Origin of the sequence: Nonomuraea zeae, assembly GCF_005889725.1 — a bacterium.
Taxonomy (GTDB): domain Bacteria; phylum Actinomycetota; class Actinomycetes; order Streptosporangiales; family Streptosporangiaceae; genus Nonomuraea; species Nonomuraea zeae.
Window position 1 is genome coordinate 1 of record NZ_VCKX01000024.1, and the last position, 55264, is coordinate 55264.

The window sequence follows — 55264 nt, forward strand, 5'->3', positions numbered from 1 at the left end:
CCATCCATGTGTATAGGCGGCAGCCTCCGATGTGTATAAGAGACAGGGCCAAAACCTCCCGGACCAGTCCCACCTTGACCCGTTCCACCTTGACCCGTTCCGCCCTGGGCGGTTCCCCCGGAACCTTGGCCCTGCCCCGTACCCGACGGCTGTTGGGCTGACTGACCACCGTCACCAGCGGGAGGCTGACCGGCCGCCTGGCCACCGTCAGACCGCCGGAACCCTCCCCCCGGACGTTGGAACCCGCCGCCGCCCGGCCTTCCGAACCCGCCGGTCGAAGGTCCTGCCGTCGGAATGGCTCCGGTGTGCGCCGACGAGGCCGTGTCCACCGCGTACGCCGCAGGCCCTGCCAGGCAGGCGACGCACGCCACCACCGCGACGGTGACGATCACCACGGCCCGGCGCGCGAAGAGCATCGCCAGCGCCGCTCCCAAACCGGCCGCCAACACGGCGACGCCCAGCCACGAGTTCCAGTCAGCGCTGCGCGACAACAGGAAGTAGGACCACACGGCCGTCCCCGCAGTGATCACGGCGAGCAGCCGGTACGCCCGCCGCTCCCACAGCATGGCCACCCCCATGCCCACCAAGGCGGCGATGGCCGGCGCCAACGCCACGGTGTAGTAAGCATGGAAGATCCCCTGCATCAGGCTGAAGACCAGCCCGGTCACGACCAGCCAGCTCCCCCACACCCAGAACGCGGCCCGGATCGGATCGGCCCGAGGCGCGCGCCGCGTGAACCAGCTCCCGGCCACCAGCAACGCCAGCGCCGCCGGCAGCAGCCAGGAAATCTGGCCGCCCGCCTCGCTGTCGAACAGCCGCAGCAAGCCGGCCTCCTGATTCAGATTGCCGAGCCCTCCGTAGTCGGCGCCGTTGAGTCGCCCGATGCCGTTGTAGCCGAGCGCCAGCTCCAGCACGCTGTTGGTCTGAGAGCCCCCGATGTACGGCCGGTCGGCCGCCGGGGCCAGCGCCACGGCCAGCAGCCACCACCCCGCCGAGGCCACCATGGCCGCACCCGCGAGCAGCAACTGCCACACTCGCCGCCAGAACGCCACTGGCGCCGTAACCAGGTAGACCAGCGCGAACCCTGGCAGGACCAGGAACGCCTGCAGCATCTTCGCCAGGAACGCGAACCCGATCGCAGCCCCCGCCAACACCAACCACCGCGTGGCACCCCGCTCCTGGGCTCGCACCACGCAGTAGCCGGCGACGGTCAGCAACAGCACCAGCAGCGCGTCAGGGTTGTTGAACCTGAACATCAACACGGCCACAGGCGTGAGCGCCATGACGACCCCGGCCAGCAGCCCTGCCCAGGCGCTGAACAACCGGCGCACGGAGGCATAAACCATCGCCACCGAACCGACGCCCATGAGCGCCTGCGGAACGAGAATCGCCCATGCGTTGAGCCCGAACAGCCGCACGCTGAGCACCATCGGCCACAGTGAGGCAGGGGTCTTGTCGACGGTTATCGCATTGGCGGCGTCGGAGGCACCGAAGAAGAACGCCTTCCAGCTCTGGCTGCCTGCCTGCACCGCCGCCGAGTAGAAGGAATTGGCCCATCCTGAGGCCCCCAGACCCCAGACATAGAGCACACCGGTGCCGACGAGCAGCCCGGCCAAGGCCCAACGAGACTTCGCTTCGATACCCACACCAGGCACGCTAGGCAGGCCGGTTGGCGTGGCGATGAGACGAACATGAAAATCTTCTAAGCACCCCCACGGGTTGCTCCGCGCACCCAGCCCACCACCTGCCGGGACGCGCACGGTGCAGGTCACTCCCCCGCTCCGTTGCTCCCCCGCTCGGTTGCTCCGTTGCTCCGTCGCTTCGCCGTCTCGTATGGCGTCCATGTCCGGCACGCAGCCGCCGCGAGCTCTCCACCGCGGGTTCTGCGTTGCCCTCGACCGCTCCTCGCCGCGACCGGACCCCGCCGCGTGTATGCCGCGCCCCGCATTCCGACAGGACCCCGCCGTACGCGCCTCAGGGTGCCCTGACGCGACACGCCACACCGACGTACGCGACCCCGACGTACGCCGTTTGCGACAACGCGGGTCACCGCCACAAGGCGGCAGTTTCCGCCGTACCGACACGGCCGCACGAGCATCCCCGTACAGGCACCACCGCACGAGCACCACCGCACGGACATCGCCGCACGGACATCGCCAGAACCGGCGTCCCCGGGAATGCGAAAAAGAGGCGGTACACCCGGCACCTGGGTGTATCCGCCTCTTCTCGAAAAGCTCGCGTGAAGGGGGAAGTTACTTCACGGTCACGGTGGCGCCGGCGCCCTCGAGGGCAGCCTTGGCCTTCTCCGCCTGCTCCTTGTTGACCTTGCCGTCGAAGACGTTCTTCGGCGCGCCGTCCACCAGGTCCTTGGCCTCCTTGAGGCCCAGGGAGGTGAGGGCGCGGATCTCCTTGATGACCTGGATCTTCTTGTCGCCGGCAGCCTCGAGGACGACGTCGAACTCGTCCTGCTCCTCGACAGCAGCGGCCTCGCCACCGCCACCAGCGGCGGGGGCGGCGGCAACCGCGACGGGGGCGGCGGCCTTGACGTCGAAGACCTCTTCGAACTGCTTCACGAACTCGGACAGCTCGAGGAGGGTCATCTCCTTGAACGCGTCGAGCAGCTCGTCGGTGCTGAGCTTCGCCATGATGCTTTCCTTACGTTTAGGACTTGCTGAAAACTAGGAACGGGACCGCGGGATTTGCGGCAACCCCCGGGTGTTACTCGCCTGCCTCTTCGCGCTTCGCGCGGAGGGCGTCGGCCAGCTGAGCCATGTTGGTGGGCAGCGCGGCGAACATCGCAGCAGCAGCGCTCTGCTTCGCCTTGAGCGCGCCAGCAAGCTTCGCGAGGAGAACCTCACGGGACTCGAGGTCGGCGAGCTTGGTGATCTCGGTGGCGTCGAGCGTCTTACCGTCGAGGACACCACCCTTGATCACCAGAAGGGGATTGGCCTTGGCGAAGTCACGCAGACCCTTTGCCGCCTCGACAACGTCGCCGTTGACGAAGGCGATCGCGGTCGGACCGGCGAGCAGGCTGTCGAGGCCCGCAAGACCGGCCTCGTTGGCCGCGATCTTGGTCAGGGTGTTCTTCGCCACGGCGAACTTCGCATTCTCACCGAGAGAGGTGCGCAGCTCCTTGAGCTGAGCAACGGTGAGACCGCGGTACTCGGTCAGAACGGCGGCAGCGCTGCCTTCGAACTCGCTCTTGAGCTCGGCAACTGCTGTCGCCTTATCCGCCCTCGCCATGGGCCTCCTTCCAGATGTGCCACCGGCGAAGGCCCAGAAATGAGAACGGCCCCGGGCGCAGGGCGCACACGGGGCTCGCACACGGATCAAACCATGTGGAAACTCGCATCACACCTGCGCGGGCCGTCCACATGATGTGGATCCTTCGGTCGCCAGGTTTTTGAGGCACCTGACGACGACCGGCGGTCTTCGGCAACACCTAGAGTACGTGCTGGCCGCCGAGTTTCCAAATCGTTCCCTGGTCTGTCCGAGCGGTTCTCAATCCTCCCGGTTCTCGGTCTTCCCGAATGGTGCCCGGTATTCCGAGTTCTCGGTTCTTGCAGTCCTAGTTACCGCGAGCTTCAGTTGGTCGTGCCCTTGGGCAGCTCTCCCACCTGGTCGGCGGGCGGGGCGTCGATCTTGACCGCCTCGTTGAAGCCCTTGAAGAACAGGGTCGCGTCGAGCGTGGCACCTTCCTTGGAGCCGTTCAGGGCCAGCTTGCGCGGCAGCCCGTCGGAGCCCGCCCAGAGGTCGAACTTGATGTCCTTCAGCTCGGCCAGGTTCGCACGGGCCTGCTCCTGCTTGTCGGCAGGCAGCTGCTGGACCGCGACGTCGACCGGGAATGTGCCGCTGTAGTGGGTGGTGTCCTCGCCGTTGACGCTCTCGTTGCCGACCGACTTCACGTCCTGCGAAGCCGTGATGAGCTTGGTCATGTTCGCCAGGTCGAACTGCTGGATCTGGCTCAGGTACTGGTTCACCTGGCTGGAGTCGCCCGCCTCGCTGAGCGAGACCTTGATCCACGGCTTGGTGGCACCCATGAGCTCCTTGAGCGCCTCAACCTTGACGTAGACGGTGTCGCCCTGCAGCACGGCTCGTACGCCGCCCGGCAGGTTCTTTCCGCCCATGTCGACGGTGTCCAGCGTCAGGTCCACGGCGAGCTGGGGCTTGCTCTGGTAGAGCATGCGGCCCTGCACCTTGCCCGAGCCTTCCTGGGGGTGCGTCACATTCACCACGGCGTCGACCGTGTAACTGGTGACCTCCGCGGTCTTCTGCGCGGCTTGCGCGAGCACCTCTGAGGCAGCCAGATTGACTTGAATAGGCTGCGCGTTCGATCCACAACCGGCGACCGCGGCTACGACGAGCGCGGCACCGGCCGCTGTGAGAGTTATCGTGCGCTTCAGCATGACTTGACCTTACGTTTGGATTCTCCCGCCGTGGCGTCTTCCCCGCACAATTCGGGGAAAACCCAGGGTTATCCCCCACAGGCTCTGCACAATCCCCACACAATCAGGCGTTCACGTCATCCCCACGCCGCCACGCGGCCGGCCTCCTACTGGTCGGCCGCGGGTTTCTGTCTCACCACCGGCCTCCGCCGCCGAACAAGATCGACGCACGGAACATGGACCGACGCCAGACAAGATCGACGCGAATCCGAACGCCTAGTACGCCGCCGACGGCCGGGATCGGGGCTCGGTGTCGAGCAGCCCCGATCCCGGGAGACCGGTAGCGCCCGGCAGCGAATGGCGCTGAGGCTGAGCCAGGAGGCCAGCCGGTTTCAGATGGCCCTGAGGCCGGACCGGAGGACCCCCACGCCGGGCGACGCCGAGACTGGGTGCCACGGCAGGCACGGCTCGGCTGCCGTCCGTCCTGCTGGTGACCATGCCACTGGCCCACGCGGCGAAAGATCCATCCGGTTCCACCACGCCCGCCCACCACCCATAGCGAGGCGCCGTAGTGGCGGCCCGCTCCGTGCGGGTCAGCGAGCGTTCCCAGGAGGCCCTCGGGCGCGCGCGGCGGGCGATGAGCGGCGTCCGCCGCAGCCCCACCGCACAAGAAGCCCCGCCATGTACGGCTGGCGGCCCGCAACAAGAAGCCCCGCCTCGTGCAGCTGGCAGTCGTTACGACCCCGCCGCACAAGAAGACCCATCAGGTACGGGCGACGGCCGGCACCAGCCCTGCCGATACACGACAAAAGAATCGCCGGAAAAGCAGGCCCCCCGGAAAGCACGAAAGCCCCGCCCGGACGAACCGGATGGGGCTTGCGCGAAAAGAAAGACCGTGTGTTACTCCGCCAGCTCGCTGGTGAGGCCACGGGTGACATTGGGGTCGACCGGGACGCCCGGGCCCATCGTCGTGGAGAAGGTGACCTTCTTCAGGTAGCGCCCCTTGGCCGCCGACGGCTTGAGACGCAGCACCTCGTCCAGCGCGGCCGCGTAGTTCTCGATGAGCTGGCGCTCGGGGAACGACGTCTTGCCGATGATGAAGTGCAGGTTCGCCTGCCGGTCGGTGCGGAACTCGATCTTGCCGCCCTTGATCTCCGTCACGGCCTTGGCGACGTCGGGCGTCACGGTGCCGGTCTTCGGGTTGGGCATGAGACCACGCGGGCCGAGGACGCGGCCCAGACGGCCGACCTTGCCCATCAGGTCCGGCGTGGCGACGACCGCGTCGAACTCGTTGAGCCGGTTGCCCTTGGCGATCTCGTCGATCAGCTCGTCGGCGCCGACGATGTCGGCGCCCGCCTCGCGGGCTGCCTCGGCACGGTCACCGGTCGCGAAGACCAGGACCCGGGCGGTCTTGCCGGTGCCGTGCGGGAGGTTGACCGTGCCGCGGACGATCTGGTCGGCCTTGCGGGGGTCGACGCCCAGCCGCAGTGCGACCTCGACGGTGGCGTCGAACTTGGTGGTCGACGTCTCCTTGGCCAGCTTCGCGGCGTCGGCGGGCGAGTAGAGCTTGTCGTGGTCGACCTTGGCCGCCGCGTCTTTGTGCGCCTTGCTGCGCTTCATTCTTACTCCTGAGTGGTTCGGCGAGCCCCGAGAAAGGGCCCTCCCACGTTGGGGGAAAACTTATTCGGCGACCGTGATGCCCATCGACCGGGCGGTGCCGGCGATGATCTTCTCGGCGGCCTCGATGTCGTTGGCGTTGAGGTCGGGCATCTTCGTCTCCGCGATGCTGCGGAGCTGCTCGCGGCTGAGCCTGCCGACCTTGTCACGCTGCGGGACCGCGCTGCCCTTGTCGATGCCCAGGGCCTTCTTGATCAGCTCGGGCGCCGGCGGCGTCTTCGTGATGAAGGTGAAGCTGCGGTCTTCGAAAATGGTGATCTCAACGGGGATGATGTTGCCCCGCTGAGCCTCCGTCGCAGCGTTGTACTGCTTGACGAAGTCCATGATGTTGACGCCGTGGGGACCGAGCGCGGTACCCACCGGCGGCGCCGGGGTGGCCTGGCCAGCGGGGAGCTGGACCTTCACCAAGGCGGCGATTTTCTTCTTCGGAGGCATTTGTCCTTCTCCGGGTCCTTATTGCGATGCCGTCCAGCCCGCGGATGCGGTCCGGACATGTCGGAAGGCCGCCTCATCCAGCGGAAACCCGTCCGTTGCGGGCTCCCACCGGTCGCGAAAGGCGGCCAGCCGAACGTCTAAGTGTATGTGATCGTCTTAGATCTTCGAGACCTGGTTGAACGAGAGCTCGACCGGGGTCTCTCGGCCGAAGATCGAGACGAGCACCTTGAGCTTCTGCGACTCGGGGCTGATCTCGCTCACCGAGGCGGGCAGCGTGGCGAACGGGCCGTCCATGACCGTGACGGACTCGCCGATCTCGAACTCGACCGTCGGGCCCGCGCTCGTCTTGGCCGAGGCCTTCTTGCTCTCCTCGGTCGGCTCCGGCGCCAGCAGCTTGGCGACCTCGTCAAGGCTGAGCGGGCTCGGCTTGTTGGACAGGCCCACGAAGCCGGTCACGCCGGGCGTGTTGCGCACGGCGGCCCAGGACTCGTCGGTCAGCTCCATGCGCACCAGCACATAGCCGGGCAGCACCCGCTCCTTGACCGGCACCTTCTTGCCGCTCTTGAACTCCTGGACGGTGTGCGTGGGCACCTCGACCTGGTAGATGTAGTCCTCCATGTTGAGCGACACGTTGCGGCTCTCGATGTTGGACTTCACCCGGTTCTCGTAACCGGCGTAGGAGTGGATCACATACCACTCGCCGGGCTGGCCGCGCAGCGAGCTCTTGAACTCCTCGACGGGGTCGACGTCGGGAAGATCGGCACCGTCCTCGACGGCGACGGCCTCTTCCTCGGCCGCCTCCTCGTCGATCTCCTCGACCTCGGCCTCTTCGATGGCCGCCTCGGCGGCCTCCTCGGTGGCCTCTTCCAGCTCGTCACCCCACTCGTCGCGGGGTCCCTCCGCCGGAACTGAAGACTCGGACACGGTGACTCTTCCTCTTTCGTCGTATCGAATGGCGACTCCGTAAGGCGACACCGGCGGCTTCTGGGTCAGGACCCACCAAAGACGCGGAGGACCGCCCATCCCAGCGCGGCGTCGAGCCCGTACACGATCGCAACCATGATCAGAACGAATATCAGAACGACCGTGGTGTAAGTGATGAGATCCTTGCGTGTCGGCCAGATGACCTTGCGGAGCTCGTTGACGACCTGCCGATAGAAAAGGGCAGGTGAAGTGCGTGTCTTCTTCTCGCCACTCGGCTTGCCTGCGGTCTCGCCGCGCGTGTCGATCGCCACAGTCCTCACCTGAATCTGTCGTATCCAACGCAGTTTTGCGGCGCGCTTACACGCCATTATTGCGCGGACCGCACTCGCAGGGCACGAGGGACTCGAACCCCCAACCGCCGGTTTTGGAGACCGGTGCGCTACCAATTGCGCCAGTGCCCTATGTCGACAACCAGACTACCCTGATCGCCTCACTGCCTGGACCGAACCGCTCGCCGACATGCGGCGGAAGGACCAGGCGAAATCATACGGGGGAATGCCCGGTACGTCGAACCGAAACCCGATCGCCCAGGTCACGACCTCGTGGGACCATGGAAGCATGTCCACCCGACCTCGCATCTCCGCAAGAATTTCCGCGATTTCCGAGTCCGCGACACTCGCCGTGGACTCCAAGGCCAAGGCGATGAAGGCCGCCGGCCGCCCTGTCATCGGCTTCGGCGCGGGCGAGCCCGACTTCCCCACGCCCGGCTACATCGTCGAGGCCGCGATCGAAGCGGCGGGCAACCCGCGCTTCCACAAGTACACGCCGGCCGGCGGGCTGCCCGAGCTCAAGCAGGCCATCGCGGCCAAGACGCGGCGCGACTCCGGCTATGCCGTGGAGGCCGCGCAGGTGCTGGTCACCAACGGTGGCAAGCAGGCGGTCTACGAGGCGTTCGCGACGCTGCTCGACCCGGGCGACGAGGTCCTCGTCATCGCCCCCTACTGGACCACCTACCCCGAGGCGATCAAGCTCGCGGGCGGCGTGCAGGTCGATGTCGTGACCGACGAGTCCACCGGCTACCTGGCGAGCGTCGAGCAGCTGGAGGCCGCGCGCACCGAGCGGACGAAGGTCCTGCTGTTCGTCTCGCCGTCCAACCCGACGGGCGCCGTCTACGGCCGCGAGGAGACCGTCGCGATCGGCCGCTGGGCGGCCGAGCACGGCCTGTGGGTCGTCACCGACGAGATCTACGAGCACCTCGTGTACGGCGACGCCGAGTTCACCAGCATCGCCACGGCCGTCCCCGAGCTGGGCGACCGGATCGTGATCCTCAACGGCGTGGCCAAGACCTACGCGATGACCGGCTGGCGCGTGGGCTGGCTGATCGGCCCGGCCGACGTGGTCAAGGCCGCCACCAATCTGCAGTCCCACGCGACCTCCAATGTCTCCAACGTGTCCCAGATGGCCGCGCTGGCCGCGGTGTCCGGCGACCTTTCGGCGGTGGCGGAGATGCGCACGGCGTTCGACCGGCGGCGCCAGACGATGGTTCGGTTGCTCAACGAGATCCCGGGCGTGTTCTGCCCGGAACCAAAGGGGGCGTTCTACGCATACCCCTCGGTCAAGGAGCTGATCGGCAAGGAGCTGCGGGGCAAGCGGCCCCAATCGTCCGCCGAGCTGGCCGAGCTGATCCTGGAGGAGGCCGAGGTCGCGGTGGTGCCCGGGGAGGCGTTCGGCACGCCCGGATACTTCCGGCTGTCGTACGCGCTGGGCGACGACGACCTGGTCGAGGGCGTCAGCCGGCTGGCCAAGCTGCTGTCCGAGGCTCACTGAGGCCGCCGAGCCTGCTGGGTTCACCGAGCCCACTGAGCCTGCCGGGTTCTCCGGGCTCGCTGAGCCCGCCGAGCCTGCGGTCAGGGGGCCGGGCTCGGGGCCACGCCTGCGGCGATGTGCTTGATCTGGGCGGCCAGTCCGGGCGTCGCGCCGATGTACACCGCGGTGCCCGGCCGCTCCAGCCACATGAAGTTACGCAGGCCGGTACGCGTGTTCCAGCGCAACGCCGGCCTGCCCTTGTACGCCGTCAGCGCCGACCTGGAGACCAGCGTCGCGAACTGCTCGGCCGTACGCACCCCGCAGACGACCCCGACGTACACCTGCTCGTCGCTGTGACGCCAGGTCACCCCCTTGACGTCGAGCCGCCGGGTGAGCGAGCCCAGCCGCCGGAACGTGCCGGCCCGCCTCAGGCCCGCCGGCATGGCGGGCAGCTGCACCTTCGTGGCGCCGCAGGCCAGCGCGACGCCCTTGCGCGTGGTCGACGGCTTGGCAGGCGGCGAGGTGGCGTGGGCCTCCGGCGTGTCGCCTGCGCCGCCCGCGCAGGACGTGAGCGCGAACATGAGGACGATCGCCGCCAGACGTCGCATCGACCCCCCATGACGCTCAGTGAATATTCTGGGAAAAGGGTTCTTAGTCTCCTACAGGAGTTTTGACGGAGGCGGCAATAGCGACCAGTTCCTTGCCCAGCGAGTCGCTCACCCGGATCCACGCGCCCGTCCCCGCGCGTTCGAGCCAGACGATCACCCGCCCACCGCTCGGGTGCTTGCCGACCACGGCGGGCTTGCCGCGTACGGAGATGGCGCGCGGGCTCAGCACCGCGACCCGCCGGCGGTAAGCCGCCCAGTCGGCGGCTACCGTACCGCGCTCGACCCGGGCTTCGACGAACCGGCTCCCGGTGCCGAACCTGGCCCAGCCGCCCTCGACGCCGGCCTCCGCCTTGACCGTTCCCCCGCCGCTGCGCTCCAGCCCCGGCGGCAGGTACGTCAGCCAGAAGTCGCCCGAGACCACGGCGAGCCGGGCGCCGCCCGCGGTGAGGCGGCTCGGCTCCGCGGCCGAGGCCGCGGCAGGCCGGCTGCCCTCCTGACCCGAAGCAGAATCCGAGGCCGAGCCCACAGCCGGGCTTACAGCCGGGTCCGACGCCGAGCCCGCGGCCGAGCCGGCTGCCGGGCTCGCCGACGGCTTGGCGGCCGGGAGCGGAACGGTGACGGGCTGCGGCGTCTCCTCGACGGCATGCGGCGGACGGCCGAAGCCCGAGGAGAAGAGCGCGTAGATGACCAGCGACGTCACGCCGAGCGCCAGCGCCGTGAGCGCCGCGCGCCCGCCCTGCCCCATCTGGTGCTGCTCGGGGATCATGCCTTCTTGATCCCCCGTCCAGGCTCATCCCTACCGCGACTCCCGCCACCCTTCCCGATCTTTCCGCGCTCGGCCCGATGCGCGAGCCCGCACCGGATCTGAAGTGGCAAGATATGTAAATGCAACGGCCATTGCACGCGCTCCCCAAGGCCCACCTCCACCTGCACTTCACCGGCTCCATGCGGCACTCGACGATGATCGAGCTGGCCAGGGACCAAGGGCTGCACCTGCCGGACGCCCTGGAGGAGGACTGGCCGCCCAAGCTGCGCGCCACCGACGAGCGCGGCTGGTTCAGGTTCCAGCGGCTGTACGACATCGCCAGATCCGTGCTGATCAAGCCCGAGCACGTCTACCGGCTGATGCGGGAGACGGCCGAGGACGAGGTGGCGGCCGGCTCGCGCTGGCTGGAGATCCAGGTGGACCCCTCGGGGTTCGCGCAGCGGTTCGGCGGGCTGACGGCCACCCTGGAGCTGATGCTGGACGCGGTCAAGCAGGCCGCGCACCGCTCGGGGATCGGCATGGTGGTGATCGTGGCGGCGAACCGGACCAGGCACCCCCTCGACGCCAACACCCTGGCCAGGCTCGCCACCCAGTACACCGACGAGGGCGTGGTGGGGTTCGGGCTGTCCAACGACGAGCGGCGGGGCGAGGCGCGCGACTTCGAGCGGGCGTTCCGGATCGCCAAGCGCGGCGGGCTGCTCGCCGTCCCGCACGGCGGCGAGCTGCTGGGGCCGCGCAGCGTGGCTCAGTGCGTGGACGATCTGGGGGCCGACCGGGTCGGGCACGGAGTGCGCGCGGCGGAGGACCCGTGGCTGACGCAGCGGCTGGCCGACCGGCAGATCTGCTGCGAGGTCTGTCCGACCTCGAACGTGGGGCTGGGGGTCGCCGAGCGGGCCGCCGACGTGCCGCTGCGGCGGCTGTTCGACGCGGGGGTGCCGATCGCGCTGGGGTCGGATGACCCGCTGCTGTTCGGTACGCGGCTGTTGCGCCAGTACGAGCTGGCTCGCGAGGTCTACGGCTTCGACGACGCCGAGGTGGCCGAGCTGGCCCGGCAGTCCGTGCGTTCGTCGACGGCTCCCGAGGCCGTGCGCAAGGAGCTGCTCAAGGGTGTGGACGACTGGCTCGCGGGCTCACTCGAGTGACCGGGCGCCTTGAAAGCAGCCAGGTGACCGGGCTCATTTGAGTGACGTGGCGATGCGGACCGCCTCCTGGGCCGATCCCACGCCCTCCAGGCGGTAGCTCATCGTGCCCTGCTGCCAGATGAGCGTGGGGGCGGCCTGGCGCAGCGGGACCTCCGTGCCGTCCTCGCGCCTGATGTAGCCGAGAGGATGCGCGCCGGAGATCCACCAGCCCTGGTAGGGGCCGATCTGCACATAGTCGGGCCAGGGCGGGCCGAGCTTCTTGAAGAAGATCGGGTCCAGGCCGCCGTCGAACTGGTCGAGCCGGATCCCGCCGGCCCAGAACATCGACGCGACCCGGCCGCCGTCCGCGACCGTGGCGCTCTGGGGGTCGCCGAGGGCTGCCGGGGACTTGATCGGGAACTTGACGTGGTCGGCCAGGTCCGCGGGGAGGACCGCCTGCTCGCCCGGCATGAGCGCCGTGGTGGGGATCGGGGTGGGCGGGGTGTCGCCGATCTGGATCTCGATCCCGGCGAACCGCAGGATGTGCACCACGGCGGCGCGGCCCTGGGGGGTGGCCGCGGTGATGGCGACGACGGCGATGAGGACGGCCGTGACGACCTTCCACCTCGCGGGCCGGGCACGTCGCGCCGGCCGCCGCCCGCCGTCACGAGCGGGAGCGGCATCCCCGCCGGGCGCGGGAGCGGCATCCCCGTCACGAACGGGAGCGGCATCCCCGCCGGGCGCGGGAGCGGCTTCGAGTCGGGCGCGGACGGCCGCGGCGACGTCGGCGGGCGGCGGGGCGGGGACGTCGAGGAGGTCCCCGAGCGCCAGCAGCTCGGCTTCGAGATCGTCGAACGGCTCACCCGAGCTCATCGCCCACCTCCCTCCGCAGCCGGGCCAGCCCGCGATGGGTGCTGGACTTGACGGTGCCGACCGGACAGTCGAGCACCTGTGCCGTTTCCGCTTCCGTCAGCTGTAAGAAGTACCGGCAGACGACGGCCTGGCGTTCCCGCTCGGGCAGCTCGCGCACGGCGGCCAGCAGGCGCGTGCGGCGGTCGGTGGCCACGGCCGCGCCCTCCGGGTCGTCGGGCGCCGTGACCTCGGCGGTGCCGCCGAGCCGGACGGCCAGCTCGGACCTGCGCCCCCGCGACCGGGTCAGGTTGTGGGTCTCGTTGGCCACGATGCGCAGCAGCCACGGGCGGAAGGGCGCGTCCCTGCGGAAGCTCGGCAGGTGCCGGAACGCCTTGACGAACGCCTCCTGCACCACGTCCTCGGCCTCGTCGCCCGCGCCCAGCATGGCGGCGGTGCGATGGGCGAGCGCGCTGTAGCGTGCGACCAGCGACTCGTAGGCCGCGAGGTCGCCGTCGAGCGAGCGCCTGATCGCCTCGTCGTCGTCCATGGCGAGTCAGATTCCACCGTATAAGTGGCCATGTGGGGAAGGGTCTTTCGCGGATCGCGTGACCCTGACCCCTGACATGGGCATTAGACTCGGGCAATCCATGAGCACCCTCGAAGGAACGGGACTATGTCTTCTGGGTATGACCGTGTAGTTCAACCGGCGGCCGGTGACGAGGCCCTGGAGAACCACCTGGGTGGGGACGAGGCCAAGAACTATCGGCAGTACGAGTTCGACATGGTCGCCCCGCATGTCGGCCGGTCGATGCTGGAGATCGGGTCGGGGCTCGGCCACTTCGCCGAGCAGTTCCTGCCGAGGCTCGACAGGCTCGTCGTGAGCGACTTCGACCCCTACTGCGTCGAGCAGCTTGAAAAGAGGTTCGCGGGCCGTGACGAGATCGGCGTCCTGCAGTTCGGGCTGCCGACGGACATCCCGCTCGAGGACAAGGTCGACACCGTCGTCATGATGAACGTCCTGGAGCACATCGAGGACGACGCCGAGGCCCTGCGCTCGCTGGCGCGCGTCACGCAGCCGGGCGGGCGGATCATCATCTGGGTGCCGGGCTACATGCAGCTTTACGGAGACTTCGACCGCAAGGTCGGTCATGTCCAGCGGTACACGCCCCAGACGCTGGGTCGGACGGTCGCCAAGGCCGGGCTCGACGCCGAGGTGCTCAAGCCGATCAACTTCCTGGGCGGCATCGCCTGGTGGGCGGCCGTGCGGCGCGGCGGCGTCGGTTACCCGGACCCGCGGCTGGTCAAGATCTACGACCGCACGGTGGTCCCGCTGACCCGGCTGATCGAGCGCTTCGTCCGGCCGCCGTTCGGCCAGACGGTGTTCTGCGTGGCCCGGGTGCCGCAGGAGAAGTAAGACCGCAGGAGAAGTAAGACCGAAGAGGTCCCGAGCGGATGGCTCGGGACCTCTTCCGGGCGGTGGCCGTCTGCGGCCGCCGGCTCATTTGATGGAGCCGGCCGTCAGACCGCCCACCACCTTCCGCTCGATCAGGGCGAAGAGGATGATCACCGGGATGGTGGCGATCACGGACCCGGCGAACAGGTTCTGCCAGTCCACCTGGTACTGCCCGATGAACGAGTTGAGCGCCACCGTGAGCGGCTGGTTCGCCGGAGTCGTGGTCAGGGTCAGCGCGACCACGAACTCGTTCCACGCGGCGATGAACGTGAAGATCAGCGCGGTGATGACACCCGGCATGGCCAGCGGCAGCGTGATCCGGAACAGCGCGCCGAAGCGCCCGTTGCCGTCGATGAACGCCGCCTCCTCCAGTTCCCGCGGGATCGAGGTGAAGTACGCGTTCAGGATCCACACCGCGAACGCCAGGTTGAACCCGCCGTTGACCAGGATCAGCGACCAGATCGAGTCCACCAGCCCGAACTGGAAGAACTCCCGGTAGATGCCGACGAGCATGGCCGTGGGCTGGAACATCTGCGTGATCAGCACCAGGATCAGGAACGCGGTGCGCCCCCTGAAGTTGTGCCGGGCCGAGTAGTAGGCCGCGGGCAGCGCCACCAGCAGCACGAGCACCGTCGAGCCGCCAGCCACCTTGAGCGTCACCCACAGGTTGCCCGCCAGGCCGCTGGTCCAGAAATTGGCGAGGTTCGACCACACCCACTCGTCGGGCCAGAACGACACGTCGCGCAGCGATTCCTGCGAGCGCAACGAGGTCAGCAGCATGACCACGTACGGGAACAGGAAGATGAACGAGACCAGGTAGGCGCTGGCCGCCACCACCACGGTCTTGAGACGCGGCATGCTGCGCGGCGCGGCCCCGCGCGGCCTGGCGTGAGGGTGCGGCTTGGCCTTGGGCATCGTGTCGACGGCCATCACGCCACCTCCTTGTTCCAGCGGGAGACCTTGAGGAAGACCGCGGTCAGCACGATCACCATGCCGAAGTTGACGACGGACATGGCCGCGGACTCACCGATGTTCGAGCTCTTGAGAATGAACATGAGGATCGTCGAGGTGGCCGTCGAGTAGCCCGGCTGGCCGTGCGTCATCGCCCAGATGATCGGGAAGCTGTTGAAGACGTTCATGACGTTGATCAGGGCCGCCACGGTGAGCGCGGGGCGCAGCAGCGGCAGCGTGATCGACCAGTACGTCCTGAGCCTGCCCGCCCCGTCCATCTTGGCCGCCTCGTAGACGTCGGCCGGGATCGTCGCCAGCCCGGCCAGCAGCGCGTACGTGGTGAACGGCACGGACACGAACACCGCCACGAACACCAGCCACGGCATGGCCGTCGAGGCGTCGCCGAGCTGGTCGGCCGAGGCCCCGCCCATGGCGTCGATCAGCCCCAGCTTCAGCCGGATCTGGTTGATCACGCCGACCTCGGGGTCGAGCATCCACTTGAAGATGATCGCCGTCATCAGCACCGACGCGGCCCACGGCGCGATCAGCGCCCACCGGGCCACCTTGCGCAGCGGGAAGCGCTGGTTGAAGAGCTGGGCCAGGGCCAGCGAGATCAGCACGGTGAACGCGACGACCGCGACCACCCAGACCACGCTGCGGACCATGACGTCGGCGAAGTCCTGCTCGCCGAACAGCTTCTCGTAGTTGGCCCAGCCGTTGCCCCCCTGGACCACGCCGAACCGGCTGATCTTGAGGAACGACGACCTGATCATCTCGATCACCGGCCAGAGCACGACCAGCGCGATCAGCAGCACCGCGGGCCCGACCCAGGCCAGGGGTTCGAGGGCGCGCAACCTTCTCATGAAACACCTTCCATGACGGTACGGCCGACGCCACCGGGGCGACGCCGGCCGTACGGACCCCCGATCGGTCAGCCCGCGGCTTCCGCGGTCTTCTGCAGCTCACCGAGGATCTTGGCCGGGTCGTCCTTGACGGCCCCGCCGATGGTCTGCTTGATCGCCGGGTTCACCTCGGCCCACTTGGGGTCCTGGAAGGGGTAGAAGCTGGCGTTGGGCAGCGCGTCGAGGAACGGCTTGAGCTTCTCGTCGCTCGACAGCTTCTGGATGCCGCCGTTGGTGACGGGCAGCAGCTTGTAGGTGTCGGAGATCTTCGTCGCGGCGCTGCCGGTGTAGAAGAAGTCGAAGAACTTCTTGATCTCGGCGGCGTGGCCGTTCTTGTTGAACGCCATGATCCAGTCCATGACGCCGAGCGTGGTGTCCAGCGGGCCGGCCTTGCCGGGGATCGGCGCGACGCCGTAGTTCTTCAGCCCGGCGGCGTCGAAGATCGGGATGGACATGGGTCCGCCGTTGACCATGCCGACCTTGCCGGCGCCGAAGTCCTCCCAGACCGTCTTACGGTCCTTGGTGCCGGGGTTCGGGGTGGTCAGGCCCGCGTCCACGAGGCCCTTCATGTACGTGAACGTCTCGATGTTCTGCGGCGAGTTGATCGCCCACTTGCCGCCGGCGTCCTTGTAGCCGCCGCCGTTGCCCAGCATCCACAGGAAGGACTCGGCCTGCGCCTCCTCCTGGCCCAGCGGCAGGCCGAACGGCTGCGTGACCCCGGCCTTCTTCAGCTTCTCCGCGGCGGCCTTGAGCTCGTCCCACGTCTTCGGCGGCTCGGCGATGCCGGCCTTCTCGAACAGGTCCTTGTTGTAGAACAGGGCGCGGGCGGAGGAGACGAACGGGATGCCGTACGCGGCGCCGTCCACCTTGCCGAACTCCGCGAACTTCTGCAGCATGTCGCCGGAGACGTTCGGGGACAGGACCTCGTCCACCTTGTAGAGGAGCTGGTCCTTGACGAAGCCGGAGTAGTCGCCGGTCTGCAGGATGTCGGGCACCTGGCCGTTCTGGACCATGGTGGCGACCTGCTTGTCGATGTCGTTCCAGTTGATGACCTGGACCTCGACCTTGATGTTCGGGTTGGCGGCCTGGAACTCGTCCACGACGCCCTTCCAGAACGTCTCGCCCGAGTTCGGCTTGCCGGGGCCGTCGCCGTAGTCGGCGGCGACCATCTTCAGCGTGACCTGCCCGCCGCCCGAGGCCTGCGTGTTGTTCCCGCCACCGGAGTCGGTGGACCCGCAGCTGGACAGGACCAGCACCGTGGCGAGGCCGAGCGCGGCGCCGCCCACAAGCTTCATGTTCACTGGAGATACCGCCTTCTCGTCGGACGGGTGACGCTGGTCCGTACCAGCCAACGGACCCCGTCCAGGGGGTGAGGCACGTGAGCCCATGGCTCGACGCGTTTGCGTCAGCGTAAGCCTGGGTTAAGCAGCCGGTCTATACCGGCTTGTCTCGGTTTGACAACACTCAGGCGCGAAAAGGCTCACAACCGGTCTAGACCGGACGTCAGAGGATCTTACGCCGGACGCTCTCCCCACCCTGTGGCGTGCCGATCCACGGCCCCTCGATGGACGGGTCGAGGATGCCCTCCTCGACGAAGGCGTAGCGACCGTCCAGCACGTAGCCGGCCAGGCGTACGTCATGGCTGTCGCTGTTGTCCCAGAGGCGGTCGAACAGCGCGTCCACCCGGCGTCTTGCCTGGTGGCAGAAGGTGTCGGCGAGCTCGTACGGCCGCCGCCCCAGGTCCCTGGAGTCCTCCTCCGCCTTGACGCAGGCGGCCGTCATGGCGAACAGCTCGGCCCCTATGTCCACGAGCCGCCCGAGGAAGCCCTGCTTGTGCTCCAGCTTGCCCTGCCAGCGGGACATGCCGTAGAAGGTGGACCTGGCCAGTTTCCTGCTGGTCCGCTCCACGAAGCGCAGGTGGGCCGCCAGCGGGCCGAACTCGGCGTACGACGTGGGCAGGTTGCCCGTACCGGCCACCAGCGAGGGCAGCCACTTGGCGTAGAACCGGCCGGCCCGGCGCAGCGCCTGGGCGCGCTCCTGGCGGGAGGCCTCCGGGTTGATCAGCTCGCCCGCGGCCGACAGGTGCGCGTCCACCGCCTCGCGGGTGATCATCAGGTGCATGATCTCCGAGGAGCCCTCGAAGATGCGGTTGATGCGCGAGTCGCGCAGCATCTGCTCGGCGGGCACGCCGCGCTCGCCGCGGGCCGCGAGCGACTCGGCGCTCTCGTAGCCGCGCCCGCCCCTGACCTGGACCAGCTCGTCGAGCGCCTGGTACGACAGCTCCGAGGCGTACAGCTTGGCCAGCGCCGCCTCGATCCTGATGTCGTTGCGCTGGTCGTCGGCCATCCGGCTGGTCAGCTCGCAGACGGCTTCGAGCGCGTACGCGGTGGCCGCGATAAAGGCGATCTTCGTGGCTACGGCCTCGTGCTGGCCGACCTTGCGCCCCCACTGCACGCGGGCGTTGCCCCACTCGCGGGCGATCTTCACGGCCCACTTGGCGTTGCCCGCGCACGTGGCGGGCAGGGACAGCCGGCCGGTGTTCAGCGTGGTCAGGGCGATCTTCAGGCCCTCGCCCTCCCGGCCGATCAGGTTCTTCGCCGGCACCCTCACCTGGGAGAACTCGGTGACGCCGTTCTCGATGCCCCTGAGCCCCATGAAGCTGTTGCGCCGCTTGACCGTGATGCCGGGCGTGTCGGCCTCGACCACGAACGCGCTGATCTTCTTGCCGGTCCTGGCCATGACCACCAGGAGGTCGGCGACGACGCCGTTCGTCGTCCACAGCTTGACGCCGTCCAGCACGTACTCGTCGCCGTCGCGGACCGCGGTGGTGGCCAGCCGGGCCGGGTCCGAGCCGACGTCGGGCTCGGTCAGCAGGAAGGCCGAGATCTCGCCCGCCGCGCACCTCGGGAGGAACTCGCGCTTCTGCTCCTCGGTGCCGAACAGCTTGATCGGCTGCGGCACGCCGATCGACTGGTGCGCGGACAGCAGCGTGGCCAGCGCCGGGCAGTAGGAGCCGACGAGCATGAGAGCGCGGCAGTAGTACAGGTAAGGCAGCCCGAGCCCGCCGTACTCCTCGCTGATCGTGATCCCGAACGCGCCGAGCCCGGCCAGCCCCTTCACCACGTCGTCGGGCACCTGCGCGGTGCGCTCGATGAGCGCCGGGTCGACGTGCGCGTCGAGGTAGCGCCGCACCGCCCGGACGAACTCCTCACCCCGCTTGGTCGCCTCGTCGGACAGCTTGGGCGCCGGATGCACCAGATCCAGCCGGAAGTCGCCGAGGAACAGCTGCTTGGCGAAGCTCGGGCGCGTCCAGTCCTTCTCCCGCGCCTGCTCGCCGACCTCCCTGGACTCCGCGTACTTGGCGTGCTCGGTCATAGCACCTCCCGACGTTGCGCCGTCCTGTGCTAGGAGTACTGCCCGCCTGACGGCGCTCTGCGCCGTTTATAGCGCCTTTTTGTACGACAGACACCCCCCTGCCCTACCGGCTCGGCACCGGGCGGCGCGCGGTGAACCTCAGCGCCCCCCAGGCCACCAGCGCCAGCACGGCGGGCACCACCAGATAGACGCCGCAGAACCCGAGCGCCACGAGCGACAGCCCGCAACCCACTGCGGCCGTCCGGCGGTGCCGCCCCGGCGGCAGCAGCCGCACCGCCGCCGCCACCCCCGTGGCCGTGACGGCGGCCAGGCACGCCGACGTCGCCCGCATCAGCAGGTCCAGGTCCACCGCCCACACCAGCACGGGCACGCTCAGCACGGCCAGCAGCGCGAGGCTCCGGTACGGCGTCTCCCCCGGCGCCCCGCCCCGCGCGAACCAGCCGGGCAACGCCCCGTCCCTGGCCAGCGCCGCCCCCAGCCGCGCGGCACCGGCCAGATAGGTGTTGACCGCTCCGAACGTCAGCAGCACCGCGACCACGCCGGTGATGGGCCGCGCCGCGCCGCCGATGCCGGTCTCCAGCATCGCGGTGAGCGGCACGCCGGTCATGCCGGGGCCGAGCACGCCGACGGAGACGACGGACACCCCCAGGTAGAGCAGGGCGATCACGACCAGGGTCACCACGGTGGCCCTGAACAGGCCGTTCCTGCCGGCGGCGAACTCGGCCGACAGATGGCTGGCCGCCTCCCAGCCGACGAACGCGAACATGAGCACGCCCGCCGCGCTGGCCACGCCCGCGGCACCGTACGGGGCGAAGGGGGTGAAGTTGGCCGCGTCGGCGTGCGGCGCGGCCGTGATCACGGCGGTGGCGAGCAGCGCGACGAGCAGGACGACGAAGCCGATCTGCAGCCCTCCCGAGGTGCGCAGGCCCGCGGCGTTGGCCGCGAAGGCGGCGGCCAGGATCAGGCAGGCGGCCAGCGTGGCGGGCACGCCGAGGCAGGCTTCGACGTACTGGCCGCCGACCAGCGCGCCCGCGACCGTGCCGATGGGGACGGCGCCGTAGAACCACCAGCCGGCCACGGCGGAGGCGTGCCGGCCGAACGCCAGCCCGACGAAGCTCGCCACGCCCCCGCCGTCGGGGTAGCGGGCGCCGAGCGCGGCGAAGGTCAGCGCGACCGGGACGCTCAGCGCGAGCAGGCCAGCCCAGGCCAGCACGGAGGCGGGCCCCGCGGCGGACGCGGCGAGATGTGGCAGCACCAGCATCCCCGGCCCGAGCACGGCTCCGACGAGCAGCGCCGTGCCCTGTCCGGCAGATATGCCCCCATACGTTCGTTTCGTCATGCCGCCGAAGTTAGCCCAGGCATTCGGCGCCACCCCGGCTCCGGCGAACGTATGGCCGGAAGGTCGTGCCAACATCGGCCCATGGACGAACTTGATTCGGCGATCATACGGTTGCTCCAAACGGATGCGCGGCAGTCCAACAGGGAGCTCGCCCGCCGGCTCGGCATCGCGCCCTCGACCTGTCTGGAACGGGTCCGCGCCCTCACCCGCCGCGGCGTCATCCGCGGCTACCACGCCGACATCGACCCGGCCGCGCTCAACCGCGGCGTCCAGGCCATGGTCTCGGTCCAGGTGCGCCCGCTCAGCCGGGCGGTGATCAACGCGTTCAAGACGTCGGCGGCCGCGATGCCCGAGGTGCTCAGCGTGTACGTGCTGGCGGGCGGGGACGACTTCCTGCTGCACGTGGCCGTGCAGGACCTGGACCACCTGCACTCGTTCCTGCTCGACCGGTTGAGCAAGCGCAAGGAGATCGTCGGGTTTCGCACGTCGGTGATCTTCCAGCAGGTCCAGAACGCCGTCCCGGAGCGCCTGCCGGAGCCCTTGTCCTAGTTTGTGTACCCGCGCCGGGGCAGGCGTGGTCGCTCGTCGCCGCCACCGCGCTCTGCGTGCTGATCCTGGCCGGGCACGTGCTGAACTGGTGGCTGCCCTACTTCGGCCTCAGCACGGCCGCGCATGAACGACGGGGCCTCCCCAGGCAAGAGACGCGCCGGGCGGCCCGCCGTGCTCACCATCGACCGCATCGTGACCGCCGCCGTCGAGATCCTGGACGACGAGGGCCTGGAGGCGCTGACCATGCGCCGCCTCGGCACCCGGCTCGGCGTCGCGGCCGTGTCCCTCTACCGCCACGTGCCCAACCGGGAGGCGCTCACGGCCGTGCAGTCGGTGGGGGTCTTCGTCCTCGGCCACGCGCTGGCCCAGGTCGGCACGCCACCCGGCGGTACGGCGGCCGAGCCGGACGAGGCCGCCCGCGACTTCTACGACCAGTGGTTCGACGCGGGGCTGCGGGCCATGGTGACCGGGTTCGAACGGCAGCTCGCAGGCCGCGATTAATTCGGTTGCACCGGATTCCGGCCGGGCCGTAGTGTCTTGGCCATGCGCCTTTACCAGTAATTCGCGGGGCCACCCACGCCCACTCAGCGACGAGATCCGCCTCAGTCCATCCAGACGCGGCAGCTGAGCTTTGCCGACCGGCCATCCGTGCCGCGTCGTGAGTTACGTGAAGGAAGCATCCTTATGCGAGTCCGCCGTTCCGGCAAGGACAAGAGCCTGCCCGAGCTGCCTTTGACCAGGCAGCTGCCCAAAATGCCCCAGCGGCCGATCGCGCCGCCCAGGCGCATCCCGCCCAAGGGGCGCTAGGACAACTACCCTGGATGGTAGTTAGCGAGCGCCGCCCCCACCGTACGCCAGGGGGCGGCGCTCACATTTTTCACACTTCCGCGCGGTCAGAGCCGCTCGATGATCGTGACGTTGGCCTGGCCGCCGCCCTCGCACATCGTCTGCAGGCCGTAGCGGCCGCCCGTGCGCTCCAGCTCGTGCAGCAGCTTGGTCATCAGGATCGCTCCCGTCCCGCCGAGCGGGTGGCCGAGCGCGATCGCACCGCCGTTCGGGTTGACCCGCGCGGGGTCGGCGCCGAGCTCCTTCATCCAGGCCAGCGGCACCGGCGCGAAAGCCTCGTTGATCTCGACCACGTCGATGTCGCTCATCGACATGCCGGCCTTCTTCAGCGCCCGCTGCGTGGCGGGGATCGGCGCGGTCAGCATGAACACGGGGTCGTCGCCCATGAGCGCGAGCTGGTGGATGCGGGCGCGCGGGGTCAGCCCGTGCTCCCTGACGGCCTCCTCGGAGGCGATCAGCACCGCGCCCGAGCCGTCGGAGATCTGCGAGGACGTGGCCGCGGTGATCTGGCCGCCCTCCTTCAGCGTCTTGAGCCCGGCCATCTTCTCCAGCGTCGTGTCGGCGCGCGGCCCCTCGTCGTCCTCCACGTCGTTGATGGGGGCGATCTGGTCCTTGAAGTAGCCGTTCGCGATGGCCTTCGCGGCCCGCTGGTGGGACTCGAAGGCGTACTGCTCCAGCTCTTCCCGGGTGAAGCCCCACTTCTCGCACATCAGCTCCGCGCCGCGGAACTGCGAGATCTCCTGCTTGCCGTAGCGCTCGACCCACTTCTCGCCGAACGGGAACGGCATGCCCTTCTCCAGCGCGGCCGTGATCGAGGAGCCCATGGGGACCACGCTCATCGACTCCACGCCGGCCGCCACGACGAGGTCCTGGGTGCCGGACATGACGCCCTGGGCGGCGAAGTGGATCGACTGCTGCGAGGAGCCGCACTGCCGGTCGATGGTGACGCCGGCGGTGGTCTCGGGCAGCCCCGCCGACAGCCAGGCATTTCGCGCGATGTCCATGCTTTGGGGGCCGAACTGCATGACGCACCCCATGACCACGTCCTCCACCGCCGAGGGGTCGACGCCGGTGCGGTCGATCAGTGCCTTCAGCGTGTGAGCGGCCAGGTCCGTGGGGTGGACGGTGGAAAGACCGCCCTTCTTCTTGCCGACCGGGGTGCGAACCGCCCCGACGATGTACGCCTCTGCCACAGTGCCTCCTGGAAACCGAGCATTATTCGGTTACTAGGGGCAGAGTACAACAGAACGACGTTCTGTGGCTCCTCACGCGGGCGGCACAAGCTCCTCCGCCGTGTCCACCCGGAACCGCCACCGGTCCACGACCAGGCCGTTGAGCTTTTCCGACAGCTCCAGGGCCAGCGCGCCCAGCTTCACGGGCTCGTCACCGCGCAGCTCGATCGCGGTCAGCTCGGTGGCGAAGGGCAGCAGCTCCTCCACGGCAGGAGGCCGGCCCTTCTGTGGCACCAGCGCGGCCCGGATGTCGCCCGCGGTGAAGGTGAACTCGTCGTCCTCCTGCGGCTCCAGGAGCGGCGCCAGCTCCTCCGCGGTGGGGCGTACCGGCAGGATGACCGCCGGGCCGCTCTCCTCGTCGGCCGGGTCGCTCACCTCACCCCGGCACACCGCGAGCCCCTTGAGCCGGAAGGCCAGGCCCTCGGCGAGGTAGCGGTCGAAGAAGTCCAGCGGCAGCGGGCCCTCGGCGGTCACCCTGACCGCCCAGACCTTCTCCAGCTCGCCGCCCGTCAGGTCGGGCTCGGCCTCGACCGGGGCGCAGACCCGCACGTCCGTCGCCACGATGTCGTCGCCGTCTTTCCTGGCGCTCGGGTCCGCGAGCTGGATGATGCGCAACAGCTCGGCCGGGTCCGGTTTGGCGGGCAGTGCCGCCGTCGGGCCAGTACGCAGTCTCCGCTTCGCCATCCAGCCCATGCCCGCCTCCGCGCTCAGCTTCGATAGGAGCTCGTCATCGTCGCGTAGACGATGACGTTGTCGGTGTAGTGCCCGCTTGTCCGGTCATAGTCGCCGCCGCAGGTGATGAGGTGAAGCTGGGCGTTCGCCTGGTCCCCGTACACGCGCTGGGTCGGGAACGTCTTCTTGCTCGCCTGCTCCACGCCGCCGACCGTGAACACGGCCGTGGTCTTGTCCTGGCGCTTGATCTCGATCGTGTCGCCGTTCTTGATCTCAGGAAGGCGGCTGAACACGGCGCTGCGCGTCCTCGTGTCCTTGTGCCCGAGAATCACGGCCGGGCCCTTCTCGCCCGGGGTGGACATGTTCCGGTACCACCCGGCCAGGTTGGGGTTGTCGGCCGGCGGCACCTCGATGGTCCCGTCCTTGGCCAGGCCGACGGACTTGATCGGCGCGTTGATCCCCAGTCTCTTGATCACGATCCGCACGGGCGTGGAGGGCAGCATGGCCGGCGCGGGGGTGATCTGCGGCAGCGGGGGCGGCACGTCGGGGGCGGCCTGGAACAGCGCCTGCTCGGGCTGCCCCGAGGCCTTCGGCTGCGCCTGCAGGCCCAGCTGGTCCCGGTTGCTGGCCAGGCCGTACTCCTGGGGGGAGTTGAAGACGATCAGCAGCCCGGCGACGACCGTCACGACGCCGGCGACTGCGGCCACGATCAGCACGGTCCTGAGCGCCGTGCTCCCCTTGTCGGGAGGCGGCGGTACGGCCGGTCCGCCGTACGGATAGTGTCCGGACATTTCCCGATCAGCCCTTGATCGAGCGGCGGCGCATGACCAGCCCGCCGACTGCCGCGACCCCGATGAGGGCGGTGCCCGTCAGGATGAACATCCGGCCGTCCGGCCCCATCTCGCCACCCGCACCCGTGTCGGCCCCGGCCTTGGGGGTCTGGGACTTCTTCGTGGTGCTGCTGGTGGGGGTGACGGTGACCGTCGCGGTCTTGGTGTTCGTCGGCTTGGGGGTGGAGGTCGTCGGCGTGCTGCTGGACGAGGGGCTCGTGCCGGCGGTGACCGTGAAGGTGTACGCCTTGAGCCCGGTCGTCGGGGCCGTGCACTTGATCGCCGGCGAGGTCGATGAGGTGCCGAAGGAGATGTCCCCGGCGGTCAGCGACACGGTGCCGGTGGTGGTGGGCTTGATCTTCACGGTGACGGTGGGCAGCGTCAAGATGTCCGAGCCCGCCGTGACGCCCGTCAGGGTGCCCTCGCCGGTCGCGGTGGCCGGAACGCCCGCGCCGGTGGCCTTCACGGTGACGAACATCTTGGGGCTGGTCGTCGGGAAGCCCGTGGGGGCTTTCAGCGGGTCGCCCGTGCTCTGGATGGTGCCGGTCCAGGTGATGGAGGCGTCGGCGTTGGAGGCGGCGGTGGTGGGGGGCGTCATGACGACCTTGATGTCGACGTCCGCGGGGTAGTCGGCGTCCGTGCCGGTGGTGCCGAGCGCACAGGTGTAGGCGACCACATCGTCACCGGTCCCGCCACCGCCGGTCCCGATGGGCACGTCGAGGACCTCAGTGGAGGTCGTCGTGCACGTCGTCACAGTCGTTGGGGCAGTGGCGAGTGCCAGCTTGAGCTCACCCGGCTTCACGCTGACCTTGGTGGTCGTGCCCGCGGTCACCGCGATCTTGTACATCACGCTGCCAGCCGGCACAGCCGTGGTGGAAGCTGCCGGACCCGTCTTCACGCCAGCGTCGGAGACGGTCCCACCCGTGGGTGTCAACGCCATGGTGGCCTGCACAGTGGTGGCCGACTGCGGAGCGGTCGCTAGCGTCAGCGCCGGGAGGCCCACGGTCAGGTCGAAGGTCTGCCCCGCCGTCGTCGAGTCGGGCGCGCTGAGGCTGACGCTGATGGAGGTGTTAGTGAACGGGCCGCCACTACAGGTATAGGCGAACTGCTTCGTCACCGCGGCAGACGCGACCCCTGGGGTCGAGACGATGAAGACGGAGCCGAGGAAGACGACGAGCGTACCCAGCAATCCCAAAGCGGACGTCTTACGGGCGAGGCGGCGCCACGCCTGGGACATAAGCACGGGTCCATCTCCGTTTCAAAGCAGTGTCAACAGTCGTGCCAGAATTCCAGCCGTTGGTCACGGTTAGGTAGAGATCCTACGAACTGTCCCTGTCAACTTCCCGTAAACCGCAAAACCCGCCCCACCTTCCCCCTCAGCCCTTCTTCTTCGACAACGTTGCGTACACGATGATGTTGTCCGTGTAACTGTGCGCCGTCTTGTTGAAGACCCCGCCACACGTGACGAGCCTGAGCTGGGAGTTCGTCGTGTTCCCGTACACCCGGGAGGTCGGGAAGGACTTCTTGCTGGCCTGCTCGATCCCGCTCACCGTGAACCGGGTGACCTTCCCGTCCGACCGGTAGACGTAGATCTGGTCGCCCTTGGCCAGCTCGCGCAGCCGGTCGAAGACGGCGGGCCCCTTGCGGGTGCTCACGTGCCCGTTGATGACCGCCGGGCCGACCTCACCGGGGACCGGCGAGAAGCGGTACCAGCCCGTCTGCTTCGGCTTGCTCAGCGGCGGGGTGCCCAGGTTGCCCTTGATGTCCACCGTGACCGCGCCGATCGGGGCGTTCACCTTGATCTTGGGGATCTTGATCCGGGTCGGCCGCGCCTTGGCCTTCTTGGTCTTGGCCGTCGGGATCGCCGGCACGACCGGCGCGGCGGCCAGCGGCGGGGGCGCGTCGAGACGGGCCGGGGTGAGCGGCACGTTCTTGCCGCCGGGGCCCACGGTCGGCGGGAGGACGAACGCGCCCGCGTTCTGCACCTCGACCTTCGTCGGCTGGTCCTGCGCCGCCGCCAGCGAGCCGGAGCCGTCGTCCACCGGCGGCGCCAGCGAGAGCAGGCTCACCATGACGATGCCGACGCCGGCCAGCGAGCCCGCGATCATGAGTCCGGGCAGCGCCCGCTGCATGGTCGGCTTCTGCTCGGTCATCAGTTCGCTCCTCCCACGTGCTCGGCCCTGCGCCTGCGCATCAGCAGCCCGCCACCCGCGCTGCCCATCACGAGCGCGGCCCCACTGGCCATGAGCCCGTACGGCTGCCCGCCGTCATCCGGCGCCTCACCGCTGTCCACACCGCCCTTGGGCGTCTTGGGCACCTGCGCCTTGTAGTACTTCGTCGCGGTCGGCCCGGTGGACTTGGGCGTGGACGTGGTCGTGCTGGTGCCGGAGGCCACGGGAACCACGATCACGTGCCCCAGGGAGTCGGTCGTGGTGCCGGCGTGCGGAGGCGTGGTGTTGGTGGTCGGGTCGTCGGTCGGGTCCGGATCGTCGGTCGGGTCGTCCGTCGTGGTGTTGGTGGGGCTCGGCGAGGTCGTGTCGGTGGGGCCGGTCTTCTCCCGGACCGTCACCTGGACCGACACCGGGCTTCCGACCAGCTTGCACTTCGCACTGTGATAGCCGGTCGGGGTCTGGGACGTGGTGGTCGTCACCCGGAACGCGTCAACCCATGCAAGGCGGGTGGATGCGTTCTGGACCTTGATGGTGTGCTTGCCGTAGGTCAGCTCGGGCGAAGTCCACAGCGTGTGGCCACCGTCGAGGTCGTCGTTGACGGGATCGTCGTCGGCGTCACGCGAGGGATCCACCGTGGCCCGCTTGATGCCGTCGATGTAGATGTCGACCGGCCCGGCGTCCTTGTCGTGCGGGCCGATGTACTCCACGCCGGTGCCGACGAAGGTCAGCTGGGCCGACGCACCGAGCTGACTGGTCTCGTGCAGGTCGTTGTGCACGTGGTTCTCGGAACCCGGGAGATCGTCCCGTGGCGTCCAGGCGCCGTCGTAGACGATCTTCATGTCGCTCGGGTTGTCGGCGTCGTCACCGTCGTTGACGGGCACGCTGCCGTCTGGCGGGGTGAAGTCGAGATCGATGTCCTTCGGCGTGATCGTGATGATGCCCGCCTTGTTGGTCAGGCCGGGGTCGTTCATCATCTCGGGCAGCGCGAGCGGGTCGTCGGGGCGAAGCGGGCCCTCCGGGTCGGAGACGCCCTGCGGCTGAAGGATGCCCACCCAGCTGCTGCGGTGCTCGACATTGCCGGTGGCATGCACCTGGCCGCCCTCACCGAAGTAGCCGGGCGACTGCAGCCGGCTGCCATCGCCGGTGTAGCCCATCTTCCAGATGAGGTTCAGCGGGTCGCCGACCACGAGATCGGTGGTGAAAGTGAGATTGGTGGTCAGCCGGACCGGGCCGTGCCGGACGATGCTGCTCTCCCCGACCGGCGTACACAGGTAATCGATCACAAGATCCGCCGGCGCGGCCGATGCGGGGATGCTCGGCATCACCACCAAGCCAAGTGTCGCCACAGACCCCACTGATGCGGCGATCAACGCCTTGCGCCACCGACTCACGGAGACTCCGATCACCCACAAATAGACCGAGGGTAGATCTTAGAGTCGAAAACACCCGCAACACATGCCGAACGCGGCAACTTCCGGCACTTGTGATGAACCCGTGTCCGCAGTCGCCTGCCGTACGGGGAAACCGGGTATACCTCCAGGTAACAGAATCGTATTCTGTCGTGCACGAGACCCTGCTTGGAGGCGACTTATGCAGCGAGACCTCTTCGACGAGGAGCACCTGCTCTTCCGGGAGACCGTGCGCGAGTTCATGGCCCGCGAGGTGGTGCCGCACCACGAGCAGTGGGAGCAGGACGGCATCGTCCCGCGCGAGGTCTGGAAGAAGGCCGGGGAGCTGGGCATGTTCGGCTTCTCGGTGCCCGAGGAGTACGGCGGCGCGGGGATCAAGGACTTCCGCTACAACGCCGTGATCGTCGAGGAGATCATCAAGTACGCCGCATCAGGACTCGGCTTCTCGCTGCACAACGACGTCATGGCCCCGTACGTCGTCGATCTGACCAACGACGAGCAGAAGCAGCGCTGGCTGCCCGGCTTCGTCACCGGTGAGCTGATCACGGCCATCGCGATGAGCGAGCCGGGGGCCGGCAGCGACCTGCAGGGCATCAGGACCACGGCGCTCCGCGAGGGCGATCATTACCTGGTCAACGGGCAGAAGACGTTCATCACCAACGGGATCAACGCCGACCTCGTCGTCGTCGTGGCCAAGACCGACCCCGAGGCGGGCGCCAGGGGGACGACGCTGCTCGCCGTGGAGCGCGGCATGGAGGGGTTCAGCCGCGGGCGCAACCTGGCGAAGATCGGCATGAAGGCCCAGGACACGGCCGAGCTGTTCTTCGAGAACGTACGCGTGCCCGCCGCCAACCGCCTCGGCCCGAACGACGGCGAGGGCTTCGTCCAGCTCATGAACAACCTGCCCCAGGAACGCCTGTCGATCGCCGTGGCCGCGGTGGCCGCGGCGGAGGCCGTGCTGGAGCAGACCATCGAGTACTGCAAGACCCGCCAGGCCTTCGGACGCAACATCGGTTCGTTCCAGAACACCCGGTTCGTCCTCGCGGAGCTGGCGACCGAGACCGAGATCGCCCGCCACTACGTCGACAAGTGCATCGTCGCGCTCAACGCGGGCCGGCTCACGGTGGTGGACGCGGCCAAGGCCAAGTGGTGGACCACCGAGCTGCAGACCAAGGTCATCGACCGCTGCCTCCAGCTCCACGGCGGATACGGCTACATGATGGAATATCCGGTCGCCAAGGCCTGGATCGACAGCCGGGTCCAGACGATCTACGGCGGCACGACCGAGATCATGAAGGAGATCATCGGGCGGTCGTTCGGCTTCTGAGCCATCCCGCGCGGCAGGCCAGGGAAAGTCGCATACTGGACAGCATGGACGGCGGCCTGATCCTCCTGATTTTCCTGGCGTTACTGTTCGCCTGGGGCCTCAACCGGGTGCGCAGGGCGATCCGCCTGGGTCCCGTCGGCTACTTCGGCGTGATGCTGGTGTTCGTCATCGTCATGCTGCTCATCTGGGGTCAGACTTTCCGCTGACCTCGACCGAGCCGCCCGCGACCAGGTCGGCGCTCAGCCGGCCTCGACGAATCGGGTGAGGAGCCGGGCGAACTCCGCCCGCTCCGACGCCGACCACCCCTCCATCGCCGCCGCGAACGCGGCCTGCCTGACCCGGTGGGCCTGCGCCAGGGCCGCCTCGCCCGCCCCGGTGAGCACCAGCCACGCCTTGCGCCCGTCCGACTGATCGGCCTCCCGCCTGACCAGGCCCGCCGCCACGGCGGCCGCAACCAGCCGGCTCGCCCTCGGCTGGTCGACGCCGAGCGCTTCGGCGACCGTGGACACGCCGACCGGCTCGCTCGCCCCCTCGATCACGTCCAGCACGTCGAACTCGGGGCCGGCCGCCCCCTGCGACTTCGCGAGCACGCGTCTGCGCTGCCGGCGCCTGATGGTGATCATGGCGCGCTCGATCGCCGAAATTTCGTTGTCTTCATACATATAGTTGTTATTGTACATCTATGGACAAACCCATCGGATACTGGCTCAAGCACTTGGACGACCTGCTGGAAAGCTCCATGGAGCAGGCGCTGAGCGGCACCAGCCGGCGGGAGTGGCAGCTGCTCAACGCCGCCGCGCTCGGTGACACCGGCCCCCTGCCATTCGAGGGGGTCGAGGAGGCCACGGCCGGGCTCACCGCCAAGGGGTGGCTGGCGGACGGGCGGCTCACCGACTCCGGCCGCGCCGCGCATGCGCGGATCGCCGAGCAGGTCGGCGGCTTCAGGCGGCAGGCGACCGAGGGGGTCAGCCCGGAGGAGTACCAGGCGACCGTCGGCGTGCTCCGCCGCATGGCCGCCAACCTCGATCACTGGCCCGGGTCCCCCGACGGGACGGGGGAAGCCCAGGTGGCGAAGGTCGTCCTGCCGTAGGGGGTGAGCTCCAGGACGGGGATCGACTGCCTGCTCGGGTTGCCGTCCCGGTCGATCGAGATGTCCCCGCTGGCCCCCTGGACGGAGATGGTGCCGCTGCGCAGCATGGCCGCCACCTCGGGGGGTCCCAGGCTCTCCAGGCGCTCCTTGGCGTACCTGTCGATGGCCTTGATCGCGACGTACAGGGCGTCGTGATGCATGATCGCCTGGCCGTCGTCGAGGGTCTCCTCCGGGAACAGCCGGACATATCCGCGGTCGTCCCCGTTGCCGAACCTGCTCTTGATGGCGGCCAGCACGGCGCTGCTTCCGTCGGAGATGTTCGCGGAATGGGCCAGCGCGGTGTAGTAGAGCCGGATCTTGCCGCTGCTGTCGTTCCAGATCGGGTTCGCGACCGGATGGCTGTTCTCGCTGGTGTCGTCGCCGGCGATCACGTTGATCCCGCGCTCCGCGCAGCGGCGCGACAGGCTGAGGCCGCGCAGCAGCGCGGGGAGGTGAAGGGCCCGGCCCGCGTAGAAGACCGTGTTGGACTCGGAATTGCAGACCGACTCCGCGATGTTGCCGATGACCGTGCCCGAGGCCTTCACCGAGGAGTCGAACGTCAGGGGCTGGGCGCGCCGCCTGGCGTCGACGACACCGGCGAGCGTCCGGTCGAAGGACGCGCTCAGCGTCCTGCTGTAGCTGTCGCCGGGGTTGGTGTCCATGACGATGACCGGCTTGAGCGCCGGGATGGCCTTGACCGCGAAGCGTACGGACGCCTCGGCCTGGTCGCTGTTGAGCGGCGCGACCCGTACGAGCGCATCGTGTTTCTGCAGCTCGTCGGAGGTCAGCACGGCGGCCACCATCGCGAACTTGTCCGTGCTCAGCCGCTCTATGACCTGCTTGGTGGCGTCGATGCTGGCGCCGAGGCCGACGGCGGCGACGAGCCGCTCGCTCTCCACCTGGGACAGCACGTCCTCGACGGTCTCCTCCCACGCCCCCGGGCTGATGTCTCCGACCAGCAACCTGATGTACGGCGACGCCGAGTCCTCCTTGTTGCGCCACACCTGCGCCAGGTACGAGCCCTGCAGAGCGTGCCGGACGGTGTCCAGGCCCATCCCCGTGGTGCTCGCGTCGCCGGACATCGGCAGGAGCACCAGGACCGTCTTGTACTCGTCCGGATGCCGGGTCACCACGGCCTCGTTCTCGGCGCGGATGCGGCCCATGATGTCCGAGAGGCTTTCGTCGAAGGCGTCGGCCGAGTCGGTGAGGCTGGGCTGCCTGTTGAGGAGCGCGAAGACCGCGCCCGCGACGACCACCACGACGACGAGCGCGATCAGGCCGGCCCGCCTGAGGAGCTGTCGCCTGCGGTAGAAGGGCGCGGGCGGGATCTGGCGGCTAACGCCGGGGACGTTGCTCATACCTCTCGGCCTCTCGTGTGAAGATCGCCCGGCCGGTCTTGGTGAACCCGGCGAGATGCCGGAACTCGCGCGCGATGTCGTCCGTACGCCGCCCGGAGGGATCGAGCAGGGGGTCGAGCCAGAACCAGCGGGCCACCACCAGCTCCCTGATCACCGCGGTCCGTTCTCGCCGCTCCGTCTGCGCCGGGTCCACCGCCAGCGAGTCGTACAGAACGTCCCCGTCCACGTCGAGAGGCAGGCGGTTGGGAGCGGAGGACACCTGCTCGTAGAGGTGGATCCACTCCTGGAGCCGACTGCCGCGACGGCCCTGGGTGTCGAGCGGGCCGATCCGCTCGCTCAGGAACGCCACCACCGCCGCCAGCTCCGGGTCGTCGCCCGCCGTCACCCGGGCGAGCTTGTGGTACATCACCGCGCCGTCGTGACCGCCGTAGAAACGCTCCAACGCCTCGTGCACCTGGTCCCAGTGCGCCTCCCTCGCGGCCAGGCGGTGCAGGAGCAGCCGCCGGAGCCAGGGGTGGAGCACGGTGACCTCCGCGCCGCCCGGCGCCGCCCATTCGCCGCTGCGGTTCGCCTCCTCGCTCTGCGTGGTGAGCCACAGCTGGTCGGCCAGCTCCTGGCGGAGATGCGAGGCGCTGCCCGTCCCCTCGAAGGAGGTGTTCTCGGCGTCGTCCACGTTCCTGACCGCCGACCACGCCACCAGGCGCTCGCGCTGGGGCAGGTGGTCGGGCAGCAGGCGGTGCAGGGTTTTGTCGCTGTGCAGGATGCCCCGGAACGTGTGGTCGTCTCCGGCGCTCCTGAGCAGCTCGGTCAGCTCGCGGGTCGCGCGCTGGTAGCCCCTGGTCAGGTCGTGGACGGCGCTCGCGTACGGCGCCCGCGCCCGGCCGTCCGGCAGCGGCGGCAGCAGCACCGGGTACCACCAGCCCTGCTCCCCCTGCCCGCGCCGCGCCATCCAGTCGTCGTAGGAGGACTCGGCGAGCAGCGGCGGCCGGACGGGGCCCGGTGTGCCCGGCCGGGTCCAGCCGGTCACGCCCTTCGGCCAGGTCTTCGAGGCGGCCACGAGGACCAGCGGATCAGCGGGCGCGGAGTCCTGCGCGCGCCGGGCCCGCGCGGCGACCAGGGCCTGCAGGAAGTCGGTGACCACCGGCGTCTCGGCGTCGTCCAGCGTCAGAAGCAGGTTGCGGGGGTAGCGTCGCCTCATCCAGGCCTGGGCGAGATCCTCCAGAAAGGCTTCGAGGAGTATCCCCTGCGCGAACGCCGGCCGGTCTCCGCCGCGTAAATGCTGGTCTCGCGCGAGGTCGAGAATATTGCCGCCGACGCGTCCGGCGAGCCACGACCTGGCTGTTCCGTGGACGTGGCCGACGGCGTCGAAGCGCCGCCCGAACAACTCGGCGAGACCGATCGCGACTTTCAGGTAAATGCCTATGTCCGGCAGCAGCCCGGCTAAATCTTCCCACGGTTTCAGGTCTTCGCGAGTTATCCGGGGCTTACGGCGTAGTTGCTCTTCGAGCTGCGCCGCCAGCCTCGTGTCCTCGAGTTCGGCATTCAGGCCGAGGACGACGAGGGTGAAAACGGTGCGGGGCATCTTGACGCCGTTGAGCTTCTCCAGGTGATAGGCGAGCCGCTGGACGACGTCCGCGACGGCCAGGTGGGGCTCCGAGTGGAGCGCCAGGCTGACCACCGGGGAGTGTGGCTTGCCGATGCTGCCGGCGATCTGGGCCAGGGTGGCGGATTTTCCGGTTCCCGGCAGTCCGAGCAGGAGAATGACCGGCAGCTCGTACGCCCCCGGGGGATGGTTTTTGTGGAGACATTCCTGCAGCAGCGCATACCAGGAGTCGTCCGCTAAGAACTCCGCCATTCGGGCCCCATCGGAATATGCAGCACCCTCCCACGCGAGCGCTTGAATGGGGAATCTACCTCATCGCATTGGCGAAGGCGCAGCTATTCTCCGACAGGGTCGGTTTCCAGGATGACGCGCGCCACGAGCTCCGGATCGTCGCTCATCGGCACGTGCCCGCAGCCCTTCAGCAGCTTGACCCGCCGGCCCGACCACCGGGCCGCGCGCACCGCCTGGCGGCGCAGCAGGAGCCGGTCGTGCTCGCCCCACGCGATCGTGATGGGCGACTTCGGCGGTGCCGGCGGCATCAGCCCGGCGAACGACTCCAGCGTCTCGTCGAATCCGCTCGCCGAGCCCAGCGCCTGGGTGGCCGCGACCAGCGCGGCCGGGTCCAGCCTGGACGGATGGGCGACCAGGAGCCCGGCCGACAGCGAGCGCATGAACGGGCTCTCCGCCGCCATGGCGACCTGCTCGGGCGACAACGCCCTGGCCGAGGCCCGCAGAGCGCGCAGGGCCAGCCGGCAGTAGAGCAGCTCGGCACGCGACCAGAACCCGGCGGGCGACAGCGCGGTGGCCGTCCTGACCACGCCGCGCGAGGCCAGCTCCAGCGCGATGTAGCCGCCCAGCGAGTTGCCGGCCACGTCCGGATCGCGGACGCCGAGCAGCGCGCAGAACGACTCGACCGCGTCAGCCAGCGACTCCGCGGTGTACGGGGTGCGTCCGGGCAGCCCGGGCGACACCCCGAACCCGGGCAGGTCGACCGCGATCACCGTACGGGTGACCGCCAGCCGGTCCATCACCGGCTGCCAGGCCTGCCAGTGATGGCCGATGCCGTGGATCAGGATCAGTGGCGCGCCGGTGCCCCGTCGCTCGAAGGCCAGCTCCATGGCGCCAGTGAATCATTCACCTGCCACGGGTGGGAATCTCGAACCAGACGGCTTTGCCTTCCCTGGTGGGTCGCGATCCCCAGCGCCTGGCAAGCTGGTCGACCAGATAGAGGCCGCGCCCGCCCTCGTCGTTCTCCCCCGCGCTGCGGATGCGGGGCAGGCGCAGGTCCTGGTCGAACACCTCGACCCAGACCGCCTCCTCGCCCCTGCGCAGCCGCAGCGTGAACTCCTTGTCGCTGACCACTTCGTCCTCGAAGCCCGGCATGTCCCAGGACTCCTCGAACGGCAGCGGCGGCCCCTCCACGACCAGCTCCCTGCGGGGCACGTTGGCGGTGGAGGCGTGCAGCACCACGTTGGTCACGACCTCGGAGACGAGCAGGCAGGCCAGTTCGGCCCGCTCCTCGGGCACGTTCCAGCCGGAGAACGCCTCCGATGCCATTCTGCGCGCCTCGCCGACCATGATGGGCTGGGCCGGGAACGTGCGCTCCTCGACGTCGAGGTCCTCGTCGCTGGAGCGGACGACCAGGATCGCCATGTCGTCGTCGATCTCGCCGGGCACCGCCACCGTGGCGGCGTCGGCGATGCGCTCGACCTCGGCGTCGGACATCTTGGCGAGCTTGTCGCAGAGCACGCCGAGCGTCTCCTCCTCGCTCGGCAGCTGCCCGTCGCGGCCGGGCCGGCGATCGACCAGCCCGTCGGTGTAGAGGAGCAGCGCCGCGCCCGGCGGCAGGGTGCGCGTCTCCTCCTTGTAGACCAGGTCGGCGTGCAGGCCCTTGGCGCGTACGCCGAGCGGCTGACCGACCTCCTCGATGTCGAGCTCCACGCACTGGCCGTCGACCAGCAGCAGCGGCGGGGCGTGGCCCGCGTTGGCGAAGGACAACGTCCGCGACCAGGCGTCGTAGACCAGGTATTGGCAGGTGACGATGGGCGGGATGCTGACCTCTGCGCCGTTGTCGTCCTGCTCGGGCGTGGCGATGATGCGCGTCCACTCGTCGAGCCTGGCCAGGATGTCGGCCGGTGACTTGTCGTCCTGCGCGAACGCCCGCAGCGCCGCCCTGAGCTGGCCCATGATCGCGGCGGCCTTCGCGCCCCTGCCCTCGACGTCGCCGATCACGATGCCGACCCGGCCGGCCGAGAGCGGGATCACGTCGTACCAGTCGCCGCCCACCTGGGTCTGGATGCCCTGCCCGTGGGAGGCCAGCGGGGCCGCCGGGTAGTAGCGCACCGCGATCTGCAGGCCGTCGAGCTGGGGCAGCGCCCTGGGCAGCAGATGCTTCTGGAAGGACTCGGCCGTGTGGCGCTCCTCCTCGAACAGCAGCGCGTTGTCGATCGCCAGCGCGACCCTGGTGGCGATCGCGCCCACGAAGTCGCGGTCGAAGGCGTCGTAGTGGGGGCTACGCCGGTCGGTGAGGTTGGACAGGCCGAGGTACATCAGCCCGAGCGTCTCCCCGCGCACCAGCAGGGGGGCGACGATCGCGGAGTTCATGCCGATCTCGCCGCACAGCCGCGCGCTGCCTTCGTGCGGGGTGGGGAAGCTGCTGGTGGCGAAGTCCTCGACCAGGATGGTCTCCTGGCGGCGCAGCGCCGTGTCCGCGTAGTGGCCGGTGGGGTAGCGGATCTCGGCGCCCACCGGCTTCCATGTTCCCGACGGCGGCGCCCACCCCTGTACGTGCTGAGAGACCCGGCGGACGAGCCGGTCGCCCTCCATCAGCTCGATGAAGCAGTGGTCGGCGAACTGCGGGACCAGCATCTCGGCGACGCGCTTGAGCGTCTCCTCCACGTAGAGGGAGCCGGCCAGCCGCTCGCCGATGCGCTCCAGCAGCCCGAAGCGGTCTTTCTCCCGCTCGTTGCTGCGCAGCGCCTCGCGGGCCATGATGACGATGCCCGTCACCGAGCCCGACTGGTGGCGCAGCGGGACGGCCTGCGCGCGGACGTAGATGATGGTGCCGTCGCCGCGCCTGACGTCGAACGTGCCTTCCCACACCCCGCCCTTGAGGACGTGCTTGGCCAGCTCGATCGCCAGCGGATGGTCCTTCTCCATGACCCCGAGGGACAAGAGGGACGGGTCTCGCGTAGACGACTTACCCGGACGACCGAAGAGCTTTTCGGCGAATGGGTTCCAATAGAGGAGATTGCTGAAACGATCGGTGACGACCACCGCCATTTCAGCGTGATCGAGCACGGATCCGGCAGCAAGGTGATCAGCCGTTTCTTGTGACAGATCCCCCCATCGCTTCATCCGGAGACCACTCCTCGGGGTGGCGTGTATGCAAAGCGGACCACGGGCGCTCCTGCAACAGTCTTGGCCAGGGGAGAGTGGAGGGCCTCCCAAGAGGGATTCAACCAAGCAGCTGCGCGCGCGTCAGCGCTTGGAGACAAAAACGTGCGCAGCGACATCGCGCGGAAGCTCCGCGGGAGTGTCGTTAGCGTCACCGTCACCTGTCACCCGCACACCGTCGTCGCTCGCCGCGAGCGTCACCTCGCGTCCGGGTTGTATCCCAACTTGCTTGAGTTTAAGCATCACAGCGGGATCGCTTTGCACTTGTTCGCTAATTCGTCGCACGACCACGGGAATGTCTCTGGGCCCCGCCACGTCCGACATCGAGGTCAGCGTGTTGCCACCGCCCTCGGCCGCTTCCTTGGCGCCCAGCTCGGCCAGCCCGGGGATCGGGTTGCCGTGCGGGCAGACGGTCGGGTTGTCGAGCAGCGTCACCAGGCGCGACTCCACCGACTCCGACATCACGTGCTCCCAGCGGCACGCCTCGATGTGCACCTCTTCCCAGGGCAGCCCGATCACCTGGGTCAGCAGGCACTCGGCCAGCCGGTGCTTGCGCATCACCCGGGTGGCCAGGGTGCGCCCCAAATCGGTCATGGACAGGTGCCGGTCACCCTCGACGCGAACAAGGCCGTCCCGCTCCATGCGGGCGACGGTCTGGCTGACGGTGGGGCCGCTCTGCTGGAGGCGCTCGGCGATGCGGGCGCGCAGAGGGACGATGCCCTCCTCCTCGAGCTCGTAAATCGTACGGAGATACATCTCCGTCGTGTCGATCAGGCCGTGTGCGGTCAAGGCTCCTCCCAACTAAATGTTACGCCGGTCGTGGCGGGGACTGAGCCCGTCCGCAGCGGGCACAGGAATCAAAGGAACCCTATTGGGAGAACGACCGGCCATGTTTAAGGACGGCAACAACGGAGCAGCCCGTTTCCTTCCCGGCCGGCTCGATCCCCCGTTCGACTAAGGGTGCGGCTAGCGGGCCCGGTAGTTCCTGAAGCCCGCCACCGACAGCCCGACGACCACCACGATGACCGCGCAGGCGATGCCGCCGCCCACCCAGGCCCCGGTCACGCCCAGCGCCGTCGCCGTCGCCCCGGCCCGCAGGTCGCCCAGGCGCGGCCCGCCCGCCACGACCACCATGAACGCCCCCTGCATCCGCCCCCGCATCTCGTCGGGCGCGTACAGCTGCAGGATCGACTGCCGCCACACCGACGAGATCACGTCGGCGACACCGCCGACGGCCATGAACGCCACGACCAGCCAGAGGTCGTGCGCCAGCCCCGCGGCGGCCACGGCCAGGCCCCAGACCGCGATCACGACGACGAGCGCCACCCCCTGCCGCGAGACCCGGCCCACCCAGCCGGAGAACAGCGCGCCCGCGACGGAGCCGATGGCCAGGGCGGAGGTTATCCAGCCGAGCGCGAACATGGAGCCCCCGAACCTGTCGGCGGTGAGCTCGGGGAAGAGCGCGCGCGGCATGGCGAACACCATCGCGATGATGTCCACGACGAACGACATCAGCAGCACCGGGCTCCTGACGATGAAGCTGAGCCCCTCCAGGACGGCCCGGGCACCCGGACGCGTCACATCGCCCAGCGGGGGCAGTGAGGGCAGCCTGAGGGCCGCGTAGAGGCTGCCGGCGAACAGCAGGGCATCCACCGAGTACGCCGCCGCGAACCCGCCGGAGGCGAGCACGACCGCGCCGATCATCGGCCCCGCCACCGCGCCCATGCTGTAGACGAGCGAGTTGAGCGCGTTCGCCGCCGGCACCAGCTCCCGATCGAGAATACGGGGAATGATGGCGCCCCGGGTCGGGCCGGTGATCGCGAACCCGGTGGCGTTGAGCGCCACCGCCGCGAAGATCAGATAGACGTTGTTCAGGCCGAGTAACGCCTGCACCAGGATGAACAGCGTGGCGGCCCAGGCGATGACCGAGCCGACAAGGAGCAGCTTGCGCCGGTCCACGGCGTCGGCCACCGCCCCTCCCCACAGGCCGAACACGACCAGCGGGATCAGGTTGGCCATGCCGAGCAGCCCGACCCAGAAGGAGGAGTGGGTCAGCTCCCAGACCTGCTGCCCGACGGCGACGACGGTGACGCCGACGCCGACGTGCGAGACCGCCTGGCCGAGCCAGATGCGGCGGTATTCGGGTACGCCCAGCGGCCGGGTGTCTACCAGATGACGCTTGACCAGCTCCCCGAATGCCACTTAAGGAACATTAGGGGGCAAGTCTCTCCAGGGCCCAGCCGGGTCGCGTCCGCCGGTAGCGGAGCCTGTCGTGCATCCGGTCGAGCTGTCCCTGCCAGAACTCCACCTCCATCGGGATCACCCGGAAACCGCCCCAGAAGTCCGGCACAGGCGGATCTTCCGGCCAGCGCGCCGCCAGCTCCTCATAACGGGCGTCCAGCTCCTCCCTGGACCGTACGACGGCGGACTGCCGCGAGGCCCAGGCCCCGATGCGCGAGCCGTACGGGCGCGAGTTGAAGTAGTCGGCCGACTCCGCGTGCGAGATCCGGGTCACGGTGCCTTCGACCCGGATCTGGCGCCGGATCGAGTGCCAGGGGAACAGCAGCGAGGCGCGGGCGTTCTCGGCCAGGTCGCGGCCCTTGCGCGACTCGTAGTTGGTGTAGAAGACGAAACCGCGTTCGTCGTAGCCCTTCAGCAGGACCGTCCTGGCGCTGGGGCGGCCTCCCGCGGAGGCGGTGGCCAGCACCATGGCGTTGGGCTCCGGCAGGCCGGCGTCGAGCGCCTCCTGGAACCAGGCGGTGAACTGGGCGACGGGATCGGGTGCGAGGTCGGATTCGAGCAGCGGCTGGCCCTCGTACGTACGGCGAAGCCCCGCCAGCACGGGCGGGCGCGGGGTGGCATCCACGAGACGGTATTCTTGCGCGCTTGTGTGGCGGATCCCACGCACCGCTCCCGACCAGGCGATTTGAGGTTTCGGCGGGTCCCGAGACTGAGCACGAGCTGGGAGGGGGTTAAATTGACCCGCCGGTATCTCGACATCAAGGCATTGCCCAAACATGGCAAGGGAAAGGGAGGCGGCCGAGTATGTCCGACTTCAAACCCGGCCTCGAAGGCGTCGTAGCTTTCGAGACCGAGATCGCGGAACCGGACAAAGAAGGGGGCGCCCTTCGATACCGGGGCGTCGACATCGAGGAGCTGGTCGGCCGCGTCCCGTTCGGGGCCGTTTGGGGCCTGCTGGTCGACAACAAGTTCCAACCGGGCCTGCCCCCGGCGGAGCCGTACCCCATTCCTGTCCACTCTGGTGACATCCGCGTAGACGTGCAGAGCGCGCTGGCCATGCTGGCTCCGGCCTATGGCTTCAAGCCCCTGCTCGACATCAGTGACGAGGAGGCCCGCGACCAGCTCGCGCGCGCCTCCGTGATGGCTCTTTCGTTCGTCGCGCAGTCCGCCCGCGGGCTGGGCCTGCCGATGGTGCCGCAGAGCCGCGTCGACGAGGCCAAGACCATCGTCGAACGCTTCATGATCCGCTGGCGCGGTGAGCCCGATCCCAAGCACGTCAGGGCGATCGACGCGTACTGGACCTCCGCGGCCGAGCACGGCATGAACGCCTCCACCTTCACCGCCCGCGTCATCGCCTCCACCGGGGCCGACGTGGCGGCGGCGCTCTCGGGCGCCGTGGGCGCGATGTCGGGCCCGCTGCACGGCGGCGCCCCGGCGCGCGTGCTGCACATGATCGAGGGCGTCGAGCAGCTCGGCGACGCCAAGAAGTACGTCCAGAGCGAGCTCGACAAGGGCAACAGGCTCATGGGCTTCGGCCACCGCGTCTACCGCGCCGAGGACCCGCGTGCCCGCGTGCTGCGCCGCACCGCCAAGGAGCTCGACGCGCCTCGCTACGAGGTCGCGGCGGCGCTGGAGCAGGCCGCGCTCGAGGAGCTGCACGCGCGCAAGCCCGACCGCGTGCTCGCCACGAACGTCGAATACTGGGCGGCCGTGGTGCTGGACTTCGCCGAGGTGCCCTCCCACATGTTCACCTCGATGTTCACCTGCGCCCGCACGGCCGGCTGGGCCGCGCACATCCTGGAGCAGAAGCTGACGGGCAGACTCGTCCGCCCGAGCGCCAACTACACCGGTCCCGCCTCCCGCCCGCTCGGCGACGTGCCGGGCGCCGATGAGGTGACCGGCACGCTCTGACCCGCACCTCACTGGCTACCGCGTGGCTCACGCCCGCGGTAGCCTTTTGGCTTCCTGGAACGGTCCCGTCCCCCGCGGCCGAAACGCATTAGGGGAAAGTTGTCCTTGACCGCCTCCTGTCAAGGGACCAGCCTGACTGCAGGCACCCCCCACCCTCCCGTGAGCAGGTCAGACGATCACCCAGAAGCCGATCGTCGGCGTTCGCCTGCGCTCCTTCCTGCTCCCGGACGGGAGGCCGGCAAGGAGGCATGTCATGCCCCGATCCAGCGACGAGCCACAACAAGGTTTGACCAGACGCGGCTTTCTCACCGGCGTGGGAGCCGGGACCGCGGTCCTGACGCTCACCCCCGCCGAGGCCCTCGCCAAGGTCGTCACGGCCCGCGCCGGCGGCCTGGCCGCCTCGCCTGACACGTTCGGCCGCATCTTCACTCTCGCCCCGTTCGCGGACCTCAACGCGCCGAGCCTGCGGCAGGCGCTGATGGAGATGGGCCGCCCCGGCGGCCTGATCGACGCCAAGGACCCGCTGCAGGAGGGCCCGATCCGGCTGATCACCAACCCCGAGCTCAGCCCGGACAACCTCGACAACGCCACGCACACGGCGGGGGTCACCTTCTTCGGCCAGTTCATCGACCACGACATGACCTTCGACCAGACCTCGCCGCTCGGCGTGCCGACCGCACCCGAGCAGTCGCCCAACACGAGGACGCCGGGCCTCGACCTGGACAGCGTCTACGGCGGCGGTCCCGTCGCCAGCCCGCAGTTCTACGACCCCGCCGACACCGCCAAGTTCCGGCTGGAGAGCGGCGGCAGGTTCGAGGACGTGCCCCGCCGGGCGGACCGCGCCGCCGTCATCGCCGACCCCCGCAACGACGAGAACCTGATGATCTCGGGGCTGCACGCCGCGTTCCTGCTGTTCCACAACCGGGTGGTCGACCACCTGCGCGCCCAGGGCCAGCAGGGCAACGTCTTCGAGGCCGCCAGGCAGCAGGTCAGATGGCACTACCAGTGGCTCGTCCTCAAGGAGTTCCTGCCGCTGATCATCGGGCAGAGCGTCGTCAACGACATCCTCACGAACGGGCGGCGCTTCTACCGCCCGGCGGCGGGCCGGCAGTTCATCCCCGTCGAGTTCCAGGGCGCCGCCTACCGGTTCGGGCACAGCATGGTGCGGCCCTCCTACCGGGCCAACCTCGCGGGCAACCCCGACGGCACGGCCTTCTTCGGGTTCATCTTCGATCCCGCGGGACAGGGCCAGAGCGATCCCGTCGACCTGCGCGGCGGGGCCAGGGCGGCCAGGCGGTTCATCGGCTGGCAGACGTTCTTCGACTTCGGCGACGGTCAAGTGCGGCCCAACAAGCGCATCGACACCAAGATCTCCACCCCATTGTTCAACCTGCCGCTGGCCGCGATCCCGTCCGCGGATCCGCCGACCTCGCTGGCCACCCGGAACCTGCTGCGCCACATCACCTGGTCGATCCCGTCCGGGCAGAACATCGCCCGCGCGATCGGCGTGCAGTCCCTGGAGGCGCAGCACTTCCCCGAGCTGCAGGCGATCGGGCACGGACTGCCCGCCAGCACCCCGCTGTGGTACTACGTGCTCAAGGAGGCCGAGGTCCTGGGCGGCGGGCTCAGGCTGGCCGGCGTGGGCGCCAGGATCGTGGGCGAGGTCTTCATCGGGCTGCTGCAGCTCGACCCGAGCTCCTTCCTGATGACCAACCCCTCCTGGCGGCCCACCCTGCCGCGACGGGCCGGGACGACCGGCGACTTCCGGATGGTGGACCTGCTCACGTTCGCGCGGGTGGACCCGGCGAGTCGTGGCCAGTGACCGGGGCGGCGGGGCGGTCCTGCCCCGCCGCCACCAGGCCCGCCCGGTAGGCGATGGCCAGCGCCTGTGACCTGTTGCGCGCGCCGAGCTTCCTGAACAGGCGGGCGCGCGTGCTCTCGACGGTCTTGCTCGCGATCCCGAGCAGGCGGGCGGTCTGCCTGATGGTGTGGCCGGCGGCGATCGAGGCCAGCACGTCGCGCTCGCGCGCGGTCAGCCGCGGCCCCTGCTCCTGCCGATCTCGCGAGCCCACCACCACGTACCCCCTGGCCACCAGGTCGAGGACCGCGCAGAGGTGCTCGGGCACGTCCCGCAACCACAGGACCGCGCAGGCGCCGTGCGCCACGGCCTCCGCCACCGCGGCCGGCTCGGGAGGCGCGGAGGGCACGGCGACGGTACGGGCGCCGAGCCGTAACGGCAGCAGCCAGTCGCCGGGGACGGGGTCCACGAGCACCGCGGTGAACCCGATCCTGGACCAGCTCTCCACATGGACCTCGCACGGGAGCCCGCTCCGCACCGCGACGAGCGCCCTCCCGCCGCCGAGCACCGTGCGGGTCACCAGCTCCGCGGCCATGACGCACCTGGCGTGCATCACCACCAGCTCGCGTCCGGACGGCGACTCGGCCCTGGGCGGCCTGAGCGGGCCGGCCAGCAGGTGGAGCGCGAGCCCCCTGAACACTGCCTCGCTCTGGCCCGCCACGCCGAGCTTGTGGTAGATGCGCCGCCGGTGGTTCTCCACGGCGCAGCGGGAGATGCCGAGCAGCCCCGCGATCTCGTGGGCGCTGTGCCCGGAGCCGGTGAGGGAGAGGATCTCCATCTCCCTGGCCGTGAGGACATCAATGTCAGCCATGGTCATCACGCCTCTTGCGACTTGCCAGGAAAGTGAGAGCCGCGGGCCGCTTAGTCAAGCCCTCCGGGCACGCGACCGCCGCTGACCTGCGAGCGGGAAGTGAACGTTTCACAGGTCTCAAAATCCGGACCGCGTACAAGCCACGTCACGCCGCTCGGTAGGCTCCGTTACGTGGCTGACATCGTGATTCCCGCTGACATCAAGCCCGCCGACGGCCGATTCGGCTGCGGGCCCTCGAAGGTTCGCACCGAGCAACTGGCTGCGCTCGCCGCCTCCGGCGCGAGCCTCATGGGCACCTCCCATCGCCAGAAGCCGGTCAAAAACCTGGTCGGCCGCGTACGCTCCGGGCTCGCCGACCTCTTCTCGCTGCCCGAGGGCTACCAGGTGGTGCTGGGCAACGGCGGCACCACCGCGTTCTGGGACATCGCCTCCTTCGGGCTCATCCGCGACAGGTCGCAGCACCTGTCGTTCGGCGAGTTCTCCTCGAAGTTCGCGACGGTCACCAAGAAGGCGCCCTGGCTGGGCGAGCCGAGCGTGATCAAGTCCGAGGTCGGCACCCACCCGGTGGCCGTCGCCGAGGACGGCGTGGACGCCTACGCGCTCACCCACAACGAGACCTCGACCGGCGTCGCGATGCCGATCGCCCGCGTGGGCGGCGACGACGCGCTGGTGCTCGTGGACGCCACCTCCGGCGCCGGCGGCCTGCCCGTCGACATCGCCGAGACCGACGTCTACTACTTCGCCCCGCAGAAGAGCTTCGCCTCCGACGGCGGCCTGTGGATCGCGATCATGTCCCCGCGCGCCCTGGCCAGGGTCGAGGAGATCGCCGCGACCGGCCGCTTCGTGCCGGAGTTCTTCAGCCTGCCGGTGGCGATCGACAACTCCGCGAAGGACCAGACCTACAACACCCCGGCCGTGGCCACGCTGTTCCTGCTGGCCGACCAGCTCGACTGGATGAACGGCAACGGCGGCCTGGCCTGGACCACCGCCCGCACGACCGACTCCAGCCAGCGCCTCTACACCTGGGCCGAGAAGACGTCCTACACGTCGCCGTTCGCCGCTCCCGAGTTCCGCTCGCAGGTGGTCGGCACGATCGACTTCGCCGACGAGGTGGACGCCGCGGCCGTGGCCAAGGTGCTGCGCGCCAACGGCATCGTCGACACCGAGCCCTACCGCAAGCTGGGCCGCAACCAGCTGCGCATCGCGATGTTCCCGGCCATCGACCCGGCCGACATCGAGGCTCTGACGGTCTGCGTCGACTACGTGGTCGAGCGCCTCTAGTCAGCCGCGCGCCGGCCCGTCCTGCGGGCCAGCTCGTCCATGAGCGCCAGAGCGTCCTCCTCCTCGACGCTCTGCGCGAACCTCGCCAGCACCGGCAGCCGGTCGGTGCTGGCCGCCAGCGCCTCCAGCATGAGGGCGCTGACGTGCTCGTCCCGTGTCATGACCGCGGCGTAGCGGAAGGCGTTGCGGTACGGCGTGCGTACGAGCAGGCCCTTGCGGACCAGCCGCTCGGCCACGGTCTGCACCGTGGTGTAGGCGAGCTCGCGCTCCTCGTTGAGCGTGCTCAGGAGCTCTCTGACCCTCAGCGCCTTCCCGGCATCCCACAGCACGTCCATGATCGCGCGTTCCAGGGATCCCAGGTTCGCCAACAGACCGACATCCCTCCGGCTCGACTAGTAGGAAACATTCTTGCCCGAAAAACCCCGATTCGGCCAGGGGACCGCGCGGCCGAAGAGCCTCGGCTATCTGATGTTTGCCAGCCGCTGGCTCCAGGTCCCCCTCTATCTCGGGCTCATCGTGGCCCAGGCGGTGTACGTCTGGCAGTTCGCGATGGAGCTCTGGCACCTGATCGAGACGGTGTTCCTGCACAAGGAGTCCGTGCAGCAGGCGGCCGCCCCGTCCGGCGAGGTCGTGGTGATGCTCACGGTCCTCGCGCTCATCGACGTGGTGATGATCTCCAACCTGCTGATCATGGTCATCATCGGCGGCTATGAGACGTTCGTCTCGCGCATCGACCTCAACGACCACCCCGACGAGCCCGAATGGCTCTCGCACGTCAACGCGAACGTGCTGAAGGTCAAGCTGGCCACGGCCATCATCGGCATCTCGTCGGTGCATCTGCTGCAGACGTTCATCAGGGCGCAGACGACGCCCAACGACAAGATGATGTGGCAGACGTTCATGCACCTGGCCTTCGTGGCCTCCGCCATCGGCCTGGCCTACATCGACCGCCTGCTGTCCGCCTCACCGGCCGAGCACACGCGGTCGCACCTGCCGCCGTCCTGAGGACGTCCCCCAGGCCGCCCTGGGCCCGCTCTGAGCCGTTCTAGAACGACGGGCGGGCCGAGGGCAGGGCGCGCCTGCGGCGCAGCACCCAGCCGGCCACCACGCCGCCCACGAGACCGAACAGGTGGCCCTGCCACGAGATGCCCTGCTGGTTCGGCAGCAGGCCGGCGAGGATCCCGTAGTAGGCGATGCCCACGCCGATCGCGATGGCGATGTCGAGGAGGTGGCGGTCGAACACGCCGCGGGCCAGGATGTAGCCGAAGTAGCCGAAGACCAGGCCGCTCGCGCCGACCGTGTAGACGCCCGGGCTGGTCAGCCAGGTGCCCAGGCCGCCGATCAGGATGATGAGCACGCTGGCCCAAAGGAACTTGCGCACGTCGCGCAGCCCGGCCAGGAAGCCGAGCACCAAAAGCGGGAGCGAGTTGGCCATGAGGTGACCGAAGCCGCCGTGCAGGAACGGGGCGAACAGGATGCCGATCAGCCCGTCGGGCTCCCAGCCGACGATGCCGAACTGCCGGTCGAGCGTGCCGTTGAGGAAGAAGTCGAAGCCCTCGACCACCCACATGACGGCGAGCATGGCGACCACGATGATGAGCGAGCTGAGGGCACCGGACAGGAGGGCTCCGGCGCCACGCTTGGCGGACTCGAATCTGGAACCCGAATAGTCGCTCATGCGCTCTCCTGGTAGGTCGTCTCCTCTCTCTTTACCGTACGCAGGAAGAGCCGCGCGTGCGGCATGGAGAACCCTCCCATTCCGCTGGGAACGGGAGGGTGGTTCCGCGGGGGGCTATTCGCCCTTCCACTGGGGCGCGCGCTTCTCGGCGAATGCCGCCGCGCCCTCCATGGCGTCCTTCGAGCCGAACACCGGGCTGATGATCGCGCTCTGCTTCTTGAACATCTCCTCGCGCGACCAGTCCTGCGACTCGATGACGACCTGCTTGGTCGCGGCGAGCGCCAGCGGGGCGTTGGCGGCGATCTTGCGGGCCAGCTCCAGCGCGCCCTCCAGCGCCGCGCCCGGCTCGGTGATGCGATTGACCAGGCCGAGCTCGTACAGGCGGGCGGCCGGATAGTGGTCGCCGGTCAGGGCGATCTCCATGGCCACGTGGTAGGGGATCCTGCGCGGCAGCCGCATGATGCCGCCCGCGCCCGCCACCAGCCCGCGCTTGGGCTCCGGCAGGCCGAAGGTGGACTCCGACGACGCCACGATGATGTCGCACGCCAGCGCCAGCTCGAACCCGCCCGCGAGCGCGTAGCCCTCGATGGCGGCCACCAGCGGCTTCTTCGGGGGCGCCTCGGTCACGCCGCCGAAGCCGCGTCCTTCCACCACCGGGAAGTCGCCGGTCAGGAACCCCTTCAGGTCCATCCCCGCGCAGAAGGTGCCGCCCGCGCCGGTCAGGACGTACGCGGAGATGTCGGGACGGGCGTCGAGCGCGTCCAGCGCGTCGGCGATTCCCCTGGCCACCGCGCCGTTGACGGCGTTGCGGGCCTTGGGGCGGTTGATGGTGATGACGGCGACGTTGCCGGATTCCTCGACGAGCACTTCGTCAGACACGGGACCTCACTTGGGCTGGAAGCGGATGCCGCCGTCGAAGCGGATGACCTCGGCGTTCATGTAGTCGTTCTCGACCAGCGACCTGACCAGGTGCGCGAACTCGCCGGCCCGGCCCATGCGCTTGGGGAAGACCACCGGCGCCACCAGCTTGGCCTTGAAGTCGTCGGCGTTGGCCGAGAAGCCGTAGATCGGGGTGTCGATGATTCCGGGGCAGATGGTGTTGACGCGTACGCCGATCGCGGCCAGGTCGCGCGCGGCGGGCACCGTCATGCCCACGATGCCGCCCTTGGAGGCCGAGTAGGCGAGCTGGCCCGTCTGTCCTTCCAGAGCGGCCACCGACGCGGTGTTGATCACCACGCCCCGCTGCCCGTCGGCGTCGACCGGCTCGGTCTTGGCGATGGCGGCCGCGCCGATGCGCATGAGGTTGAACGTGCCGATCAGGTTGACCTCGATGACCTTGCGGTAGGAGGCCGGGTTGTGCGGGTTGCCGTCACGGTTGACCGTGCGCTCCGCCCAGCCGATGCCGGCGCTGTTGACGACGACGCGCAGCGGCTTGCCGGTCGCCACGGCGGCGTCCACGGCCGCCTGCACCTGCTCGTCGTCCGACACGTCCGTCTTGGCGAAGACGCCGCCGATCTCGTCGGCGACGGTCTTGCCGCGCTCCTCGTTGAGGTCGGCGACGACCACCGTGGCGCCCAGGCGCGCCAGCTCGCGGGCCGTGGCCTCGCCGAGGCCACTGGCGCCGCCGGAAATGATTGCTGCAGATCCGTTCACGTCCATATCCCGGACCCTAACCCGCCAACCGAATGAAGTTCTACTCGGGGGCGGTTAAATTCCCCCCACGGCGCTGTCGACGTCGGAGTAGACCTTGATCCGCCGGTCGAGACCCGTCGTGCGGAGAATGCGCGCCACGGGCGCCTGGGGCGCCGCCAGGGACACGCCGCCGCCCTCTCCCGTCGCCAGCCGCCAGGCCTCGATCAGCACGGAGAGGCCGCTGGAGTCCATGAAGGACAGCTGCTGCAGATCGAGCACGAGCCTGGCGCTGTCTTGCTTGATGGCGTCACGCACCTCATCGCGCAGAAATGGGGCGGTGAACAGATCGAGCTCTCCCTCAACGGCCACCACCACGGCGTCACCCAGGGCGTGTCGCGCAAGCCGCAGCTTCATTTGGCCCCTCCTCGATGAGCCACTGTACTTCGACATCCCCGGATACCGGGCATGCACAAACTAGGAAGAGTCGGAAGTATCAGGACAAGTCGGATGGGGAGATGGTCTAAATCACCTCAGACAGCCGGGATGGCGAAGCCGTACGGGAGCTCCAGGCGGTGCTCGGCGAGCAGATCCGCGTCGGCGAGCAGCTCCCGCGTGGGCCCGTCGGAGGCGATCACGCCCCCGGAGAGGATGAGCGAGCGCTCGCACAGCTCCAGCGCGTACGGCAGATCGTGCGTGACCATGAGCACGGTCACGTCCAGGGAGCGCAGGATCTCGGCCAGCTCCCTGCGGGCGGCCGGGTCCAGGTTGGATGACGGCTCGTCGAGCACCAGGATCTCGGGCTTCATCGCGAGCACCGTCGCCACGGCCACCCTGCGCCGCTGCCCGAAGGACAGGTGGTGCGGCGGCCGGTCGATGGCCTCCAGCATGCCGACCCGCTCCAGCGCCTCCTTCACCACGCGGTCCAGTTGCTCGCCGCGCAGGCCGGCGTTGGCCGGGCCGAAGGCGACGTCGTCCCTGACCGTGGGCATGAAGAGCTGGTCGTCGGGGTCCTGGAAGACCAGGCCGACGCGCTGCCTGACCTCTTTGAGCGTGTCCGCGCGCACGGGGGTGCCGGCCACGGCGACGCTCCCGTGCCCGGCCGTGAGGATGCCGTTGAGGTGCATGACGAGGGTGGTCTTGCCGGCGCCGTTCGGGCCGAGCAGGGCGACGCGCTCGCCGCGGGCGATGGACAGGTCCACGCCGAACAGCGCCTGCGTCCCGTCGGGGTAGGCGTAGGCGAGCTTGCGCACCTCAAGGGAGTTCACGCCGGATTCTGGAGTGTTCACCAGGACAGTCCCAACACTGCGAGTGCCGCTGCGGGCAGGGCGAGGGCCGCGCCCCACTGGCGGACCGAAGCCGACAGATCCTGAATTATCGGCATCTGACCCGTATAGCCCCTGCTGAGCATCGCGAGATGCACCCGCTCACCCCGCTCGTACGACCGGATGAACAGCGCCCCCGCGGACCGCGCGATCACCGGGATCTGCCGGAAATTGCGCGCCTCGAACCCCCGGGACTCGCGAGCCACCCGCATCCGCCGCATCTCCTCCATGATCACGTCCATGTACCTCAGCATGAACATGGCGATCTGCACCAGCAGGCTCGGCAGCCTGAGTCTCTGGGCCCCCATCAGGATGACCCGCGGCTCGGTGGTGGCCGCCAGCAGGATCGAGGCGATCACCCCGAGCGTGGCCTTGGCCAGGATGTTCCAGGCCGCCCAGAGGCCGGGCACGCTGAGCGACAGGCCGAGCACCGTGATCCGCTCCCCCAGCCCGACGACCGGGATCAGGAACGCGAACAGCACGAAGGGCACCTCGATCACCATCCGCCGCAGCAGGTGTGCCAGCGGCACCCGCGCCGCCACCGCCACCGCGACCAGCAGCACCGCGTAGGCCGCGAACGCCCAGAACCGCTCGCGTGGCGTCGCCACCACGACCAGCGCGAAGGCGAACACGGCCAGCAGCTTGCACTGCGGCGGCAACCGGTGCACCACCGAGTCGCCCGGTAGGTAGAGCTGATGATGATGCCCGGCTGCCACGTGTCACACCTTGGTCTTGTTACGGCTGCGCGCGGCGAAGGCCAGGGCTCCGGTGATGAGCAGCACCAGGCCGACGCCGATGATCCCGGCCACCCCGACGGGGATTCCGCCCACGTCACCATAGTCGGCCAGTGCCCAGCCGCCGAACAGGTGGTCGGTCGCCTGGTCGATGAAGCCCTTGTTCTCGGCCACTGCTTCCAGGCCGTCGGGCGAGGATGAGGCGAAGAACGAGACGATCCCGGCCAGCACCACGGTCACGCCGACGCCGCCGAGCAGGAACTTCCGGTAGCGGCGGGCCGGGGCCGAGCGCTCCGTGAGGCTCACGGTCGTGCTCTCGCCCTCGGCGTCGCGCAGGACCAGCGGCTTGGCCAGGCCACGGGCGCCGTACACGAGGTCGGGCCGCACGGCGAGCACCGCGCCGACCGTCACCGCCGTGATCAGGGCCTCACCGATGCCGATGAGCACGTGCACGCCGCCCATCGCGGCGGCCACCGTGCCCACCTCGATCGGCGCGGTCCCGCCGATCCAGAACAGCAGCGAGAACACCAGCGCGGAAGCCGGCACGGAGACCAGCGCGGCCAGGAACGCCGCGGCCACGACCTTGCCCCTGGCCAGCCCCGTGACCAGCCGGAAGATCCCCCAGCCGACCAGCACCGTGACGATGCCCATGATCGTGATGTTGACGCCCAGCGCGGTCAGCCCGCCGTCGGCGAAGAACACGCCCTGCACCAGCAGGACCACGGCCATGCACAGCACTCCTGTGTACGGCCCGACGAGTATCGCGGCCAGCGCGCCGCCCAGCAGGTGACCGCTGGTGCCGGCGGCGACCGGGAAGTTCAGCATCTGCACGGCGAAGATGAAGGCGGCCACGAGGCCCGCCATGGGAGCGGTCCTGTCGTCGAGCTCGCGCCGCGCCCCCCGCAGGCAGACCGCCACGCCTGCGGCCGCCACGACTCCGGCTGAGATGGATGTGGCCGCGTTGAAGAAGCCATCGGGTACGTGCACGGCACTGCCTCCCAGAAGAAGGACGACTCCCAGAAGAGGGATGGGCAAACGCTCCTACTTTAGGACATCGTCTTGCACCTGCACATAGATGGCAATTAGGGCAGAATTCTTCGCAGGATGGTCCGAGCCGTCAGCCGCCGCACCACGGTGCTCAGCCGCTTGCCCGGCGTCGCGTACGGCCGCACGCTCCTCATCAGCGCCGCGCCCCACCACCTGCGCGGCCCGACGACCGTCTCGGCGTCGGCCTCGATCCGGAACCGCGCGGGCGGCCCGCCCAGCCCCAGCTCCAGATAGGCGTCCCAGACCCCGGGCGGGAACCTGCCCACGGCCGGCCGCCCCGCGAAGCCGCCTCCGGGCAGCGCCATCACGCGCTCGACCCGCTCGCAGCCGGTGCGCCGCTCGCGCCAGACGATCCGCCTGATCGCCGTGGTGGAGGGGGCGGCGCCGACGACCGTGACCTCGCCGTCGATGAGCAGCCGGTGCCCCATCGCCCACCTGGTCCTGATCAGCCGCACCGTGCCGGGCACCGCGACCACGTGCCCGCCGACGTCGATGCTCAGGTTGCCGTTGTCCCTGGTGAAGTACGGCAGCGCCACGACCCCGCCGATCAGCCGGGGCGGCGGCCGGGTGATGCCGCTCTCGCGGTCCGCGCCGAGCCGCCCGAGACGTACGACGCCCTCGATCTCGACCGCCACCCGCAGGTCCCAGATCCCCGAGTCGAGCTCGCCCACGTCGAGGCGCACGGTGAACTCGCTGCCCTTCCGCTCCGCGGGCACGACCAGCTCGGAGGCCGGGTCGTGCCTCGAGCGCAGCACCACGGCCAGGCCGTCGTCCCTGGTGATGCCGTCGAGCCGGGCGGCCCCCGTCACCACCAGGCGGTCGCCGTCCCAGCGCAGCCCCGTCAGCCTGCGCCGTACGGTGGCGTTCTCGATGCGGGCCAGGCGCACGAGGCGGTCGATGTCGTCCAGCGCGGTCGCCCGCTGCCGGTCGATGCTGTTGAGCCGCTCGTGCACGCCGGGGGTGTACCAGTCGTCGCAGAGCGCGGCCACCTCGCGCGCGATGTCCTTGCGCCGCACGTCGTCGCTCTCCAGGAACACGGTGCCGAGCTGGGCGAACACGTCGAGCCTGAAGTGCCTGCGCAGCAGGTGGTCGCGCAGCGGGCCCGGCTCGACGTGCCGGGCCATGAGCTCGATCGGCGCGCGGATCATGGTCAGCCAGGAGATCGGGTCCCTGCTGCCGGTCTGCTGCATGATGCTGCTGCCGTCCGGCCTGGAGACCAGGTGGTAGCAGTCGTAGTCGGCCACCACGGAGATCCCGTCCGCGTGGCAGTAGGCGTGCACGGTGAACAGGATGTCCTCGCCGACGAGCATCCCCTCGCCGAACCTGATCCCGTGCCGCATCAGCAGCTCTCTCCTGAACAGCTTGAAGCAGCTCAGGCTGTTGTAGACGGTGCTGCCGGCCAGGCCCACCCGGTCGGCGCCCTGCTGGAACATCGACATCGGCGCCCGCCTGCCGTGTCCCACGACCTTGCCGAGGACGATGTCGGAGTCGTTCCTGTCTGCGACGGCGACCATGCGCTCCAGCGCCTCGGGGCCGAGGTAGTCGTCGGCGTCGCAGAAGAACACGTACCGGCCGGTGGCGTGCTCGATGCCGACATTGCGCGGGCGGCCGGCGCCGCCGCTGGCCTCGATGTGGATCACCTTGACGCTGCCCTTGTGGTAGGCGGCGTAGAGGTCGAGCAGCTCCGCGCCGCCGTCCGTGGAGCCGTCGTCCACGACGATCAGCTCCTTCTTCACCCGCTGCACGAGCGCGGAGGTCAGGCACCTGTCGAGGTAGGCCCGGCAGTTGTGCACGGGGATGACAACGCTGACATCGACCGCGTCGTCATCGTTCCCGGTTTCCGGCATCGCCACCATCGCCGCCACTTCAAAGTCACGTTGCGCTGTCATTCCGTTTCAGTATGTGGCGAGAGGCGGTGCCCATGAGGGGCGATCGGCGGTCTTCGTCCGGGGCTTTTGCTATCAGCGGAGATTCACGGCAATCCCCCAATAGGACCCACCAAGCCCGCCAAATACCACATTTGGCCTGCACCGAATGCGTTTCAGGGAAGAGGATTTTCCTCCCGGTGGTAGAAACCTCTCCGCCAGGTGCACTGAGATACTCCCGGCCCGTGCGAGTGATCCCCACGCAGGGGTTGCGCGTCTACAGTTAGGCAACCTTGACCGGGAGGTGGCGGGAAATGGGATCGAATCTCCGCAGGCGGATGGCTGACGGCTCAGCCGTGCACACTGCCGAGTTCATCATCTCGTCGGCACGGCTGACGGAGCTGCACGAATGCGCGGCCCTGCTCCGGCGTACGAGGATGCGGGCCGAAGAGATCGTGGACGAGGCCCGCACGTTGCTCGCGGAGGCCGAGCAGTTCGGCGACACCGACCGCGTCCCGAGCCTGACCGAGCAGCTCGAACAGGCGCGCAATGCCTACGACAGGGTGCTGACGGCCTACTTGATGATCAGCCGGCGGATCACCGACGAGCGGCAGAGCATCCTCCAGGCACAGATGGAACGTGATCGTCCGGCAGGGTTGTCAGGCGCTGCCTGACGGGCTAGTGTCAGGCCATGCCTGACACCGACTGGAAGGACAAACTCCGCTGTTCCTTCTGCCACAAGAAGAGCACGGACGTGGACAAACTGGTTGCCGGTCCTGGTGTGCATATTTGCGACCAATGTATAGGGCTGTGCAACGAAATTCTCGAAGGGGAGAATTTGGCCTCCTCTACCGAGCCCCGGCTTCCCGCATGGGAGACCATGACCGATGAGCAAATCCTCGACCACCTTCCGAAAATCGCCGCCGTGCAAGTACAGGTGGATGACAATCTGCGCGACTGGGTGGCACACCTGCGCGGCAGGGACGTCAGCTGGGAGCGCATCGGCGTCTCGCTCGGCATGACCCGGCAATCCGCATGGGAACGCTTCAAGAGCGAGACGTAAACCCTTGTGACTCGTGGGGCGTCCTATGGTCAGGGAGGCTCACCATGCGCGTCCTAGACGGCCCCGCGGGATCCGAGCTGGACGAGCTGCAGATGGAGCTCGTCCTGATCCTCGCGCTGCACGAAGAGGCGGAGCGGCTGGCCGCCGAATGAACGGGCTCCAGCTCCCCGGGCCGCCCCCGGGGAGCTGGAGCAGGGGCCTAGTGGTGCATCGAGTACGGATCGACCGTCACCGGACCACCGTGGCCGCCTCCACCGCCGCCGAGCTGGCCGCGGATGGCACCCGCCGGATATCTCTTGTTGTGCACGTTGGCGTAGTACAGGTGCGGCCACTTCACGATCCCGCGCAGCTCGCTCCTGGTGAGAGTCATGGCGGCGTTCTTGGCGTTCTGGTGCTTGACCGCCTTGACGCAGCCGCGGGCGATGCCCTTGGACGGGGCTCGCAAGGCCACGACGATCGGGCCGGCCACGCCCTTCCTGCCCTTGTGGATGTGGGCCATGGTCGCGGGCCTGATCTTGTGCGCGGTGATGACGTAGCAGAGCCGCCAGCCGTGAACCTGGTAGGTGAACGTGCCGAAGCCGTTGCGGTCACCGGGGCCCGGGACCTCCTGCCTGCCGTTCATCTTGACGCGGTGCGGGTCCGCGGCGGTCGCGCCGGCCGGGGCGGTGGTCGCGCCGGCCGGGGCGGGGAGCGCGATGATCGTGG

General features: G+C 69.1%; 57 protein-coding genes and 1 tRNA gene (1 of these 58 cut by a window edge). 15 read left to right on the forward strand and 43 right to left on the reverse strand.

The features are described from left to right. The 9 genes from ETD85_RS10595 to ETD85_RS10635 form a co-directional block, all read right to left on the reverse strand. The coding region (locus ETD85_RS10595) for a glycosyltransferase family 39 protein (RefSeq protein WP_240779075.1) at positions 1 to 1646 on the reverse strand (1646 nt) is incomplete at its 3' end. A gap of 606 nt (positions 1647 to 2252) precedes the next feature. Next, a complete protein-coding gene (rplL, locus tag ETD85_RS10600) occupies positions 2253 to 2645 on the reverse strand; it encodes a 50S ribosomal protein L7/L12 (protein ID WP_138689470.1) in 393 nt (130 codons plus the stop codon). 73 nt (positions 2646 to 2718) lie between these two features. Beyond that, entirely contained in the window at positions 2719 to 3243 is a 525-nt protein-coding gene (rplJ, locus tag ETD85_RS10605) for a 50S ribosomal protein L10 (protein WP_138689471.1), read from the reverse strand. A 341-nt stretch (positions 3244 to 3584) separates the two neighbouring features. Beyond that, positions 3585 to 4406 carry an SCO4651 family lipoprotein gene (locus tag ETD85_RS10610; protein WP_476739298.1) on the reverse strand — a complete coding sequence of 274 codons (822 nt, stop codon included), beginning with the start codon at positions 4404 to 4406 and terminating at the stop codon, positions 3585 to 3587. A gap of 879 nt (positions 4407 to 5285) precedes the next feature. Next, positions 5286 to 6005, reverse strand: coding sequence for a 50S ribosomal protein L1 (rplA, locus tag ETD85_RS10615; RefSeq protein WP_138689472.1), 720 nt, complete (start codon positions 6003 to 6005; stop codon positions 5286 to 5288). A 60-nt stretch (positions 6006 to 6065) separates the two neighbouring features. Further along, positions 6066 to 6497 carry a 50S ribosomal protein L11 gene (rplK, locus tag ETD85_RS10620; protein ID WP_138689473.1) on the reverse strand — a complete coding sequence of 144 codons (432 nt, stop codon included), beginning with the start codon at positions 6495 to 6497 and terminating at the stop codon, positions 6066 to 6068. Between the two features lie 156 nt (positions 6498 to 6653). Further along, positions 6654 to 7421 (reverse strand): transcription termination/antitermination protein NusG, encoded by a 768-nt coding sequence (gene nusG, locus ETD85_RS10625; protein WP_138689474.1) that lies wholly within the window; start codon positions 7419 to 7421, stop codon positions 6654 to 6656. A gap of 65 nt (positions 7422 to 7486) precedes the next feature. Beyond that, the gene (gene secE, locus ETD85_RS10630) at positions 7487 to 7732 is read right to left on the reverse strand and encodes a preprotein translocase subunit SecE (RefSeq protein ID WP_170246617.1); all 246 of its coding nucleotides are present in this window, start codon (positions 7730 to 7732) and stop codon (positions 7487 to 7489) included. 77 nt (positions 7733 to 7809) lie between these two features. Further along, a tRNA-Trp gene (locus ETD85_RS10635) sits at positions 7810 to 7882 on the reverse strand. 157 nt (positions 7883 to 8039) lie between these two features. On the opposite strand from ETD85_RS10635, the gene ETD85_RS10640 reads away from it, so the two are divergent. Then, on the forward strand, positions 8040 to 9248 hold the full coding sequence (locus ETD85_RS10640) for a pyridoxal phosphate-dependent aminotransferase (RefSeq protein WP_138689476.1): 1209 nt from the start codon (positions 8040 to 8042) through the stop codon (positions 9246 to 9248). 80 nt (positions 9249 to 9328) lie between these two features. Here the strand turns inward: ETD85_RS10640 and ETD85_RS10645 are convergent, their stop codons facing one another. Further along, the gene (locus ETD85_RS10645; protein ID WP_138689477.1) at positions 9329 to 9835 is read right to left on the reverse strand and encodes a hypothetical protein; all 507 of its coding nucleotides are present in this window, start codon (positions 9833 to 9835) and stop codon (positions 9329 to 9331) included. A gap of 43 nt (positions 9836 to 9878) precedes the next feature. Continuing rightward, positions 9879 to 10601, reverse strand: a complete 723-nt coding sequence (locus ETD85_RS10650; RefSeq protein ID WP_138689478.1) for a hypothetical protein — start codon at positions 10599 to 10601, stop codon at positions 9879 to 9881. A gap of 119 nt (positions 10602 to 10720) precedes the next feature. Between ETD85_RS10650 and ETD85_RS10655 the strand changes: the two genes are divergently transcribed. Beyond that, on the forward strand, positions 10721 to 11743 hold the full coding sequence (locus tag ETD85_RS10655) for an adenosine deaminase (protein ID WP_138689479.1): 1023 nt from the start codon (positions 10721 to 10723) through the stop codon (positions 11741 to 11743). 33 nt (positions 11744 to 11776) lie between these two features. Here ETD85_RS10655 and ETD85_RS10660 read toward each other — a convergent pair whose 3' ends face one another. Together ETD85_RS10660 and ETD85_RS10665 are read right to left on the reverse strand one after the other, a co-directional pair. Beyond that, positions 11777 to 12595, reverse strand: coding sequence for a hypothetical protein (locus tag ETD85_RS10660; RefSeq protein WP_138689480.1), 819 nt, complete (start codon positions 12593 to 12595; stop codon positions 11777 to 11779). Further along, positions 12582 to 13121: an RNA polymerase sigma factor gene (locus tag ETD85_RS10665; protein ID WP_138689481.1), complete on the reverse strand. Its 540-nt coding sequence runs from the start codon at positions 13119 to 13121 to the stop codon at positions 12582 to 12584. The genes ETD85_RS10660 and ETD85_RS10665 overlap by 14 nt, the downstream gene beginning before the upstream one ends. Before the next feature lie 126 nt (positions 13122 to 13247). Between ETD85_RS10665 and ETD85_RS10670 the strand changes: the two genes are divergently transcribed. Then, positions 13248 to 13988: a class I SAM-dependent methyltransferase gene (locus tag ETD85_RS10670; RefSeq protein WP_138689482.1), complete on the forward strand. Its 741-nt coding sequence runs from the start codon at positions 13248 to 13250 to the stop codon at positions 13986 to 13988. 84 nt (positions 13989 to 14072) lie between these two features. Here ETD85_RS10670 and ETD85_RS10675 read toward each other — a convergent pair whose 3' ends face one another. From ETD85_RS10675 to ETD85_RS10695, 5 genes are all read right to left on the reverse strand, one after another. Then, on the reverse strand, positions 14073 to 14957 hold the full coding sequence (locus ETD85_RS10675) for a carbohydrate ABC transporter permease (protein ID WP_240779083.1): 885 nt from the start codon (positions 14955 to 14957) through the stop codon (positions 14073 to 14075). Next, positions 14957 to 15841 (reverse strand): carbohydrate ABC transporter permease, encoded by an 885-nt coding sequence (locus ETD85_RS10680; RefSeq protein WP_170246618.1) that lies wholly within the window; start codon positions 15839 to 15841, stop codon positions 14957 to 14959. Before ETD85_RS10680 ends, ETD85_RS10675 begins: the two co-directional genes overlap by 1 nt. Positions 15842 to 15909: 68 nt before the next feature. Then, complete coding sequence (locus tag ETD85_RS10685) at positions 15910 to 17175, reverse strand: extracellular solute-binding protein (RefSeq protein WP_138689483.1); 1266 nt, start codon at positions 17173 to 17175, stop codon at positions 15910 to 15912. Between the two features lie 208 nt (positions 17176 to 17383). Next, positions 17384 to 19255, reverse strand: coding sequence for an acyl-CoA dehydrogenase family protein (locus ETD85_RS10690; protein WP_138689484.1), 1872 nt, complete (start codon positions 19253 to 19255; stop codon positions 17384 to 17386). A gap of 103 nt (positions 19256 to 19358) precedes the next feature. Then, positions 19359 to 20594, reverse strand: coding sequence for an APC family permease (locus tag ETD85_RS10695; protein ID WP_138689485.1), 1236 nt, complete (start codon positions 20592 to 20594; stop codon positions 19359 to 19361). Between the two features lie 81 nt (positions 20595 to 20675). Between ETD85_RS10695 and ETD85_RS10700 the strand changes: the two genes are divergently transcribed. The 3 genes from ETD85_RS10700 (at position 20676) to ETD85_RS66755 (ending at position 21950) form a co-directional block, all read left to right on the forward strand. After that, entirely contained in the window at positions 20676 to 21143 is a 468-nt protein-coding gene (locus tag ETD85_RS10700) for an Lrp/AsnC family transcriptional regulator (RefSeq protein WP_138689486.1), read from the forward strand. A gap of 123 nt (positions 21144 to 21266) precedes the next feature. Next, positions 21267 to 21644 carry a TetR/AcrR family transcriptional regulator gene (locus ETD85_RS66750; RefSeq protein WP_138689487.1) on the forward strand — a complete coding sequence of 126 codons (378 nt, stop codon included), beginning with the start codon at positions 21267 to 21269 and terminating at the stop codon, positions 21642 to 21644. Between the two features lie 183 nt (positions 21645 to 21827). After that, positions 21828 to 21950: a hypothetical protein gene (locus ETD85_RS66755; protein ID WP_276617213.1), complete on the forward strand. Its 123-nt coding sequence runs from the start codon at positions 21828 to 21830 to the stop codon at positions 21948 to 21950. 86 nt (positions 21951 to 22036) lie between these two features. Here ETD85_RS66755 and ETD85_RS10710 read toward each other — a convergent pair whose 3' ends face one another. The 6 genes from ETD85_RS10710 to ETD85_RS10735 all read right to left on the reverse strand — a co-directional run bounded on the left by ETD85_RS10710 (position 22037) and on the right by ETD85_RS10735 (position 28177). Next, positions 22037 to 23182: an acetyl-CoA C-acetyltransferase gene (locus ETD85_RS10710; RefSeq protein ID WP_138689488.1), complete on the reverse strand. Its 1146-nt coding sequence runs from the start codon at positions 23180 to 23182 to the stop codon at positions 22037 to 22039. A 72-nt stretch (positions 23183 to 23254) separates the two neighbouring features. Continuing rightward, complete coding sequence (locus ETD85_RS10715; protein WP_138689489.1) at positions 23255 to 23905, reverse strand: hypothetical protein; 651 nt, start codon at positions 23903 to 23905, stop codon at positions 23255 to 23257. Positions 23906 to 23928: 23 nt separating this feature from the next. Then, a complete protein-coding gene (locus ETD85_RS10720; protein ID WP_138689490.1) occupies positions 23929 to 24684 on the reverse strand; it encodes a class F sortase in 756 nt (251 codons plus the stop codon). A 7-nt stretch (positions 24685 to 24691) separates the two neighbouring features. Then, the gene (locus tag ETD85_RS10725; protein ID WP_138689491.1) at positions 24692 to 25918 is read right to left on the reverse strand and encodes a hypothetical protein; all 1227 of its coding nucleotides are present in this window, start codon (positions 25916 to 25918) and stop codon (positions 24692 to 24694) included. Positions 25919 to 26099: 181 nt separating this feature from the next. Beyond that, a complete protein-coding gene (locus tag ETD85_RS10730; RefSeq protein ID WP_138689492.1) occupies positions 26100 to 26876 on the reverse strand; it encodes a class F sortase in 777 nt (258 codons plus the stop codon). Then, positions 26876 to 28177 (reverse strand): hypothetical protein, encoded by a 1302-nt coding sequence (locus ETD85_RS10735; RefSeq protein ID WP_138689493.1) that lies wholly within the window; start codon positions 28175 to 28177, stop codon positions 26876 to 26878. The genes ETD85_RS10730 and ETD85_RS10735 overlap by 1 nt, the downstream gene beginning before the upstream one ends. A 307-nt stretch (positions 28178 to 28484) precedes the next feature. Here ETD85_RS10735 and ETD85_RS10740 point away from each other — a divergent pair, with 307 nt between their 5' ends. Then, a complete protein-coding gene (locus ETD85_RS10740; protein WP_138689494.1) occupies positions 28485 to 29630 on the forward strand; it encodes an acyl-CoA dehydrogenase family protein in 1146 nt (381 codons plus the stop codon). A 44-nt stretch (positions 29631 to 29674) separates the two neighbouring features. Then, positions 29675 to 29836, forward strand: a complete 162-nt coding sequence (locus ETD85_RS63025; protein WP_170246619.1) for a hypothetical protein — start codon at positions 29675 to 29677, stop codon at positions 29834 to 29836. Between the two features lie 33 nt (positions 29837 to 29869). Here ETD85_RS63025 and ETD85_RS10745 read toward each other — a convergent pair whose 3' ends face one another. Then, positions 29870 to 30292: a MarR family winged helix-turn-helix transcriptional regulator gene (locus ETD85_RS10745; protein ID WP_138689495.1), complete on the reverse strand. Its 423-nt coding sequence runs from the start codon at positions 30290 to 30292 to the stop codon at positions 29870 to 29872. Positions 30293 to 30312: 20 nt separating this feature from the next. On the opposite strand from ETD85_RS10745, the gene ETD85_RS10750 reads away from it, so the two are divergent. Further along, a complete protein-coding gene (locus ETD85_RS10750) occupies positions 30313 to 30720 on the forward strand; it encodes a MarR family winged helix-turn-helix transcriptional regulator (protein ID WP_206058228.1) in 408 nt (135 codons plus the stop codon). Here ETD85_RS10750 and ETD85_RS10755 read toward each other — a convergent pair. The 7 genes from ETD85_RS10755 to pdxH form a co-directional block, all read right to left on the reverse strand. Beyond that, entirely contained in the window at positions 30657 to 32117 is a 1461-nt protein-coding gene (locus tag ETD85_RS10755) for a type 1 periplasmic-binding domain-containing protein (RefSeq protein ID WP_138689496.1), read from the reverse strand. The two genes, ETD85_RS10750 and ETD85_RS10755, sit on opposite strands and share 64 nt — an antisense overlap. After that, positions 32095 to 33972 (reverse strand): ATP-binding protein, encoded by a 1878-nt coding sequence (locus tag ETD85_RS10760; protein ID WP_138689497.1) that lies wholly within the window; start codon positions 33970 to 33972, stop codon positions 32095 to 32097. The genes ETD85_RS10755 and ETD85_RS10760 overlap by 23 nt, the downstream gene beginning before the upstream one ends. An 83-nt stretch (positions 33973 to 34055) precedes the next feature. Continuing rightward, on the reverse strand, positions 34056 to 34838 hold the full coding sequence (locus ETD85_RS10765; RefSeq protein ID WP_138689498.1) for an alpha/beta fold hydrolase: 783 nt from the start codon (positions 34836 to 34838) through the stop codon (positions 34056 to 34058). A gap of 16 nt (positions 34839 to 34854) precedes the next feature. Then, positions 34855 to 37077 (reverse strand): ATP-binding SpoIIE family protein phosphatase, encoded by a 2223-nt coding sequence (locus ETD85_RS10770; protein WP_138689499.1) that lies wholly within the window; start codon positions 37075 to 37077, stop codon positions 34855 to 34857. Between the two features lie 123 nt (positions 37078 to 37200). Continuing rightward, positions 37201 to 37905, reverse strand: a complete 705-nt coding sequence (locus ETD85_RS10775; RefSeq protein WP_138689500.1) for an iron-dependent transcriptional repressor DtxR — start codon at positions 37903 to 37905, stop codon at positions 37201 to 37203. Positions 37906 to 38082: 177 nt separating this feature from the next. Next, positions 38083 to 39318: an MFS transporter gene (locus ETD85_RS10780; protein ID WP_138689501.1), complete on the reverse strand. Its 1236-nt coding sequence runs from the start codon at positions 39316 to 39318 to the stop codon at positions 38083 to 38085. Positions 39319 to 39328: 10 nt separating this feature from the next. Beyond that, positions 39329 to 39982, reverse strand: coding sequence for a pyridoxamine 5'-phosphate oxidase (gene pdxH / locus ETD85_RS10785; protein WP_138689502.1), 654 nt, complete (start codon positions 39980 to 39982; stop codon positions 39329 to 39331). A gap of 179 nt (positions 39983 to 40161) precedes the next feature. On the opposite strand from pdxH, the gene ETD85_RS10790 reads away from it, so the two are divergent. Together ETD85_RS10790 and ETD85_RS10795 are read left to right on the forward strand one after the other, a co-directional pair. After that, entirely contained in the window at positions 40162 to 41268 is a 1107-nt protein-coding gene (locus ETD85_RS10790; protein ID WP_138689503.1) for a citrate synthase 2, read from the forward strand. A gap of 253 nt (positions 41269 to 41521) precedes the next feature. Beyond that, positions 41522 to 43090, forward strand: a complete 1569-nt coding sequence (locus ETD85_RS10795) for a peroxidase family protein (RefSeq protein ID WP_206058229.1) — start codon at positions 41522 to 41524, stop codon at positions 43088 to 43090. Here ETD85_RS10795 and ETD85_RS10800 read toward each other — a convergent pair. After that, the gene (locus ETD85_RS10800) at positions 43050 to 43937 is read right to left on the reverse strand and encodes a helix-turn-helix domain-containing protein (RefSeq protein ID WP_170246620.1); all 888 of its coding nucleotides are present in this window, start codon (positions 43935 to 43937) and stop codon (positions 43050 to 43052) included. The genes ETD85_RS10795 and ETD85_RS10800 overlap by 41 nt on opposite strands. 171 nt (positions 43938 to 44108) lie before the next feature. Between ETD85_RS10800 and serC the strand changes: the two genes are divergently transcribed. Continuing rightward, positions 44109 to 45218: a phosphoserine transaminase gene (gene serC / locus ETD85_RS10805; RefSeq protein WP_138689505.1), complete on the forward strand. Its 1110-nt coding sequence runs from the start codon at positions 44109 to 44111 to the stop codon at positions 45216 to 45218. On the opposite strand, the gene ETD85_RS10810 is transcribed toward serC, so the two are convergent. Then, the gene (locus ETD85_RS10810) at positions 45215 to 45586 is read right to left on the reverse strand and encodes a BlaI/MecI/CopY family transcriptional regulator (RefSeq protein WP_138689506.1); all 372 of its coding nucleotides are present in this window, start codon (positions 45584 to 45586) and stop codon (positions 45215 to 45217) included. The two genes, serC and ETD85_RS10810, sit on opposite strands and share 4 nt — an antisense overlap. 40 nt (positions 45587 to 45626) lie before the next feature. Between ETD85_RS10810 and ETD85_RS10815 the strand changes: the two genes are divergently transcribed. Continuing rightward, positions 45627 to 46223, forward strand: coding sequence for a TIGR00645 family protein (locus ETD85_RS10815; RefSeq protein ID WP_240779077.1), 597 nt, complete (start codon positions 45627 to 45629; stop codon positions 46221 to 46223). A gap of 40 nt (positions 46224 to 46263) precedes the next feature. Here ETD85_RS10815 and ETD85_RS10820 read toward each other — a convergent pair whose 3' ends face one another. From ETD85_RS10820 to ETD85_RS10855, 8 genes are all read right to left on the reverse strand, one after another. Next, positions 46264 to 46896 (reverse strand): rhomboid family intramembrane serine protease, encoded by a 633-nt coding sequence (locus ETD85_RS10820; protein ID WP_138689507.1) that lies wholly within the window; start codon positions 46894 to 46896, stop codon positions 46264 to 46266. 114 nt (positions 46897 to 47010) lie between these two features. Beyond that, positions 47011 to 47775, reverse strand: coding sequence for a crotonase/enoyl-CoA hydratase family protein (locus tag ETD85_RS10825; protein ID WP_138689508.1), 765 nt, complete (start codon positions 47773 to 47775; stop codon positions 47011 to 47013). A gap of 6 nt (positions 47776 to 47781) precedes the next feature. After that, positions 47782 to 48555 carry an SDR family NAD(P)-dependent oxidoreductase gene (locus ETD85_RS10830; protein ID WP_138689509.1) on the reverse strand — a complete coding sequence of 258 codons (774 nt, stop codon included), beginning with the start codon at positions 48553 to 48555 and terminating at the stop codon, positions 47782 to 47784. A 48-nt stretch (positions 48556 to 48603) separates the two neighbouring features. Further along, a complete protein-coding gene (locus ETD85_RS10835; RefSeq protein ID WP_138689510.1) occupies positions 48604 to 48942 on the reverse strand; it encodes an STAS domain-containing protein in 339 nt (112 codons plus the stop codon). Between the two features lie 116 nt (positions 48943 to 49058). Then, positions 49059 to 49814 (reverse strand): energy-coupling factor ABC transporter ATP-binding protein, encoded by a 756-nt coding sequence (locus ETD85_RS10840; RefSeq protein ID WP_240779078.1) that lies wholly within the window; start codon positions 49812 to 49814, stop codon positions 49059 to 49061. Further along, positions 49811 to 50566: a cobalt ECF transporter T component CbiQ gene (cbiQ, locus tag ETD85_RS10845; RefSeq protein WP_138689511.1), complete on the reverse strand. Its 756-nt coding sequence runs from the start codon at positions 50564 to 50566 to the stop codon at positions 49811 to 49813. The genes ETD85_RS10840 and cbiQ overlap by 4 nt, the downstream gene beginning before the upstream one ends. Positions 50567 to 50569: 3 nt before the next feature. Continuing rightward, a complete protein-coding gene (locus ETD85_RS10850) occupies positions 50570 to 51571 on the reverse strand; it encodes an energy-coupling factor ABC transporter permease (protein WP_138689512.1) in 1002 nt (333 codons plus the stop codon). 95 nt (positions 51572 to 51666) lie between these two features. Continuing rightward, a complete protein-coding gene (locus ETD85_RS10855; RefSeq protein ID WP_138689513.1) occupies positions 51667 to 53520 on the reverse strand; it encodes a glycosyltransferase family 2 protein in 1854 nt (617 codons plus the stop codon). Between the two features lie 290 nt (positions 53521 to 53810). Here ETD85_RS10855 and ETD85_RS10860 point away from each other — a divergent pair, with 290 nt between their 5' ends. Both ETD85_RS10860 and ETD85_RS67460 read left to right on the forward strand, forming a co-directional pair. Further along, entirely contained in the window at positions 53811 to 54170 is a 360-nt protein-coding gene (locus tag ETD85_RS10860) for a hypothetical protein (RefSeq protein ID WP_138689514.1), read from the forward strand. 17 nt (positions 54171 to 54187) lie between these two features. Beyond that, a complete protein-coding gene (locus ETD85_RS67460; RefSeq protein WP_138689515.1) occupies positions 54188 to 54559 on the forward strand; it encodes a ClpX C4-type zinc finger protein in 372 nt (123 codons plus the stop codon). 199 nt (positions 54560 to 54758) lie between these two features. Here the strand turns inward: ETD85_RS67460 and ETD85_RS10870 are convergent, their stop codons facing one another. Next, positions 54759 to 55264: the 3' portion of a CHRD domain-containing protein gene (locus tag ETD85_RS10870; RefSeq protein ID WP_138689516.1), read on the reverse strand. The gene runs 49 nt beyond the window's last position; 506 of the gene's 555 nt are visible here — the last part of the coding sequence; the start codon falls outside the window, past its right edge — the gene reads right to left on this strand; it ends in the stop codon at positions 54759 to 54761.

Excerpts from the sequence above, each read along its gene's own strand:
- ETD85_RS10680 (WP_170246618.1), bottom strand. The coding sequence starts at position 15,841 with ATGAGAAGGTTGCGCGCCCTCGAACCCCTGGCCTGGGTCGGGCCCGCG.
- ETD85_RS10695 (WP_138689485.1), bottom strand. The coding sequence starts at position 20,594 with ATGACGAAACGAACGTATGGGGGCATATCTGCCGGACAGGGCACGGCG.
- ETD85_RS10655 (WP_138689479.1), top strand. The coding sequence starts at position 10,721 with ATGCAACGGCCATTGCACGCGCTCCCCAAGGCCCACCTCCACCTGCAC.
- ETD85_RS10640 (WP_138689476.1), top strand. The coding sequence starts at position 8,040 with ATGTCCACCCGACCTCGCATCTCCGCAAGAATTTCCGCGATTTCCGAG.
- ETD85_RS10645 (WP_138689477.1), bottom strand. The coding sequence starts at position 9,835 with ATGCGACGTCTGGCGGCGATCGTCCTCATGTTCGCGCTCACGTCCTGC.
- ETD85_RS10790 (WP_138689503.1), top strand. The coding sequence starts at position 40,162 with ATGTCCGACTTCAAACCCGGCCTCGAAGGCGTCGTAGCTTTCGAGACC.
- ETD85_RS10720 (WP_138689490.1), bottom strand. The coding sequence starts at position 24,684 with ATGTCCGGACACTATCCGTACGGCGGACCGGCCGTACCGCCGCCTCCC.
- rplJ (WP_138689471.1), bottom strand. The coding sequence starts at position 3,243 with ATGGCGAGGGCGGATAAGGCGACAGCAGTTGCCGAGCTCAAGAGCGAG.
- ETD85_RS10740 (WP_138689494.1), top strand. The coding sequence starts at position 28,485 with ATGCAGCGAGACCTCTTCGACGAGGAGCACCTGCTCTTCCGGGAGACC.
- ETD85_RS10800 (WP_170246620.1), bottom strand. The coding sequence starts at position 43,937 with ATGGCTGACATTGATGTCCTCACGGCCAGGGAGATGGAGATCCTCTCC.
- ETD85_RS63025 (WP_170246619.1), top strand. The coding sequence starts at position 29,675 with ATGGACGGCGGCCTGATCCTCCTGATTTTCCTGGCGTTACTGTTCGCC.
- ETD85_RS10660 (WP_138689480.1), bottom strand. The coding sequence starts at position 12,595 with ATGAGCTCGGGTGAGCCGTTCGACGATCTCGAAGCCGAGCTGCTGGCG.
- ETD85_RS10795 (WP_206058229.1), top strand. The coding sequence starts at position 41,522 with ATGCCCCGATCCAGCGACGAGCCACAACAAGGTTTGACCAGACGCGGC.
- ETD85_RS10700 (WP_138689486.1), top strand. The coding sequence starts at position 20,676 with ATGGACGAACTTGATTCGGCGATCATACGGTTGCTCCAAACGGATGCG.
- rplL (WP_138689470.1), bottom strand. The coding sequence starts at position 2,645 with ATGGCGAAGCTCAGCACCGACGAGCTGCTCGACGCGTTCAAGGAGATG.
- ETD85_RS10820 (WP_138689507.1), bottom strand. The coding sequence starts at position 46,896 with ATGAGCGACTATTCGGGTTCCAGATTCGAGTCCGCCAAGCGTGGCGCC.
- ETD85_RS10610 (WP_476739298.1), bottom strand. The coding sequence starts at position 4,406 with ATGCTGAAGCGCACGATAACTCTCACAGCGGCCGGTGCCGCGCTCGTC.
- rplA (WP_138689472.1), bottom strand. The coding sequence starts at position 6,005 with ATGAAGCGCAGCAAGGCGCACAAAGACGCGGCGGCCAAGGTCGACCAC.
- ETD85_RS10670 (WP_138689482.1), top strand. The coding sequence starts at position 13,248 with ATGTCTTCTGGGTATGACCGTGTAGTTCAACCGGCGGCCGGTGACGAG.
- ETD85_RS10755 (WP_138689496.1), bottom strand. The coding sequence starts at position 32,117 with ATGAGCAACGTCCCCGGCGTTAGCCGCCAGATCCCGCCCGCGCCCTTC.
- ETD85_RS10830 (WP_138689509.1), bottom strand. The coding sequence starts at position 48,555 with ATGGACGTGAACGGATCTGCAGCAATCATTTCCGGCGGCGCCAGTGGC.
- ETD85_RS10685 (WP_138689483.1), bottom strand. The coding sequence starts at position 17,175 with ATGAAGCTTGTGGGCGGCGCCGCGCTCGGCCTCGCCACGGTGCTGGTC.
- rplK (WP_138689473.1), bottom strand. The coding sequence starts at position 6,497 with ATGCCTCCGAAGAAGAAAATCGCCGCCTTGGTGAAGGTCCAGCTCCCC.
- ETD85_RS10860 (WP_138689514.1), top strand. The coding sequence starts at position 53,811 with ATGGGATCGAATCTCCGCAGGCGGATGGCTGACGGCTCAGCCGTGCAC.
- ETD85_RS67460 (WP_138689515.1), top strand. The coding sequence starts at position 54,188 with ATGCCTGACACCGACTGGAAGGACAAACTCCGCTGTTCCTTCTGCCAC.
- ETD85_RS66750 (WP_138689487.1), top strand. The coding sequence starts at position 21,267 with ATGAACGACGGGGCCTCCCCAGGCAAGAGACGCGCCGGGCGGCCCGCC.
- ETD85_RS10745 (WP_138689495.1), bottom strand. The coding sequence starts at position 30,292 with ATGTATGAAGACAACGAAATTTCGGCGATCGAGCGCGCCATGATCACC.
- ETD85_RS10760 (WP_138689497.1), bottom strand. The coding sequence starts at position 33,972 with ATGGCGGAGTTCTTAGCGGACGACTCCTGGTATGCGCTGCTGCAGGAA.
- ETD85_RS10770 (WP_138689499.1), bottom strand. The coding sequence starts at position 37,077 with ATGAAGCGATGGGGGGATCTGTCACAAGAAACGGCTGATCACCTTGCT.
- ETD85_RS66755 (WP_276617213.1), top strand. The coding sequence starts at position 21,828 with ATGCGAGTCCGCCGTTCCGGCAAGGACAAGAGCCTGCCCGAGCTGCCT.
- ETD85_RS10690 (WP_138689484.1), bottom strand. The coding sequence starts at position 19,255 with ATGACCGAGCACGCCAAGTACGCGGAGTCCAGGGAGGTCGGCGAGCAG.
- ETD85_RS10650 (WP_138689478.1), bottom strand. The coding sequence starts at position 10,601 with ATGATCCCCGAGCAGCACCAGATGGGGCAGGGCGGGCGCGCGGCGCTC.
- ETD85_RS10675 (WP_240779083.1), bottom strand. The coding sequence starts at position 14,957 with ATGGCCGTCGACACGATGCCCAAGGCCAAGCCGCACCCTCACGCCAGG.
- ETD85_RS10715 (WP_138689489.1), bottom strand. The coding sequence starts at position 23,905 with ATGGCGAAGCGGAGACTGCGTACTGGCCCGACGGCGGCACTGCCCGCC.
- ETD85_RS10765 (WP_138689498.1), bottom strand. The coding sequence starts at position 34,838 with ATGGAGCTGGCCTTCGAGCGACGGGGCACCGGCGCGCCACTGATCCTG.
- ETD85_RS10665 (WP_138689481.1), bottom strand. The coding sequence starts at position 13,121 with ATGGACGACGACGAGGCGATCAGGCGCTCGCTCGACGGCGACCTCGCG.
- ETD85_RS10750 (WP_206058228.1), top strand. The coding sequence starts at position 30,313 with ATGGACAAACCCATCGGATACTGGCTCAAGCACTTGGACGACCTGCTG.
- ETD85_RS10855 (WP_138689513.1), bottom strand. The coding sequence starts at position 53,520 with ATGACAGCGCAACGTGACTTTGAAGTGGCGGCGATGGTGGCGATGCCG.
- ETD85_RS10835 (WP_138689510.1), bottom strand. The coding sequence starts at position 48,942 with ATGAAGCTGCGGCTTGCGCGACACGCCCTGGGTGACGCCGTGGTGGTG.
- ETD85_RS10730 (WP_138689492.1), bottom strand. The coding sequence starts at position 26,876 with ATGACCGAGCAGAAGCCGACCATGCAGCGGGCGCTGCCCGGACTCATG.